The organism is Pseudonocardia kujensis (assembly GCF_021283305.1).
GTDB lineage: Bacteria > Actinomycetota > Actinomycetes > Mycobacteriales > Pseudonocardiaceae > Pseudonocardia > Pseudonocardia kujensis.
On record NZ_JAJSOK010000065.1, the window covers coordinates 1 to 43,437 of the forward strand.

42 protein-coding genes and 2 pseudogenes are annotated in these 43,437 nt (G+C 72.6%); 23 read left to right on the top strand and 21 right to left on the bottom strand.

Annotated elements, in window-relative coordinates; genetic code table 11:
- The 4 genes from LWC35_RS30995 to LWC35_RS31010 all read left to right on the top strand — a co-directional run.
- The coding region (locus LWC35_RS30995; RefSeq protein WP_232873837.1) for a fumarylacetoacetate hydrolase family protein at positions 1 to 582 on the top strand (582 nt) is incomplete at its 5' end.
- Positions 579 to 1,253, top strand: coding sequence for a maleylpyruvate isomerase family mycothiol-dependent enzyme (locus LWC35_RS31000; protein WP_232873838.1), 675 nt, complete (start codon positions 579 to 581; stop codon positions 1,251 to 1,253). The genes LWC35_RS30995 and LWC35_RS31000, both read left to right, overlap by 4 nt.
- 583 nt (positions 1,254 to 1,836) lie before the next feature.
- Complete coding sequence (locus LWC35_RS40570) at positions 1,837 to 2,397, top strand: helix-turn-helix domain-containing protein (RefSeq protein ID WP_308194705.1); 561 nt, start codon at positions 1,837 to 1,839, stop codon at positions 2,395 to 2,397.
- Positions 2,398 to 3,122: 725 nt separating this feature from the next.
- Entirely contained in the window at positions 3,123 to 3,866 is a 744-nt protein-coding gene (locus LWC35_RS31010) for a hypothetical protein (RefSeq protein ID WP_232873839.1), read from the top strand.
- A gap of 355 nt (positions 3,867 to 4,221) precedes the next feature.
- On the opposite strand, the gene LWC35_RS31015 is transcribed toward LWC35_RS31010, so the two are convergent.
- Positions 4,222 to 4,653 (bottom strand): Hsp20/alpha crystallin family protein, encoded by a 432-nt coding sequence (locus LWC35_RS31015; RefSeq protein ID WP_232873877.1) that lies wholly within the window; start codon positions 4,651 to 4,653, stop codon positions 4,222 to 4,224.
- Positions 4,654 to 5,814: 1,161 nt separating this feature from the next.
- Here LWC35_RS31015 and LWC35_RS31020 point away from each other — a divergent pair.
- The gene (locus tag LWC35_RS31020) at positions 5,815 to 6,249 is read left to right on the top strand and encodes an Hsp20/alpha crystallin family protein (protein WP_232873840.1); all 435 of its coding nucleotides are present in this window, start codon (positions 5,815 to 5,817) and stop codon (positions 6,247 to 6,249) included.
- A gap of 306 nt (positions 6,250 to 6,555) precedes the next feature.
- Here the strand turns inward: LWC35_RS31020 and LWC35_RS31025 are convergent, their stop codons facing one another.
- On the bottom strand, positions 6,556 to 7,554 hold the full coding sequence (locus tag LWC35_RS31025; protein WP_232873841.1) for an AraC family transcriptional regulator: 999 nt from the start codon (positions 7,552 to 7,554) through the stop codon (positions 6,556 to 6,558).
- 82 nt (positions 7,555 to 7,636) lie between these two features.
- Here LWC35_RS31025 and LWC35_RS31030 point away from each other — a divergent pair, with 82 nt between their 5' ends.
- Positions 7,637 to 7,792 (top strand): hypothetical protein, encoded by a 156-nt coding sequence (locus tag LWC35_RS31030; RefSeq protein ID WP_372463133.1) that lies wholly within the window; start codon positions 7,637 to 7,639, stop codon positions 7,790 to 7,792.
- Positions 7,793 to 8,044: 252 nt separating this feature from the next.
- Complete coding sequence (locus LWC35_RS31035) at positions 8,045 to 8,473, top strand: pyridoxamine 5'-phosphate oxidase family protein (protein ID WP_232873842.1); 429 nt, start codon at positions 8,045 to 8,047, stop codon at positions 8,471 to 8,473.
- 228 nt (positions 8,474 to 8,701) lie between these two features.
- Here the strand turns inward: LWC35_RS31035 and LWC35_RS31040 are convergent, their stop codons facing one another.
- The 12 genes from LWC35_RS31040 to LWC35_RS31095 all read right to left on the bottom strand — a co-directional run bounded on the left by LWC35_RS31040 (position 8,702) and on the right by LWC35_RS31095 (position 21,795).
- A complete protein-coding gene (locus LWC35_RS31040) occupies positions 8,702 to 9,199 on the bottom strand; it encodes a (2Fe-2S)-binding protein (protein ID WP_232873843.1) in 498 nt (165 codons plus the stop codon).
- A 10-nt stretch (positions 9,200 to 9,209) separates the two neighbouring features.
- Positions 9,210 to 10,019: an FAD binding domain-containing protein gene (locus LWC35_RS31045; RefSeq protein ID WP_232873844.1), complete on the bottom strand. Its 810-nt coding sequence runs from the start codon at positions 10,017 to 10,019 to the stop codon at positions 9,210 to 9,212.
- 4 nt (positions 10,020 to 10,023) lie between these two features.
- Positions 10,024 to 10,755 (bottom strand): enoyl-CoA hydratase, encoded by a 732-nt coding sequence (locus LWC35_RS31050; RefSeq protein ID WP_232873845.1) that lies wholly within the window; start codon positions 10,753 to 10,755, stop codon positions 10,024 to 10,026.
- Complete coding sequence (locus tag LWC35_RS31055) at positions 10,752 to 13,139, bottom strand: xanthine dehydrogenase family protein molybdopterin-binding subunit (protein WP_232873846.1); 2,388 nt, start codon at positions 13,137 to 13,139, stop codon at positions 10,752 to 10,754. The genes LWC35_RS31050 and LWC35_RS31055 overlap by 4 nt, the downstream gene beginning before the upstream one ends.
- A 37-nt stretch (positions 13,140 to 13,176) precedes the next feature.
- A complete protein-coding gene (locus LWC35_RS31060) occupies positions 13,177 to 13,941 on the bottom strand; it encodes an SDR family NAD(P)-dependent oxidoreductase (protein WP_232873847.1) in 765 nt (254 codons plus the stop codon).
- Positions 13,942 to 13,954: 13 nt separating this feature from the next.
- Entirely contained in the window at positions 13,955 to 14,752 is a 798-nt protein-coding gene (locus tag LWC35_RS31065; protein ID WP_232873848.1) for an MBL fold metallo-hydrolase, read from the bottom strand.
- Positions 14,749 to 15,891 carry a zinc-binding dehydrogenase gene (locus LWC35_RS31070; RefSeq protein WP_232873849.1) on the bottom strand — a complete coding sequence of 381 codons (1,143 nt, stop codon included), beginning with the start codon at positions 15,889 to 15,891 and terminating at the stop codon, positions 14,749 to 14,751. Before LWC35_RS31070 ends, LWC35_RS31065 begins: the two co-directional genes overlap by 4 nt.
- Positions 15,888 to 17,306 carry an aldehyde dehydrogenase family protein gene (locus tag LWC35_RS31075; RefSeq protein WP_232873850.1) on the bottom strand — a complete coding sequence of 473 codons (1,419 nt, stop codon included), beginning with the start codon at positions 17,304 to 17,306 and terminating at the stop codon, positions 15,888 to 15,890. The genes LWC35_RS31070 and LWC35_RS31075 overlap by 4 nt, the downstream gene beginning before the upstream one ends.
- Positions 17,303 to 18,112 carry an SRPBCC family protein gene (locus LWC35_RS31080; protein WP_232873851.1) on the bottom strand — a complete coding sequence of 270 codons (810 nt, stop codon included), beginning with the start codon at positions 18,110 to 18,112 and terminating at the stop codon, positions 17,303 to 17,305. Before LWC35_RS31080 ends, LWC35_RS31075 begins: the two co-directional genes overlap by 4 nt.
- An 81-nt stretch (positions 18,113 to 18,193) precedes the next feature.
- The gene (locus tag LWC35_RS31085) at positions 18,194 to 19,840 is read right to left on the bottom strand and encodes a class I adenylate-forming enzyme family protein (protein WP_232873852.1); all 1,647 of its coding nucleotides are present in this window, start codon (positions 19,838 to 19,840) and stop codon (positions 18,194 to 18,196) included.
- 57 nt (positions 19,841 to 19,897) lie between these two features.
- Positions 19,898 to 21,454 (bottom strand): solute symporter family protein, encoded by a 1,557-nt coding sequence (locus LWC35_RS31090; RefSeq protein ID WP_232873853.1) that lies wholly within the window; start codon positions 21,452 to 21,454, stop codon positions 19,898 to 19,900.
- The gene (locus tag LWC35_RS31095) at positions 21,451 to 21,795 is read right to left on the bottom strand and encodes a DUF485 domain-containing protein (protein ID WP_232873854.1); all 345 of its coding nucleotides are present in this window, start codon (positions 21,793 to 21,795) and stop codon (positions 21,451 to 21,453) included. Before LWC35_RS31095 ends, LWC35_RS31090 begins: the two co-directional genes overlap by 4 nt.
- 335 nt (positions 21,796 to 22,130) lie before the next feature.
- On the opposite strand from LWC35_RS31095, the gene LWC35_RS31100 reads away from it, so the two are divergent.
- The 6 genes from LWC35_RS31100 (at position 22,131) to LWC35_RS31125 (ending at position 26,588) form a co-directional block, all read left to right on the top strand.
- Positions 22,131 to 22,742, top strand: a complete 612-nt coding sequence (locus tag LWC35_RS31100) for a TetR-type transcription factor C-terminal domain-containing protein (RefSeq protein ID WP_232873855.1) — start codon at positions 22,131 to 22,133, stop codon at positions 22,740 to 22,742.
- Positions 22,739 to 23,341, top strand: a complete 603-nt coding sequence (locus LWC35_RS31105) for a TetR/AcrR family transcriptional regulator (protein WP_232873856.1) — start codon at positions 22,739 to 22,741, stop codon at positions 23,339 to 23,341. Before LWC35_RS31100 ends, LWC35_RS31105 begins: the two co-directional genes overlap by 4 nt.
- Positions 23,342 to 23,476: 135 nt before the next feature.
- Positions 23,477 to 24,553: an NAD-dependent epimerase/dehydratase family protein gene (locus tag LWC35_RS31110; RefSeq protein WP_232873857.1), complete on the top strand. Its 1,077-nt coding sequence runs from the start codon at positions 23,477 to 23,479 to the stop codon at positions 24,551 to 24,553.
- 48 nt (positions 24,554 to 24,601) lie between these two features.
- Entirely contained in the window at positions 24,602 to 25,249 is a 648-nt protein-coding gene (locus LWC35_RS31115) for a glycosyltransferase family 2 protein (RefSeq protein ID WP_232873858.1), read from the top strand.
- Positions 25,246 to 25,944: a TIGR04282 family arsenosugar biosynthesis glycosyltransferase gene (locus tag LWC35_RS31120; RefSeq protein ID WP_232873859.1), complete on the top strand. Its 699-nt coding sequence runs from the start codon at positions 25,246 to 25,248 to the stop codon at positions 25,942 to 25,944. Before LWC35_RS31115 ends, LWC35_RS31120 begins: the two co-directional genes overlap by 4 nt.
- Positions 25,941 to 26,588, top strand: coding sequence for a class I SAM-dependent methyltransferase (locus LWC35_RS31125; RefSeq protein WP_232873860.1), 648 nt, complete (start codon positions 25,941 to 25,943; stop codon positions 26,586 to 26,588). The genes LWC35_RS31120 and LWC35_RS31125 overlap by 4 nt, the downstream gene beginning before the upstream one ends.
- A gap of 6 nt (positions 26,589 to 26,594) precedes the next feature.
- Here the strand turns inward: LWC35_RS31125 and LWC35_RS31130 are convergent, their stop codons facing one another.
- Positions 26,595 to 27,650 carry a sensor histidine kinase gene (locus LWC35_RS31130; RefSeq protein ID WP_232873861.1) on the bottom strand — a complete coding sequence of 352 codons (1,056 nt, stop codon included), beginning with the start codon at positions 27,648 to 27,650 and terminating at the stop codon, positions 26,595 to 26,597.
- A 2-nt stretch (positions 27,651 to 27,652) separates the two neighbouring features.
- On the bottom strand, positions 27,653 to 28,351 hold the full coding sequence (locus LWC35_RS31135) for a response regulator transcription factor (RefSeq protein WP_372463134.1): 699 nt from the start codon (positions 28,349 to 28,351) through the stop codon (positions 27,653 to 27,655).
- 123 nt (positions 28,352 to 28,474) lie between these two features.
- On the opposite strand from LWC35_RS31135, the gene LWC35_RS31140 reads away from it, so the two are divergent.
- Positions 28,475 to 29,668 (top strand): molybdopterin-dependent oxidoreductase, encoded by a 1,194-nt coding sequence (locus LWC35_RS31140; RefSeq protein ID WP_232873863.1) that lies wholly within the window; start codon positions 28,475 to 28,477, stop codon positions 29,666 to 29,668.
- Positions 29,665 to 30,099, top strand: coding sequence for a hypothetical protein (locus LWC35_RS31145; protein ID WP_232873864.1), 435 nt, complete (start codon positions 29,665 to 29,667; stop codon positions 30,097 to 30,099). The genes LWC35_RS31140 and LWC35_RS31145 overlap by 4 nt, the downstream gene beginning before the upstream one ends.
- On the opposite strand, the gene LWC35_RS31150 is transcribed toward LWC35_RS31145, so the two are convergent.
- A complete protein-coding gene (locus tag LWC35_RS31150) occupies positions 30,071 to 31,387 on the bottom strand; it encodes a hypothetical protein (protein ID WP_232873865.1) in 1,317 nt (438 codons plus the stop codon). The genes LWC35_RS31145 and LWC35_RS31150 overlap by 29 nt on opposite strands.
- Positions 31,388 to 31,618: 231 nt before the next feature.
- Here LWC35_RS31150 and LWC35_RS31155 point away from each other — a divergent pair, with 231 nt between their 5' ends.
- Positions 31,619 to 32,221: an RNA polymerase sigma factor gene (locus tag LWC35_RS31155; protein ID WP_232873866.1), complete on the top strand. Its 603-nt coding sequence runs from the start codon at positions 31,619 to 31,621 to the stop codon at positions 32,219 to 32,221.
- Here LWC35_RS31155 and LWC35_RS40575 read toward each other — a convergent pair.
- From LWC35_RS40575 to LWC35_RS31170, 3 genes are read right to left on the bottom strand one after another with little or no spacing between them, the layout of a single operon-like run.
- A complete protein-coding gene (locus LWC35_RS40575; RefSeq protein ID WP_232873867.1) occupies positions 32,218 to 34,455 on the bottom strand; it encodes a winged helix-turn-helix domain-containing protein in 2,238 nt (745 codons plus the stop codon). The genes LWC35_RS31155 and LWC35_RS40575 overlap by 4 nt on opposite strands.
- 52 nt (positions 34,456 to 34,507) lie before the next feature.
- On the bottom strand, positions 34,508 to 36,346 hold the full coding sequence (locus LWC35_RS31165; RefSeq protein WP_232873868.1) for a glycoside hydrolase family 15 protein: 1,839 nt from the start codon (positions 36,344 to 36,346) through the stop codon (positions 34,508 to 34,510).
- A gap of 55 nt (positions 36,347 to 36,401) precedes the next feature.
- Positions 36,402 to 36,608, bottom strand: coding sequence for a hypothetical protein (locus tag LWC35_RS31170; RefSeq protein ID WP_232873869.1), 207 nt, complete (start codon positions 36,606 to 36,608; stop codon positions 36,402 to 36,404).
- 68 nt (positions 36,609 to 36,676) lie between these two features.
- Between LWC35_RS31170 and LWC35_RS41085 the strand changes: the two are divergent.
- The 6 genes and pseudogenes from LWC35_RS41085 to LWC35_RS31195 all read left to right on the top strand — a co-directional run.
- A pseudogene (locus LWC35_RS41085) lies at positions 36,677 to 36,886 on the top strand (FAD-dependent oxidoreductase); the annotation flags it as partial.
- Between the two features lie 451 nt (positions 36,887 to 37,337).
- The gene (locus tag LWC35_RS31175) at positions 37,338 to 37,637 is read left to right on the top strand and encodes an oxidoreductase dimerization domain-containing protein (RefSeq protein WP_232873870.1); all 300 of its coding nucleotides are present in this window, start codon (positions 37,338 to 37,340) and stop codon (positions 37,635 to 37,637) included.
- A gap of 77 nt (positions 37,638 to 37,714) precedes the next feature.
- Positions 37,715 to 38,515 (top strand): annotated as a pseudogene (locus tag LWC35_RS31180) (glucose 1-dehydrogenase); the annotation flags it as partial.
- A 225-nt stretch (positions 38,516 to 38,740) separates the two neighbouring features.
- Positions 38,741 to 38,896, top strand: coding sequence for a hypothetical protein (locus LWC35_RS31185; RefSeq protein ID WP_232873872.1), 156 nt, complete (start codon positions 38,741 to 38,743; stop codon positions 38,894 to 38,896).
- A gap of 8 nt (positions 38,897 to 38,904) precedes the next feature.
- The gene (locus LWC35_RS31190; RefSeq protein ID WP_232873873.1) at positions 38,905 to 40,479 is read left to right on the top strand and encodes a GMC oxidoreductase; all 1,575 of its coding nucleotides are present in this window, start codon (positions 38,905 to 38,907) and stop codon (positions 40,477 to 40,479) included.
- Between the two features lie 262 nt (positions 40,480 to 40,741).
- On the top strand, positions 40,742 to 42,142 hold the full coding sequence (locus tag LWC35_RS31195) for an APC family permease (RefSeq protein WP_232873874.1): 1,401 nt from the start codon (positions 40,742 to 40,744) through the stop codon (positions 42,140 to 42,142).
- A gap of 7 nt (positions 42,143 to 42,149) precedes the next feature.
- Here the strand turns inward: LWC35_RS31195 and LWC35_RS31200 are convergent, their stop codons facing one another.
- Complete coding sequence (locus LWC35_RS31200; protein ID WP_232873875.1) at positions 42,150 to 42,290, bottom strand: hypothetical protein; 141 nt, start codon at positions 42,288 to 42,290, stop codon at positions 42,150 to 42,152.
- 173 nt (positions 42,291 to 42,463) lie between these two features.
- On the opposite strand from LWC35_RS31200, the gene LWC35_RS31205 reads away from it, so the two are divergent.
- Positions 42,464 to 43,294: an LLM class F420-dependent oxidoreductase gene (locus LWC35_RS31205; protein WP_232873876.1), complete on the top strand. Its 831-nt coding sequence runs from the start codon at positions 42,464 to 42,466 to the stop codon at positions 43,292 to 43,294.
- The last annotated feature ends 143 nt before the right edge of the window (positions 43,295 to 43,437 follow it).

The window sequence follows — 43,437 nt, forward strand, 5'->3', positions numbered from 1 at the left end:
CACCCCACCCTGTTCGCCAAGTTCCCCGAGGCCCTGATCGGGCCGGCCGACCCGATTCGTCTGGACGACGCGGCGGGCGCGGTCGACTGGGAGGCCGAGCTGGCCGTCGTGGTCGGCGCCCCCGTGCGGCGGGCGACCGAGGCCGAGGCCGAGGCCGCGATCGCGGGCTTCGCGGTGCTCAACGACGTCACCATGCGCGACTGGCAGTACCGCACCACACAGTGGTTGCAGGGCAAGACCTTCGAGGCGACCACCCCGTTCGGGCCCGAGCTCGTCACCCCCGACGAGCTGCCGGGCGGGACCCGGCCCGCGCTGGACATCCGGTGCACGGTCGACGACGACACCGTCCAGTCCGCGAACACGGGCGACCTGGTCTTCGACCCCGTCGCGCTCGTGGCCTACCTCTCCACGATCATCACGCTGAACCCCGGCGACGTGGTCGCCACCGGCACCCCCGGCGGTGTCGGGCACGCCCGCAAGCCACCCCGCTACCTGCGGGACGGCGCCCTCCTCGGCACGGAGATCCAGCTGCTCGGCTCCCAGCGCAACGCGGTCCGCGCCGGCGCGGCGATCCCGACGTGACCCCGCCCGCCGAGACCCGCGGCTGGGCGGACGCCGGATTCCGGCTGCTGCTCGACGGCGTCGACGGGCTCAGCGACGCCGAGCTCGACGCCCCCTGCGGCCTCACCGGCTGGAACCGCCGGCACCTGCTGGCGCACGTGGCCTCGAACGCGGAGGCCATCGGGCGCCTGCTGGACTGGGCCCGCACCGGCGTCGAATCCCGCATGTACGCCTCGCCCGACCAACGCGCGGCCGACATCACCGCCGGTGCCACGCGCCCGGACCTGCGCCAGTGGCTGCGTGACTCGGCCACCACCCTGGCCCGGGCCATGGACGACCTCCCCGAGGAGGCCTGGGGGCACGAGGTGGTCACCGCGCAGGGACGGGTCGTCCAGGCAACCGAGACCACCTGGATGCGCGCCCGCGAGACCTGCATCCACGCCGTCGACCTCGGGACGGGGACCACGTTCGACGACCTCTCCGAGGGCTTCCTGACCGCACTCGTCGCCGACGTCGCCGCCTGGCGGGCGGACCGGCCGGGCCCGGCGTTCACCCTCACGACTCCCCGGACCCGCCACGAGTTCGGCGACGACCCACCGCCGACCCGGCTCGACCTGCCCCTGGCCACCGCGGCGGCCTGGCTCACCGGGCGCCATGGTGCAGATCTGCCGGCACTGCCAGGGTGGCTGTAGCGCGCCCTGGCGTGCTCGCGGACCGACGTCGCGTCCTCGTGAGGGCGAGGGAGCGCCGTCCTTCGGCCCATTCGTCGTGCTGTTCGGCCAGGACGTCGCTTCAGCAGGGTTTCGGAACATCTGGCCTGGCTGCAGACCGACTGCAGCTCGGGCGCTCTCGCCATCCGTCCACCACGCGGGCAGATCAGCAGCCTTGTCTTTGATCAGTGGTCACTCGTTGCGCGGTGGAGACCGGCCCGACGAGCCTTCCACAGGTGCGTCGATGATCAGGTCGACCGGACGACCGCCACCCGCAGCGCCATGCCGCCTTCTCGTCGAGCCCGTCAGGGCCGCGCGCAGATGCCGAGCACGCTCATGCCCCTGCAGACCAGGTCATTTCGGCGACCCGCGTTCCACCAGGCTGGTCGGCAGGTCCTGCCACTGCGTCGATCACGAGGTGGCCGTCGCAGCGCTACGGCCTCGACCGGGAGGCAACGCCGCAGGTCATCACGGAAAAGTTCGTTGGTCAGTGTATGCTTTCTTCAGGCGTCTGAAGAGGTTTACGGGTCCTCCTGATGGGGGTGGGCGTGTACGGGAGGTGGAGATGGCGGGACTTGAACGTCTCGATGACGAGGACTTTCCGTCGGTGTCGATGGGACAGGCAGCCGAGCTACTGGGGGTCCAGCCCGCCTTTCTGCGCAGCCTCGACACGGCCGGGGTCCTCCAGCCGCACCGCACCGGTGGCGGCCATCGCCGCTACTCCCGTCGCCAGCTTGCTCAGGCGCAGCGGATCCGGGAGCTGCTTGACGCCGGGCACAGCATCAGCTCGGCGCGGACGATCGTCGAGCTGGAGAAGCAGGTCGCCACGAGTGACGCGGCTCGCCGCCGCGCCGATGACGCGCGGGATCAGGCTCGCCGCGACCGGGACCACGCCATCGTCGAGCGCGACCACGCTGCTGCCGAGCGCGATCGCGCGACCGAAGTCCAGCGCCAGGTCGTGCGTGAACGTGACACGGCCCGCTCCGACCTGCGTGAGCGGACGGATCAGCTACAGCGCACTCAGCACGAGCTCGACCAGGCTCGCGACGAGATCAACGCCCTGCAGCATGAGCTCGGTCACCTCGGGGCTGCCGACGGTGGCCGAGCGCTCACCGTGGACCGATGACCTCCTGTGATGTTGTCGTCGCGGTCGACGGGTGTCCACCCGGGAGAACGCGCATGAGCGCGCTGGGACGCACCCCTGACGGCCGACAGCCCGTCGCCGGCCTGATTCGCGCCGGCTTCCCGTTCTGCATCCGTTGACGGCAGCGGCGATCGAGGAGGTTGCCCTGACGTCCGCGGGCACCGGCGGCCGTACCGCGTAGTGGTGTGTGTAACCCGATGCCCGCCCGTCGACCATGACGCTGCTGCACATCAGCCGCTTGCGGATCTACGTCTGTCTTGACGAGCACTTGACGACGGTTCGCACTCAGGCTGCGCATTGTGCCCAGACCGGACCAACCGCACAGCGAGACAGGAATGCACGACCGACGGCTCACAGTGGGTCAACGACCCGCGACGTCCTCCACGGCAGCGCAGTGCGCCCGCCGTGGTCAGATCCGGCATCACCCGAGCCACAGCGCCACAGGCCGCTGCGGGTCTCCCAGCGCTACAGCGCGCTACGCGTCCGACATCACGCGACAGAACCGGAGAACGCCCTGCCTCCGGGGAAGCGCCGACCAGCACGGCCAGCAGTCGGTGCCATCCTCGGCGGGGCGAGCGCAGGAAGCACCGCGGGTGCCGCCGCTCTCGCATCCCCGGGCAGGAACGCAGCTCGCCCCGCCGCAGCAACACCCGGCGAACCGCCAGGGGGTAGCGCCGCCACCAGGCCGGCCCTCCCGCAGGCCCGTCGTGGCCGAGTTGAGCCCGGGCAAGCTGCTGGCCGGCGCGGGCGCTGCGGCGACCAGTGCCGTGATCGGTTCGACGTTCGGGGCCGAGGGCACCGTGATGGGAGCCGCAGTGGGCTCAGCGATCAGTACGGTCGCGGCCGCGCTGTACCAGCGGTGGCTCGAGCAGGCCGGAAAGACGGTACGGACCCGACTGACCACTATCCGCGGACACAGGCCCGGCTACCACGACAAATACTGGGACAGCGGCCGTACCGGTCACACCGGCCGTCGCGCCGGACTCCGAACCGCGCTCGTGGCCGCCGTGGGCGGGTTCGTACTCGCCATGCTGGCGGTCACCGGTGTGGAGCTGGTGCACGGTGGATCGCTGAGCGGCGGCAACTCCGGCACTTCGATCGGGACCGTGGCAGGTGGCGGCGCGCCCGCTACTCCCGACCGGCCGGGCACGGGTTCCGACCGTGGATCCGCGCGTTCACCGGCCAGGACGGCCCCGTCAGCAGCGCTCACTCCGACGGTTCGAGAGACCGCCCCCGGCGTCGACCGCACCACCGTCACCCTTTCCCGCCCTGGTGACGATGGCGGTGGTTCCGGGGTAGCCGACGACCCGACGGGAGCTGGGGCGACGACGACGCCGGGTCTCGACCAGACACCGTCGGTAGCGCCGCCCCTCACCCCGACGCCTCCGGCGGCTGACCTGCACAGCCTGACCCCTGCGACGAAGCAGGCAGAGCCCGGGGCGAATCGCTAGCTCAGGCGCTGCTGTCGATGATTCCGTGTCCTCGGCGAGACCGGTCTCGACCGCAGCGGCGAGCTGCCGGCCGGTGTGGTCGTCGACCTCACCGGCGAGGTGCAGGACCACAGCGGCTGGCCGACGTTGCACGGTGATGGCGAGCGGCGAACCGGGTACAGGTGGCTGGCGGTTGTTCGGCCAGCAGCGCGGCCAGACCGGGTCAGCTCGCCGGTCAGTCGAGTCAGCTGCCAGCCGGTGCGCGCAGAATCGTCATGTTCCTGCTGCTCGACGGGTCTGACATGTCCGGCCGCGGCTTGACCCGGGCGGTCGGGACCGCCCGGGTCAAGCAGGCGGCGGGCGCGATCGGACTTTCTCAAGGGTTGATCTGCTTGGCCGCGCTCCCGCCGCCGATGGAGATCTTGCGGGGTTTGGCCTGCTCGACGATCGGCACCCGTAGCGTCAGCACGCCGGCGTCGTAGTGTGCGGTGATGTTGTCCGGGTCGAGTGTCTCGCCCAGGAACAGCTGGCGGGAGAACACCCCGCGGGGCCGTTCGGACACCTGCACCTCGGCGCCCTCGTCGTAGTTCGGGGTGCGTTCGGCCTTGACCGTGAGCACGTTGCGCTCCACGTCCAGGTCGATCGAGTCCGGGGCCACACCCGGCAGGTCGAACTGCACCACGTACTCGTCGCCGGAGCGGTAGGCGTCCATCGGCATCATCGTCGGCCGGGTCGCGGTGCCGTTGGCCCCGAACAACTGCTGGGTCAGTCTGTCGAGATCCCGGAACGGGTCGGTCCTCATCAGCATCACACGCGCCTCCTTCTGCGTGGTTCCCATCAGCTGCCTCCGGCGGACCGTTGGCCGGAGGCGGCTCGGTCGTGTCCGAGTCGTGTCCGGGGGGTTCGAACACCAGCTCGGGGTTCTTCCCAACCCTTCCTGACACGCCGCGAGCGATCCTGACCATTTCGCGGTTCCGGCCCCGCCGCACCTGCGGCGGCGGGGCCGGAACCGGCATTCGCCGAGCAGTGTCAGGTCGAGGCTCGATGCGTTCCCGATGCGCTGCAGAGCTTGGCTCTCGGGATCGAGCTCCTTCTGCTTCGGAGGAACGTTCTCACGGCGGGGCTACCGGCGATGCGTCACGAGACGCAGGGCCCCGACCCCTGTCCGACCTGCAGTGGCAGGAGTCCGTGGGCGCGAATGAGACGTGGATGTCCCGCGCCGAGAACGCCCTCCGGACGGTACGGGGTTTCCGACGGATCTACGTCGTATCACCTGCCTTCCGTGCTGCCGGCTCTCCTGGTCACCAGAACAGGGCTGGGCATCGGAGGGGAACGCTGCCGACTGCCACCCCGCAGCGCCGGAAGGACCTGCGCCGACCGGGAGCCACCGGCGTCCGAGACACGAGCTCGGCCCTGGCCGCGACGCGGCCGGGAGGGCCCGGAGCCAGCTCGGGGCTGGCGGGAACGCCGAGAGAGTGAGCCCACAGAGAGGCCCGAGGAACTCCCGAAGTTCGCGGCGATGATCGCGTCGAACTCGGCGCGCACCCAGGCCTGGTTCGCGCAGACCAGCTCGACGAACTCGCTGGTCACCAACGCGTGGCTCGTGTTCCGCATCGTCGATTCACTCCCCGGCAATGTCAACTTCGACACCAGGTCATGTACCGCTTCTCGCGTATTACCTCTACCACCGACTAGAGATTCTGTCAAGTGTCTCCTGAAGTTCCTAGACCTGCCAGGACGTCACTGTCCGTCCCGCGGCATCGTGCAGGCCGCCGATCCGATCACCCCTTGTTGATCACTGCTCTGACCACAGCTCCACCTACTGTGCGCCACACCGCAGCACGCAGAAACTGTGATCGATAGTTGCGGAATATTGCAGTGGTGAGTGTATGTTGTGAGCATCGTCAGTGACGATCAGGTCTGGTGGGTATCGCACCGGCCTGGGGTCGAGGGAAGGAGTGCACCTGCGATGCTGATGCGTGTCGATCCGTTCGGTGAGCTGGACCGGTTGGCCCGTCAGGCCTTCGGCGCCGCCTCCGGGACGTGGTCGCGTCCGGCGCCGCTCCCGATGGACGCCTACCGGCACCGCGACACCTATGTCGTCGAGTTCGATCTGCCCGGTGTGGCTGCGGAGGCCGTCGAGCTGACCGTGGAACGCAACGTGCTCACCGTCAAGGCCGAGCGCCGGCCCACCACCGCCGACGAGGTGCAGATGCAGATCAGCGAGCGGCCGCTGGGCGTGTTCTCCCGGCAGGTGTTCCTCGGCGAGGGCCTCGACACCGACCACATCCAGGCCGACTACCACGACGGCGTGCTGACGCTGCGGATCCCGGTGGCCGAGAAGGCCAAGCCCCGCAGCATCGCCATCTCCACCGGCTCCGACCAACAGGCCGTCGAGGCCTGATCTCCTCCCCCGGGAGCTCTGCGGTGACCGCGGCTCTGCCGTCGGCGGGAAAGCGCGGTTGCCGGGAGAACGCGGTCCGAGGGACCGGCTGGGGCGCGTGGCCGCTCGGTGTTGTTGGTGGTGGACCTACACGGGTGCGGGGACAGGTCGCGACGGGTCCCCGCACCCGTAGCACTCTTCAGCGCCTGCGGCCGGCCGCTGGGCCGCGGCGGTCGGTGGCCGGCTTCAGCTGACCGACGCGACGGCGAGGGGCAGACGTTCCGTGCCCGGCCAGGGCGCGGGTGGCAGCGGGAACGACGGACGCCGTCAGCTCCCTGACGGCGTCCGGTCCCGCCCGGGGAGGACGCCTGGAGCGGTACGCCGGAACTGGCTGGGGTTCAGGCCGCGGATGCGTTTGAACGCGGCGCTGAACCCGAAGGCGTCGGAGTAGCCGACCTCGCGGGCAATCTCGGCGATCGTCGCCGCCTCACGCTCGGCCAACATGTCCGCCGCCAGGGTCATGCGCCAACGGGTGAGGTAGGTCAGGGGCGGCTCTCCGACCAGGTCGGAGAACCGTTTCGCCAGTGTGGCACGCGAGACCCCCGTACGCTCCGCGAGCGAGGAGACCGTCCACGGCGCCGCCGGTTCGGCGTGCAGCAGCCGCAGGGCGTGGCCGACCACCGGGTCCCGGTGCGCGGCGTACCAGGCCGGCGGGTCGCCGTCGGGCCGGTCGAACCACTCCCGCAGCGCGCAGACGAGCATCCAGTCCAGCAGGCGGTCGAGGACGACCTGTTGACCCGGCGCATCGACGGCGACCTCGGCCGCCAGGAGGTCCCGCACGGCGTCGGCCGTACCGCCGGGAGCGACCCGCAGCACGTCGGGCAGGGCCTCGAGGAGCCGCCGGCCGATCTCGCCCCGCAACGGGTAGGCCCCGACGACCAGGGTCGTCGCGTCGGACGGGACGTCGGGGCCGCTGTCGTGCCAACCGAGCCGGTGCCGCGTTCCCCCCTGTTCGGGTGTCGCGCAGAACTCGCCGCACCTGATCGGCTCGGCCTCGGTCCCGACCTCGTCGACGAAGGCGAACTGCGCGGGGCCCCGCACGATCAGCGTCTCGCCGGGCGCGAGGTGCTCGGGTGGGTGGCGCGCAGGCGCAGCTCCGTCGTGCTCTACCTCCGGGATGATCCACCCCGCTCCCTCGAGCACGGTGCACAGCGTGAGCGGGGCGCCGTCGACGAAGAGCAACGACCAGGGCGCGGTCAGCGTCGAGTTGCCGAACAGCGACCCCTGAGCGCGTACCCCACGGAAGAGGTCACCGAAAGCGTCCACCTCCACCAGGCTAGACGAACGCACAGGCGATCTGGCTTCTCGGCCATGGAATCGTCCGGGCGGCGTCGCGAGAATCAACGGCATGACCATCACGCTGGTCCTCGGCGCCACCGGCAAGACCGGCCGACGTGTCGCCGGCCGGTTGCGACTGCTCGGCACACCGGTGCGCGCCGCCTCCCGATCCAGCCCCACCACGTTCGACCGGTCCGAGCCCGCCGGACGGGATTCCGCCCTCTAGCCGGCACGCCGGACGGATCTGCGAGCTCACCCGCCCCGCGCACCCTGACGTTCGCCGGACACGTCTCCACGATGTTCGTCCTGAGGGAACGCGGCCTGCTCGCCGGGACGGCCGACGACGCCACCCTCCTCGGACGCGGCCCCGGACCTTCGAGGACGACGTCCTGCGGGCCGCGGCCGGCGCGTGGCAGCGATAACCGCGGCGGTCCCGAACGCTGCCGACCCGATCCCCTCACCACTCGAAAGGGCCATCATGAACGCCACCGCCAGCATCCTGACCACCGAGGACCTCGAGTTCCTCGCCCGCCCCCTGCACGGGTTCCTGACCCTTGCCGGGGGACCGCACCCCCCGCAGCCCCGGCCGATCTGGTTCGAGGTCACCGCGGACGCGACGATCCAGTTCTTCACGGCACCGGACTCGGTCAAGGTGCGGCGGCTGCGCCGCGACCCCCGCGCCTCGATCGTCGTTGCCGCCCCGGTGGGTGAGCGCGAGCGCTGGGTGTCCGTCGCCGGTCGCACAACCGTGGAGACCGACGGCGCGCACGACCTGTCCTCCCGCCTCGCCGCCCGCTACTGGGACCTCGACGACCCGACCCGCGCCCACGACCTCGCCGAGATCCTGGCCACCGACCAGGTCCGGGTCGTCCTCCGCCCGGACGCCGTACATCGTTTCGTCTACTGAGATGTCATGGTCCTACCGGGCCGCCCGAGGGAGGAGAATCTGCCGGGGTATCGATAGCGGTAGCCGTTGCGCGAGTTCACTCACCCTCGCTGCGGGTGCGGTAGCCGGCCCGCAGACGGTGGCGGCCTCGGCGGCGATCAACGCCTCGGTCAACTACTTGATCATCGACCGGAGCAGATCCGGGCTGGCTTCGGCGAGCCGCTCCTCGAGCTCCTGGGCGCCGGTCGTTCACTCGTCGCTCGCCTCCGGCGTGGTCACCGGCTCGGCGAGCGCACCCTGCGCCGCCTGCACCGCGTCGACGATGCCCTGGTATCCGGTGCAACGGCAGATGTTCCCCGACAGCTCCTCGCGGATCTTGTCGCGGTCGGCGTCGGGCTCCGTGTCGAGCAGGTGCAGGGCGCTGATCAACATGCCGGGTGTGCAGAAGCCGCACTGCAAGCCGTGGTGGGCGACGAATGCCTCCTGCAGCGGGTGGAGCTCGCCGTCCGTGCCCTCCAGGCCCTCGACCGTCGTCACGGAGGACCCGTCGGCCTGCACCGCGAACATGAGGCAGGCGCGGGCCGGCTCCCCGTCGACGAGGACGGTGCAGGCGCCGCACACCCCGTGTTCGCAGCCGAGGTGCGTGCCGGTGAGGCCGCAGTCCTCGCGCAGGGCGTCGGCCAGGGTGCGACGGGGCTCGACGTCGATCTGCGTCCGCTCCCCGTTCACGCTGAGGCTGATGTTCATCGTCGCTCTCCTACTCGATGCCGACCTGGGCGAGCGCACGGCGCACCATCTCTCCCGCGATCGCGCGGCGGAACGGGGCCGAGCCGTGCAGGTCGGCAGTCGGGTCGATCTCGTCCGCTGTGGCCCGAGCGGCGTCCTTCGCCGAGCCGCCGTCGGCCACGATCTGCTCGGCGGCACGGGCCCGTTGCGGAACGGCCGCGACGCCGCCCAGGGTGATCCGCAGACTCCCGGCGATCTCGGCGACCACCGCGGTGACCAGCGCGAAGTCGCCGTGGCGTCGGGCGAACTCCGCGAAGCCCCACCGTGTGGGCAGCGGGAACCGGACCCGCACGATCATGTCGCCGTCGTCCAGCGAAGTCAGGAGGGCACCGAGGAACAGCTCCTCCGCAGCGACGGTCCGCTCTCCGGAGGGCCCGGCGATCGTGACCGTGGCGTCGACGCCCGCAGCCACGACCGGTAGTTCCGCGGAGGGGTCGGCGTGGGCGATGCTCCCGCCGGTGGTGCCACGGCTGCGGATCGCGGTGTGCCCGATCCAGCGTGCGGCCTCGGCGAGCAGCGGATGGTGTGTCTGCTCCACGAGCCGGCTGTGCCGGGTGAGGGCACCGACCTCGACCGCCCCGTCCACCGGGCGGATCCGGGCGAGGCCGGGGATCCGGTTGACGTCGACGAGCACGCTCGGCCGGGCCATCCGCAGGGCGAGGACCGGCACCAGGCTCTGCCCGCCCGCGAGGATCTTGCCGTCGCCGTCGGCCTCGCCGAGGACCTTGACGACCTCCTCGACGCTGCCGGCGCGGACATAGTCGAACGGAGCGCATTTCATGCGCTCACCTCCCTCGGAAGACGGGCGGGCGCTTCTCGGCGCGGGAGCGGCGGCCCTCGGCGAAGTCCTCGCTGGCCCAGCAGCCTTCGAACGCCTCGTGCAGCTCCTTGCCCAACGGCTCGTCGAGCTCGGGTTCGAAGACCTCGTTCAGGACGCGTTTGGAGTAGGCCTGCGTGAGCGGGGCGAGCTCCGTCATCGCCTTCGCCCAGGCCAGGGCCTCGTCGGCGGTGCCGGGCAGGTCGGCGAGGCCGCAGGTCAGCGCACCCTGGGCGTCGACCTGGTCGCAGGCCAGCAGCAGCCGGCGCGCCGTGCCGTTCCCCGCCAGCAGCGCGAGTCGCCGGATCGTCCACGGGTCCACGGCCAGCCCGATTCGCGCCGTGGGCACGGCGAACCGGGCCTTCGGGGCGACGACCCGGAAGTCGGCGGCGATCGCCAGCTGGGTGCCCGCCCCGATGGCCGCGCCGTTGACGGCCGCGACCACGGGCACCGGGGCGTCGGTGACGGCGTGGAGCATCGAGTAGAGCGCGTCGCGGAAGTCCGGGGTGTAGACCTCGTCGAGGTCGGCGCCGGAGCAGAAGCTGCTCCCGTTGCCGGTCACCAGGATCGCGCGGGCCTCGCGGGCGTCGTCGAGCGTGGTGCGGATGCGGTGGCAGAGATCGACGGTGAGCGCGTTGTGCTTCTCCGGGCGGTCGAGGGTGACGACCGCGACGCGGTCGTGCCAGGTCAGCTCGATCACGGGTGCAGCTCCTTCCACACGCTCGCCGGGCTGATCGGCAGGGCGTTCACCTCGATGCCGAGGGCGTCGCGCAGCGCGCCGGCGAGGACGGCGTTGGGGCCGAGCGTGCCGCCCTCCCCCACGCCGCGGACCCCCAGGGGGTTCGCGGCCGGGTGCGAGACGTGGCCGATGACCATGTCGGGCACCTCGGCGCTGGTCGGCATCAGGTAGTCCAGCAGCGTCCCGGTGGACAGGTTGCCGGCGTCGTCGTAGACGAGGTGCTCGAACAGCGCCCCGCCGAGGCCCTGTGCGACGGAGCCCGCGATCTGGCCGTCGACGATCTGCGGGTGCATGGCCCTGCCGGCGTCCTCGACGCAGACGTATTTCAGGATGCGCAGCTCGCCGGTGGTGCGGTCGACCTCCACTGCCGCGGCCTGGGCGCCGGCGGCGAAGGCGCCGCGGATGGGGTCGAAGAAGGTGGTGGCGTCCAGCCCGGGGTCGATGCCGTCGGGCAGCCGGTTGGACTCGAGGTAGGCGACCCGGGCGACCTCGGCGACCGAGATCTGTGCCTTCGGGTCGCCGACGACGTAGACCTCGCCATCGACGACGCGCACGTCGGCCTCGGCCGCCTCGATGAGCTCGGCGGCCAGCTTGACCAGCTTCTCCTTCACCGCGACCGCGGTGTTGTGCGCCGCCCCGCCGCCGATGACGGCCTGCCGCGAGGAGAACGCGCCGAAGCCCCACAGGGCTTCGTCGGTGTCCCCGATGCGGACGTCGACGTCGTCGTAGCGCACGCCGATGGCGTCCGCGACGATCTGCGCCATCGTGGTCTCCAGGCCCTGACCCTGCGAGGTCACCCCGGAGATCACCGTGACGCGCCCGTCCGGGTTGACCCGGACCGTGCAGGCGTCGTGACCGGTGCGGAACGGCATCCGCGGTCCGGCGCTCGCGGCGCGACCGAGGCCGGTGAGCTCGTTGTAGAGCGCCACGCCGATCCCGATGGGGTTCTCCCCGGCCTCGCGGCGGCGTTGCTGCTCGGCGCGGAACGCGGGGTGGTCGAGGGCGTCGAGGGCCTTGTCGAGGCACTCGCCGTAGTGGCCGGAGTCGTCGACCAGCCGGGAGGGCATCTTGTAGGGGATGTCCTCGGGGGTGATGACGTTGCGGCGCCGGATCTCGATCGCGTCGATGCCGAGTCGCGCGGCGGCGTCGTCGAACATCGTCTCCATGGCGAACACGCTGGCCGGGCGGGCGACGCCGCGGTACGGGCCGGCCGGGGCGGTGTTGGTGGCGACGCCGCGCACGGTGCACCGGTAGTTGTCGAGCTTGTACGGGCCCGACAGCAGCCCGCCGGCCATGAGCGGCTCGATGCCCGCCGTCCAGGGGTAGACGGAGTAGGCGCCGACGTTGCACGTGACGTCGGCCTCGAGGGCCAGCAGCCTGCCGTCCGCGGCGAAGCCGGCCTTGATCAGGTAGCGGTGGTCGCGGGCGTGGGCGGCCGCGAGCAGGTGCTCGGCGCGGTCCTCCACCCACTTCAGCGGGATCCCCGGCATCTCCCGCGCCATCAGGCACAGCGCGACGTCCTCGGGGTAGAGCACGGCCTTGACCCCGAACCCGCCGCCGACGTCGGGCGCGACGACCCGGACCTTGCCCTCGGAGAGCCCCATCAGCTCGGCGATCATGTTCCGCACGATGTGCGGCACCTGGGTGCCGTTCCAGAACGTCAGCTTGCCGTCGGCGGCGTCCCACAGCGCGACCCCTGCGCGGCATTCCATGGGATTGCCGGCATGCCGGTTCGTGACGAGCTCCCGCTCCACGACGAGGTCGGCGGCGGCGAAGGCGTCGGTCACCGAGCCGGCGTCGAAGGTGCGCTGCAGGAGCACGTTGTCCGGCGCCTCCGGGTGCACCGGCTCCCGCGGCTCCTGCCAGGCGCAGACCGTCGGCGGCAGGGCCTCGTAGTCGACGGCGACGAGCTCCAGTCCGTCCTCGGCGCGGTAGCGGTCCTTCGCGACGACGGCGGCCACCGGCTCTCCGGAGAAGCAGACCTTCTCGTGGGCGAGGATCGGCTGGTCGGTCTCGATGTAGGAGGGCAGCGCCGACTGGGCTCGCAGCACGACGTGCGCGAAGTCCCGGCCGGTGAACACCCGGTGTCCCGCGTCGCGGGCCGCGGTGGCGTCCACGCCGGTGATCCGGGCGTGGCCGTAGGGGCTGCGCAGGAACGCCACGTGCCGCATGCGCGGCAGCTCGAGGTCGGTGACGAAGCGGCCGTGCCCGGTGACCAGCCGCCGGTCCTCCTTGCGCCGGACGTTGCGGCCGAGCGAGCCGGACTCGTCTTCCGCCGCGCTCGCCGGGGCCGGCGCCGTCGCCCGCGGCGCGGCCGCGGGGCCGTCCGCCCTGTCCACGCTCATCTGTCCTCCTTGCTGCAGTGTGGCCGACCCGGACTTGTCAGGGCATCGCGTAGCCGCCGTTGACCGAGACGACCTGCCCGGTGGTCCAGGACGACAGCGGCGAGGCGAGCAGCAGCACCATCGGGGTGATGTCGTCCGGGTGGCCGACCCGGCGCAGGGGGTACTGGGCGAGGATCTTCTTCATCTGCTCGGCCTCGGGTGTGCCGGCGTGCGCGTCGAAGTTGTCGGTGCGGACCAGCGCGAGGGACACGGCGTTGGCGCGGATGCCGAACCGTGCCAGCTCCTTGGCCAGCGAGCGGGTGAGCCCGACGGTGGTGGAGCGGGCGGTGGCGGTGACCAACAGCCCGGACTCCCCGACCCGGCCCGAGTCGCCCATGAGGTTCACGATCGACCCGGACCTGCGCTCGGCCATGCGCGTGGCCACGGCGTGGGTCAGCTGCAGTGTCCCGGTGACGGTGACGTCGATCTGCGGTGCCCAGTCCTCGGGGGTCGACTCGAGGAACCGCTGCTTCTTGGTCACCGCCGAGTTGTTGACCAGCACCTCGATCGGCCCGAGCTCGGTCTCGGTGCGCTCGACGATGCCCGCGACCGCCTCGGCGACGCGCAGGTCACCGCCCACCGCGATGGCCTTGACGCCCAGCTCGCTGGCTTCGGCCGCGGCCTTCTCGGCGCCGTCGGCCGAGGAGTTGTAGTGGAACGCGACGTTGGCACCCTCGCGGGCGAAACCGAGCCCGAGCGCCCGGCCCAGGCCCTGTCCCGCGCCGGTGACCAGGACGTTCGTTCCGGAAAGCTGAAGATCCATGACGTGTTGTCTCCTAGACGATCTGCTGGAAGCTGCGGTTGCCGAAGGCGGTGACCACGCGACCGAACCGCAGGCCGGGGAAGTGAGCGCCGACGACGAGGTCGGTCGAGTCGGCGACCTCGTCGGCGAGGGCGTTGCGCACCGCCTTCGCGGCGACCGGGTCGACGTCGAAGACCGCCTCCCAGTCCCGCTCGTGCAGCTCCACCACCGAGTGCACGACGTCGCCGAGCAGCAACGCCCGCTCGCCACCGTCCGCCACCACGTACACGGTGGAGCCGGGGGTGTGGCCAGGGGTGTGCCGGGCGCTGAGCCCCGGAGCGAGGACGCCGTCGGCGTCGAAGGTCTCCAGCTGCTCCACCAGCGGCGAGAGCTTCCGGACTGCGCCCGGATCGGCGTCCGGCGACTCCACGAAGTGCGCCCAGTCCGCCGCGTGCACGCGGTAGGTGGCGTTCGGGAAGACGACCTCGCCCTTCTTCGTCGCCCAGCCGACGTGGTCGAAGTGCAGGTGGGTGAACACCACGTCGGTGACGTCGGTCGGCGCCACACCGAGCCCCTGCAGCGACTCCAGGAACCGTCCGCCCGCGTACTTGCCGTTGTCGATGGTGCCGACACCGGCGTCGACGAGCACGACCCGGTCCCCGGTGCGGACCAGGAAACCGCCCAGGTCGAGGTGCAGGGTCCCGTGCTCGTCGAGCAGGTCGGTGTGGCAGGCCCACGCGTCGGGGACCTCCGGGCGGGTCAGGACCTCGGCCGCGGGTTCCTTCCCGACGCCGTCGAGCACCGGGAGGATCTCGATCGCTCCGATCTTCACGTGTCCGCCCCCGGAGTGAGCAGGGTGCGAACCCCGCGTCCGGCGGCCAGCTCGTCGAGGGCGTGGTTGACGTCCGCGAGGTGACCGTGCCCGGTGACCAGGCCGCGCAGGTCGAGCTGTCCGGAGCGGACCCAGTCGAAGAAGCGGGGCATGTCCGCCTCGGCGTCGACCGATCCCGCGACGCAGCCCTTGAGGGTGCGGGCGAAGTGGAACAGCTCGAGCGCCGAGAAACTGACGGTGTCGTCCTTGCCGCCGATGCCGACGACGACGGCCGTGCCGCCGCGCCGGGTGAGGCCCCAGATGTCGCGGATGGTCCGCGACGAGCCCACGCAGTCGAAGGTGAAGTCGGCACCGCGGCCGCCGGTCAGGCTCCGCACGGCCTTCTTGGTGGCCTCGTCGGCGGGCACGAAGTGGGTCGCCCCGGCAGCGGTGGCCTGCTCGGACTTCTCCACGTTGCGGTCCACCGCGATGATCGTCGAGGCCCCGGCCAGCCGGGCGCCCTGCAGCACCGACAGCCCGACGCCACCCAGCCCGACGACGAGGACGGACGCGCCCTCGGTGACCTTCGCGGTGTGGGTCACCGCGCCGACGCCGGTCATGACCGCGCAGCCGAGCAGCGCGGCGTCGGCGGTGTCGATGTCATCGGGCACCGGGACCAGCGCGCCGCGCGGCACGACCGTCTCCTCGGCGAAGGACCCGACGGTCAGGCCCGGGTAGACCGGCTCGCCGTCGGCCGTCACCGCGTAGGGCTCGGTCGAGCGGCTCGACCCGTTCTCACACAGGTGGGGTTGGCCGTGGGTGCACGGGTAGCAGCCGCGGCAGGGGGTGATCCACAACAGGATCACCCGCTGCCCGGGGTTCAGGTCGCCGACCTCGGGGCCGGTCTCGACGACGGTGCCGCAGGCCTCGTGCCCCAGCACCGCGGGCAGCGGCTGGGCCAGCTTGCCGGTGGCCAGCGACAGGTCGGAGTGGCACACGCCGGTGCGGTCGATGCGCACCCGCACGTCCCTGGGGCCGACGGCCTTGAGCCGGATCGTCTCCACCGACATCGGCGCCCCGGCCTCGCGCAGCACCGCGGCGCGGACCGCGTGGGGGTAGTCGGCCGCCGTGTCCACGCTCCGCTGGGTTTCCACGCTCATCGCTGCACCGCCTTGATCTCGCAGACGTCGGCGATGCCGTACTCGCCGATCTCCCGCCCGGTGCCGGACTGCTTGTAGCCGCCGAACGGGGCGCCCGGGTTGAACGGGCCGCCGTTCACGTCGACCTGCCCGGTCTGCAGCCGCGCCGCCACCTCGAGCGCCGCCTCGTCGGGGCCCCACACGGCGCCGCCCAGGCCGTAGATGCTGTTGTTGGCGATCACGACCGCCTCGTCGTCGGAGCCGGCCGCGAGGATCGCCAGCACCGGGCCGAACACCTCCTCCTGCGCGAGGCGGGAGTCCGGGTCGACGCGGGAGATCACGGTGGGGCCGACGTAGTAGCCCCGCTCCGGCAGCTCGACCTGCGAGGTCACGGTCACCGCCTGCGCGCCGCCGGCTCCCGGCGCCAGGAACGAGCGGACCTCCTTGCGCTGCTCGGCGGAGATGAGCGGGCCCAGCCGGGCGCCGGGCACGTACTTCGCGGCGGCCGCCGCAGCGAGCTCCTCGACCTGCGCGAGCCGGTCGGCCGGCACGACGAGGCGGGACAGGGCGGTGCAGGTCTGGCCGCCGTTGAGGAAGCAGTTCGCCACGGTGACCTTGACCGCGGTCGCCAGCTGGTCGTCGGAGGCCCCGGACAGCACCACGCTCGCGGACTTTCCGCCGAGCTCCAGGGTGACCCGCTTGAGGGTCTGCGCCGCCGTGGCGGCGATGGTGCGGCCCACGGGCGTTGACCCGGTGAACGAGACCTGGTCGACGTCCGGGTGCCGGGTGAGCAGGTCGCCCACGACGCGGCCGCTTCCCGGGACGAGGTTGAACACACCGCCGGGCAGCCCGGCGGCCTCGAAGGCGCGGGCCAGCTCGAACGCGGCCAGTGGGGTCAGGCCCGCAGGCTTGAGCACCACCGTGGTGCCGGCGGCCAGAGCCGGGACGACCTTCACCACGACCTGGTGCAGCGGCAGGTTCCACGGCGTGATCGCTGCGACGACCCCGACCGGCTCGCGGCGGATCAGGGAGTTCCCGATCTCCGAGGTGAACGGGAACCGCTCGAGCGCGTCGACCGTCGCGTCGACCACCGCGATCGGGGTGTCGACGTGCAGCGCCCGGGCCACCTTGGGCGGCGAGCCCTGCTCGCGATTGATGAGGTCCGCGAAAACGTCCGCCCGCTCCTCGAGGACCGCGCCGAGCCGGCGCAGTGTTGCGGCCCGTTCGGCCACCGGGGTCGCTGCCCAGGCCGGGAACGCCGCCTTCGCCGCGGCGACCGCCGCCTCGACGTCCTCCGTCGAGGCCTGGGTGATCCGGCCGACGACCTCCTCGGTGGCCGGGTTCTCGACATCCAGGTCAGCGCCGCGACCCGGGGTCCAGCGGCCGTCGATGTACAGCTTCGGCTCGTGGATCAGCTCCACGGTCGGATCGCTCATCGGTCTCCCTCCACGTCGTGCACGGTCGTGTTGCGGGTGGGCGGCAACACCAGCTGGAGCACCAGGGGTGCCGCGCCGGCGGCCGCGGCGGGCCCGACGCCGGCGATCGGTCCGCCGCCCCCGGCCGAGCGCCTGCCCACGCGCGCCAGCAGCCAGCCGAGCAGCAGCCCGAGCAGGCCCGCGCCGAGTGGCACCGCCTGCTGCTTCAGCAGGCCGAGTACGGCGCCGCCGCCGGTCGCCATCAGGTCCAGGGGCTCCACGTCGTCGACCGACCGGGGCCGTGCTGCGGCGGGCGCCTGCCCCGTGACCGGTACCGCCGCCTGGGACACAGCGCCTTGGGGCGCCGCCGATCCCTGGCCGGTCTCACGCCCCATCTCCTCCTCGAGACGCTGGGCGAACTGCCCGATCAGTTTGCCGCTGACGTCGGCGATGACCCCGCGCCCGAACTGCGCGACCCTGCCCGCCAACTCGAGGTCGGTCACGACGACGACCTCGGTGCCGGTGCCCCGCGGATTGAGCTGCAGATCGATCGTCGCCGCCGCATTGCCCTGGCCACGCACGTCCCGGCCCTCGGCGCGCAGCACGGCGTGGTGCTCGGCGTCGTCGCGCTGGGCGAACCGGGCCACTCCCTCGTACTGCGCGGTGACCGGGCCGACCTTGACCTTGACCGCACCCTTGTAGTCCTCGCCGTCGACCCCCAGCAGGACTGCACCGGGCAGGCACGGGGCCACCCGCTCGAGGTCGGTGATCACGGCCCAGGCGCGGTCGACCGGCTCCGCCACGCCGAACGTGTTCGTCAGCTCCATCGCTTCCCGCTCCTCACTAACTAACGCTCTTTAGTACGCTACGACAGCGATCCGCCGGCCGCCAGTACGGGGTGCCCATCGTCACCCGGCGGGCGTCGAGTCGCCCGCAGCCGTCGACGAGGTCGACGAGGGCGCGGGGACGGCTGTCGAGCCCGTTCGGCACGGCTCCTCGACGAGCTGCTGCTGCAGCCGGAAACGCAGGATCTTCCCGGAGCCGGTGCGCGGGATGGCGTCGCACTCGATCAGCCGGTCGGGCACCTTGAACGACGACAGCCGGGCGCGGACGCCGGCCAGGACGGCCTCGCGGTCGAGTCGCCCCGGCCGGGCGGGCACGACGAAGGCCACCGGGACCTCACCGAGGTGCGAGTGGGGCATCCCGACCACGGCGGCGTCGTCGATCTCCTCGGAGGCGATCAGGGCGTCCTCGATCTCGGCGGGGTAGATGTTCTCCCCGCCCCGGATGATCAGCTCCTTGGTGCGCCCGCTGATCCGCAGGTAGCCGTTGACGTCGCGGCGCGCGAGGTCACCGGTGCGATACCAGCCGTCCACCAGCACCGCGGCGGTCGCTTCGGGCAGGTTGTGGTAGCCGGGGGTGACGTTCGGGCCCTGCACCCACAGCTCGCCCTCCTCCCCCGGCATGACGTCCTTGCCCGACTGCGGGTCGACCAGCCGCACCGACAGGCCCGGCAGCGGCAGCCCGCACGACCCCATCACCCGCGTCCCGCTGGGCCAGTTCATCGTGACCATCGTCGAGGTCTCGGTGATGCCGTAGCCGTCGAGCAGGCGGATACCGAAGGCGGCCTCGAACTTCTCGTTGACCGCGGCCGGCAGGATCGCCCCGGCGGAGACGCAGGCACGCAGGGCGGGCGCGGTGAAGCCCTGGTCGCCGACCCGGTCGAGCAGGTAGTGGAACATCGTCGGGACGCCGGGGAAGACGGTGACGTCGCCTTCCGGTCCGCCCGTGAAGCGCGTGGCGGTGTCGGTGACCGAGAAGCGCGGGAGCAGCCGCGCCGTCGCGCCGACCGCGAACACCCCGAGCACGCAGAGCACGAGGGCGTAGGAGTGGAACAGCGGCAGGGCGCTGAGCACCACGTCGTCGGAGTCGAGCCCGAGGATGGGCGCCCAGCAGGCCGCGACGACCCAGAAGCAGCCGCGCTGGGTGAGGTAGACACCCTTCGGCCGGCCGGTGGTGCCGGAGGTGTACAGCATCCAGGCCGGGTCGTCGAGGCCCAGACAGTCGCGGGGGGACTCGCTGGCGATGGCGGCGAGCAGGTCGGCGTAGGCGATCTCCTCGACCGGGCCGGGAAGCCCCTCCGCGTCGCCGACCACGACGACCGCGAGCAGGTCCGCCTCGCGGGCGAGCTGGCGCACGGTGGGCAGGCGCTCCGCGTCGGTGATCACCACGCGCGAGCCGCTGTCGGCCAGGATGTGGGCGACCTCCGCGAGCGCGGCCTGTGGGTTGGCGCACACGGCGATCGCACCCGCCCGGGGCACAGCGAGGTAGGACTCGGCGACCTCGACCCTGTTGTCCAGGTAGAGCAGCACCCGGTCACCGCGACGGATCCCCATGCGCTGGAGGTGCCCGGCGATGCGTGCGGTGTTCTCGGCGAGCCCGCCGAAGGTGAGGCTGCGCTCGTCGTCGATGTAGGCGATCCGGTCGGGCCTCACGTCCGCGTGGTTCGCCATGTGTTCCGGCACGGTGGCGATGTACTCCGTGCGCAGCACCATTCCTCCTCGAGTCGTCGGGATAGGGGGACCCGGCGGGTCAGGGCCCACCCGGGCGCACTAGTGGGCGGCAGACGTCGGCTCGGAGCCGAGCCCGGTTTGTGAGCGGACCTGCAGCTCGTCGAACGACCGCTCGGCGCCGCGCTCCGCGGACAGCACCGTGCCGATCCAGCAGGCCAGGAAGCCGATCGGGATCGCGAGCAGGGTCGGGTACTCGACGGGATAGGGCGCTGCCCCGGGGCCGCCGGGCCACACCGACGGGCCCAGCGCGATGCACACCACCGAGGTGACGAGGCCGGCGACGATCCCGGCGATGGCGCCGGTCGTGGTGAACCGCCGCCAGGTCAGGGCCAGGAGCAGGGCGGGGAAGTTGGCCCCGGCGGCCACCGACAACGCCAGCCCGACCAGGAACGCCACGTTGAAGTTCGGACCCATCAGCAGCGTGATCACGATCGCGACGACCCCGATCCCCGCGGCGGCCACGCGCGCGACGGTCGTCTCTGCGCCGGTGTCCGAACCGCGGCGGACGACGTTGGCCCACAGGTCGTGCGCGACAGCGCCGGAGGCGGAGAGCACCAGTCCCGCGACGACGGCGAGGATGGTTGCGAACGCCACCGCGGAGACGAACGCGACGAACAGATCGCCGCCGAAGGTGCCCGGTCCGCCGCCGAGGAACTCCGCGAGCAGGGGCGCTGCGAGGTTGCCGCTCTTACCGACCGCCGGGCCGGCCTCGGCCGGGAGCAGGGCGCGGGCGCCGAACCCGATGACGGCGGTCATGACGAAGAAGACGCCGATCAGGCCGGTCGCCCAGCCGGCCGAGCTGCGGGCCTGGCGGGCGTCGGGGACGGTGAAGAAACGGATCAGGATGTGCGGCAGCGCGGCGGTGCCGATGGCGAAGGCCAGGGCGACGGACACGGTGTCCAGGAACGAGCGACCCGAGCCACCCGGGGCGAGGAAGGCGTCCCCGGCGGGGCTGTTCGCGGCCGCGGTCGTGAACAGCACACCGAGGTCGAACCCGGTGCGCATCAGCACGCCGATCGTCAGGGCCGCGCCCGCGACGAGCAGCAGCACGGCCTTGATGATCTGCACCCAGGTCGTGGCGAGCATCCCGCCGAAGACCACATAGGCGAGCATCGCCAGCCCGGTGAGGATGACCGCGGGAACGAAGGACAGCCCGGTCAGCGCGCGGATCAGCACGCCCGCCCCGACGAGCTGCGCGACGAGGTAGATGACCGCGACCAGGACGGTCGAGGCCGCGGTGGCCGCCCGGACCGGGCGATCGCGCAGGCGAAAGGACAGCACGTCGGCCACGGTGAACCGGCCGGCGTTGCGCATCCGCTCGGCGAACAGCAACAGGATCAGCACGAACGCGACCAGGGTGACCGAGGGCATGATCCAGCCGTCGAAGCCCGACAGGTACATGAGTCCGGTGAACCCGAGGAACGTCGCCGCCGACATCAGGTCACCCGCGATGGCCAGGCCGTTCTGGGGCCCGGAGATGCTCCGGCCGGCCGCGAAGAACTCGGTGGCCGAACGGGTGCGCCGGGAGGCCCAGACGGTCACGGCGAGCGTGACGCCGACCAGCAGCGCGAAGGCGATCAGGCGGGTGGCGTTCACCGCGCCACCTCCGGTCCCTCGGCCACCGCATCCCCGGCGAGGGCCCGCACCTCGTCCTCGAGCGGCGCGAACCGGGTGTTGGCCGCGCGGAGGTAGAGCCAGGTCAGCAGCCACGCCAGCACGAACTGGCTCAGGCCGAGCAGGAACCCGATGCTGAGCCCCGCGAACACCACCGTGCCCGCGAAGTCGGGAGCTGCGCCGATGACGACGAGGAACACCGCGAACCATCCGAGCAGGAGCGTGCTCGCCGCCCGGACGAAGCGGCCCCGCCGGACGACCAGTTCCTGGAACGGAGCCGACGCTCGTAGGGCCGCCCAGTCGACTTCCTGCGATCTCGTCATCGAGGTCCTCCGAGAGTGGAGTGGACAGGTGACTAGCTAACGCTCATAAGTCTTGCGGCAGGAACCGTAGCGAGGGGGGAGCCTTGTGGCAAGGTCTCCGGATCGGCCGGCCCTCGGAGCTTGGCTCGACCTCGGGACAGAGTTCCTGTTCAGCGAGGGTTGGGTCGGCGCCGATGGGAGTTTCGCCGCGTCGAGGCGTCCCTCCGGGTGCGCTCCTGGGTGGCTTGCTCGTCGTGAAGGCGCGTCGCTACTGTTGTCCTCGCTCCCTAGCGAGCGTTAGTCAGTGGGTCGGACGATGCGGCGGCTCGTGGCGCCGCCGAGACTAAGGTTGTTGCATGCCGTCAACGGACACCCGCACCGGGCCGGACGCCCGGGCCGTGGTGACGAGTGAGGCCGTTCTCGATACCGCGCTCACGTTGTTCGCGCAGCGGGGCTACCACGGCACGGCGCTGAGCCAGATCGCGGAGATCCTCGGGATCCGCACGCCCAGCCTCTACAACCACATGCGCTCCAAGCAGGAGCTGCTGGAGACCATCGTCAGGCAGACCCTCGACCATGTGCTGGCCGACTTCCACGCCGCTGTGAAGGGCACCGACGACCCGGTCGTCCAGCTCCGCGAGGCGACCCGGGTCTACGCCCTGCGCCATGCCACGCACCGACGCGAGGCGCTGATCGTCAACAGGGACACCACCAGTCTGCCCGAACCCGCCCTCACGGCGATGCGGCAGCGACGGCGCGAGCACGAGCGGGCCATCCGCTCGGTGATCGCCCGTGGGATCGAGAGCGGGACCTTCGCCGTCGGCAATGCGGGCCTCGCGTCGTTCGCCATCCTGGAGATGAGCGTGAGCATCGCCCGCTGGTTCCGCGAGGACGGCCCGCGTACCGCCGAACAGGTCGCCGACGAGTACGCCGAGTTCGCCCTCCGGATCGTGAGGTACCGCCCGTGACCGGCGCCGGCACCCGGGACACGGTGACCAGCCACGCCGTTCTGGACACCGCGCTGACCCTGTTCGCGGAGCGCGGCTACCACGGCACCGCGCTGAGCCAGATCGCCGAGGCGCTCGAGGTCCGCACCCCGAGCCTGTACAACCACATGCGCTCCAAGCAGGAGCTGCTCCAGACGATCGTCGCCGACACCGTCCGCGGGGTGCTGGACGACTTCCACGCAGCCACCGAGGGACGCATCGAGCCCGTCGATCGGCTCTATCACGCAGTCCTGGTCTACGCCCGCCGGCACGCCACGCACCGGCGCGAGGCGATCGTCGTCAACCGGGACACCTCGAGCCTCGAGGAGCCGTTCCGCTCGCAGATGCAGGCGCTGCGGCGCGAGCACGAGCACGCACTGCGGGCGATCATCAGCGACGGAGTCGCGGCCGGCAGGTTCGCCGTCGACTCCCCGGCCCTGGCGTCGTTCGCCATCCGAGAGATGTGCGTGAGCATTGCCCGCTGGTATCAGGACGACGGGCCGATCGGCCCCGAGCAGGTGGCCCGCGAGTACACCGAGTTCGCGCTCGACATCGTCGGGTTGGGGCGCATCGGCTCCTGACCGGGCCCGGTCTGGCGCACTGGGCGACCACGCCGAAGGGCCGCGGTGTGGTTTCGGAGCGTTGCTCGGCCACGCTGCTTACGGAGCGAGGACGAACGTCCACAGGTCGGCAGCGCCGCACTACCGTCGGGGATCGTGCGGGTTCTCGTCACCGGCGGCGCCGGGTTCATCGGGTCACACGTCGCCGACCTGCTGGCCGCCGAGGGCCATGAGGTCGTGCTGCTCGATGCCCTCCTGCCCCAGGCCCACGGCAGGGAGGTGCCGCCGTGGACCACGGTGCACCGGTTCGTCCGAGGGGACTTGCGCGACGCCGACCTGCTCCGGTCCGTGCTGTCCCGGGTGGACGCGGTCTGCCACCAGGCGGCGATGGTCGGCCACGGTGTCGATCCCTCGGATGCACCCGCGTATGCCTCCCACAACGACCTGGGCACAGCGGTGCTGTTGGCCGAGATGCACCGGGCGCGAGTCGACCGGCTGGTGCTGGCGGGCTCGATGGTGATCTACGGCGAGGGCCGGTACGACTGCGCCGAGCACGGCACCGTCCGGCCCGTTCCGCGCGCGGTCGCCGATCTCGAGGCGGGCCACTTCGAGCCACGGTGCCCGGCCTGCGGGCGCGCGCTCGTGCCGGGCCTGGTTCCGGAGAGCGCCCCGGCGGACCCCCGGAGCACCTATGCCGCGACGAAGCTGGCGCAGGAGCACCTGGCGGCGGCATGGGCGCGGCAGACCGGTGGTGCGGTCTGGTCACTCCGCTACCACAACGTCTACGGGCCGCGGATGCCGTTCGGCACCCCGTACGCGGGCGTGGCGTCCGTGTTCCGCTCCGCGCTGGAGCGCGGCGAGGCCCCGCGGGTGCTGGAGGACGGGCGGCAGCGGCGCGACTTCGTCCACGTCACCGACGTCGCCGCCGCCAATCTCGCCGCCCTGAGCGCACCGGTCGTCGGGTTCGCCGCCGCCAACGTCTGTTCCGGTGAGCCGCACACGGTCGGGGATCTCGCCGTGGAGCTGGCGAAGGCCATGGGAGGCCCGGAACCACAGGTCGTCGGGGGCGCGCGCCCCGGGGACGTACGACACATCGTCGCCGATCCGGCGTTCGCCCGTGAGCGGCTCGGTTTCCGGGCTCGAGTCGCCTTCGCCGAGGGGGTGGCGGCCTTCGCGACGGACCCGCTGCGCGCGCCGGCGGCACTCTCTCCCCCGGCCGTCATCGATCGGTAAGCACCGGAACCCGCTCCGATTCGGTCTGCGGGACCGAAGATCGGGACTGTGCACCCTGTCGAAATCGTCCTGCCGTGCCTCGACGAGGCGACGGCGCTGCCCGGAGTGCTCGCCGCGCTGCCGGAGGGGTGGCCCGTCCTCGTCGTCGACAACGGCTCCTCGGACGGCACAGCCCGGGTGGCGCGGGCCCACGGCGCCCGGGTCGTCGTCGAGGGCCGCCGGGGCTACGGCGCCGCCGTGCACACCGGGTTGGAGCACGCCCGCGCCGAGCTGGTTGCAGTCCTCGACGGCGACGGCTCGCTCGACACCGCCGTCCTGCCGACGATGGCCGCGGCCGTCGCATCGGGCCGGGCAGATCTCGCCGTCGGCCGCCGGGTGCCGGAGCCGGGCAGCTGGCCCTGGCACGCCCGCGCGGGCAACGCGCTGATCGCGGTCGAGCTGCGCCGCCGCGGGGTCGACGTCCACGACATCGCGCCGATCCGGGTCGCCGGGCGTACGGCGCTGCTCGGGCTCGGGATCGTCGACCGGGCCTTCGGCTACCCACTGGAGCTGCTGCTGCGGGCGGGCGCGGCCGGCTGGCGGATCGAGGAGACGCCGGTGCGGTACACCCGCCGCGTCGGCGGACGCTCGAAGGTCTCCGGCTCGGTCACCGGCACCGCGCGAGCGGTGCGGAACATGGCGGGGCTCCTCCGGTGACGGCCCCGGTGACGACGCTGATCGTGCTGGCCAAGGCGCCGGAGCCCGGTCGCGTGAAGACGCGCCTGTGCCCACCCGCGACCGTCGAGGACGCCGCCGACGTCGCCGCGGCCGCCCTGCTCGACACGCTCGACGCCACCGCCGCCGTACCCGGCGGACGCACCCTCGTCGCTCTGACGGGCCGGCTGTCCCGGGCGGCCCGGCGGGTCGAACTCGGCCGGGCGCTCGCCCGGGCCGGCCGGACGCGGCAGCGCGGCGACGGCCTGGGCGAACGGATCGTGGCCGCGCACACGGACGCAGCGGCACGCCGTCCCGGCGCACCGACGCTGCAAGTCGGAATGGACACGCCACAGATCGACGCCCTGCTGCTCGGCGAGTGTCTGGACCGGCTGCGCGGCGCCGACGCCGTCCTCGGACCTGCGCGCGACGGGGGCTGGTGGGCGCTCGGGCTGCACGATCCCCGCGCGGCCGCCCCGATCGCCGACGTCCCGATGTCCCGCGACGACACGGGTGAGCGCACGCTCCACGCCCTTCGTGCCGCGGGCCTGCGGGTCGCCCTGCTGCCCGAGCTGACCGACGTGGACACGGCGACCGACGCGCGTGCCGTCGCCGCCGAGGTCCCGGGCTCACGGTTCGCCCGCGCCGTCGAGCGGGTGGCGGCCTTCCGTCCGGCAGCTCCGGGCGTAGCCCGGTGACGGGCGCGCTTCGTGCGGACGCGTTCGACGCCCTGCTCGCCGGCCGGACGAGCCGGCTCGTGCGCGACGACGGGCGGGCGCTGCCCCTGGACCCCGCCCGCTGGCGGGCGGCCGCCGACACCGACGACGCGTGGCTGCTCGACCGGTGCACCGGACCGACCCTCGACCTGGGCTGCGGACCCGGACGGCTCGTCACGGCGCTCACCGTTCGTGGCGTCCGTGCGCTCGGCGTGGACAGCTCGGTCGTCGCACGGATGTTGTGCCGCCGGCGGGGCGCGGCGATGGTCCACCGGGACCTGTTCGGGCAGCTCCCGGGCGAAGGAGCCTGGGTGCACGTGCTCCTCGCCGACGGCAACATCGGCATCGGCGGCGACCCTGCCCGGCTCCTGGGCCGCGCCGCCACCCTCCTCGCCCCGGGCGGGACCGTGCTGGTCGAGGCGGGGCCCGATCCGTTCGAGCTGTGGACCGGCACCGTGCGGACGGGCGGGTCAGGGCGCCGCGGAGCGGGCGGGGGTGTGCCGTGGGCGTCCGTCGGCGCCGTGGCGTTGTGCGCGCTGGCCCGGGCCGCCGGTTTCAGCGCGACGGCCTGCGCCCGTACCGCCTCCGGGCGGGTCTTCGTGGAGCTGACCCCGATGGCCGGCTGAGCCGGGTCAGGCCTGCGCGGCCGCGCGCGGGGCCGGCTCGGGCCGGGGCCCGGGAAGCGTCAGCTCGAACAGACAACCGGGGCCGTGGTTGCGCACCTGGAGGCCCCCGCCGTGCGCCTCGGCGAAGGCCCGCGCGATCGCCAGCCCCAGCCCGGCTCCCGTCCCCTCCAGCGGGGTCCGGGACGTGCTGCCGCGGAACCCGACGTCGAACACCCGGTCCAGGTCCAGCGGAGGTATGCCGCCGCAGCCGTCCAGGACTCCCAGTCGGGCGCGGCCGTCGCGCATCCCACCGGAAAGCACGACCCGGCCGCCCGCGGGCGTGTGCCGGATGGCGTTGGTCAACAGGTTCCGGATCGCGCGGATCAGCTCGGCGTCGCTGCCGGGCACCACCGGCCACCCCTCCGGGTCCTCGGCGACGATCCGCACCCCGGCTGCCTCGGCCGCGGGTGCCTCGGCGGCGACGGCGTCGGAGACCAGCTCCCCCAGCGCCACGGGGACCACCCGCAGCGTCAGGCCCGCGGACGTGGCCCGTGACAGCTGGAACAGGTCCTCGACCATGCCGGCCATGCGATCCGACTCGCGGCGGATCCGGGCGAGGTAGTCGGCGACCTCGGTGGGTTCGCGCACCACACCGTCGGCCAGGGCGTCGGTCATGCCGCGGATCCCGGCGAGCGGGGAGCGCAGGTCGTGGCTCATCCATGCCACCAGCTCGCGGCGCGCGGTCTCGGCCCGCCGCACCGTCTCCAGCTCCGCCGCGCTCGCCTCCCGCTGCCACAGCGCGTCGCGGGCGAACCGGTTGCCGAGCCACCACGCCGCGGGCACCGTGACCAGCCCGACCACCACGCACACCGCGACCGTCCCGACCAGCTGCGGGGTGTACATCAGGCCGCTCACCCCGACCACGCCGCCGAGCGCCGCCGCCAGCGGGACCAGCGCGAGCGCCGTCATCGCCGCGGTGATCGAGCGCCGCCGCAGCCGGTGCAGCAGCAACCCGCCGACGACCGCGACGGGCAGCGCGAACACCAGCGCCAGGGGCGCCGCCCGGGCGAGTTCGGGGAGCACGGTCAGCCCTCGGGGTCGTAGCGGTAGCCGGTGCCCCAGATCGTCGCGATCCGGCGGGGCGCCGTCGGGTCGGCCTCGACCTTCTCCCGCAGCCGGCGCACGTGGACGGTGACGGTGGAGCGGTCGCCGAACTCCCACCCCCACACCCGGGCGAGCAGCTCCTCGCGCGTGAAGGCCTGCCCGGGGTGGGCCAGCAGGAACGCGAGCAGGTCGAACTCCCGGGTGGTCAGGGCCAGCACGCGGCCGTCGAGCACGGCGCTGCGCGCCGCCGGGTCCACACGCAGCCCACCGTCGACCAGCACCGGGCTCCCGCCGGCCGCTCCCCTGGCGGTCCGGCGCAGGATCGACCCGACGCGCAGCACCAGCTCGCGGGGACTGAACGGCTTGGTGACGTAGTCGTCTGCCCCCAGCTCCAGGCCGAGCAGCCGGTCGTCCTCCTCCCCGAGCGCGGTCAGCATGACGATCGGCGGGAGATCACCCTCCGCGCGCAGCGCCCGGCACACCTCCAGGCCGCCGAGCCCGGGAAGCATCAGGTCCAACACCACGACGTCGGGCGGAGCGGCCCGGGCCGCCCGCAGCGCGCCCGGGCCGTCGGCGGCGAGCGCCACGCGGTGCCCGGCCGCGCCGAGGTAACGCCCGACGACGTCGCGGACGGTCTCGTCGTCGTCCACCACCAGGACGTGCGCGCACACGCCGGACACGGTAGCCCGGCCGGCCGCCTTCCGGACCGATCCGTCACCAGCCGGTAAGGGGATCTCACGGGCTGATTACCGATCCCGCGAGGTCCGGTGGGAGGCCGTGTCCCGGCCGTACCGTCACGGGTCATGCGGATCCGATGGCGGAGCCCGATCCGGGGTCCGTGGCTGACCTCGGTGCTCGGCCTCGTCCTGCTGTGCAGCTTGCCCGTGGTGATCCTGACCGGGCTGCTCGACTGGGTGGCCTACGGTCCCGGGCAGGCGATCCCGGCCGACGTCGGGGTCCTGCACCTCCCGCTCTTCGACTGGCCGACCCGCCCCTCCTGGTTGTTCCGGCTGACCCAGGGGCTGCACGTCGGGCTCGGGATCGTGCTGGTCCCGGTGGTACTGGCGAAGCTCTGGTCGGTGATCCCGAAGTTGTTCACCGCGCTCCCCCGCAACCCGGTGAAGGCCGCCGAGCGCGCCACGCTGGTGCTCCTGGTCGGCGGGATCCTGTTCGAGATCGTCACGGGACTGCTGAACGTCCAGTACGACTACGTGTTCGGGTTCAGCTTCTACGCCGCCCACTACACCGGGGCCTGGGTGTTCACCGCAGGCCTCGTCCTGCACGTCGTGCTCAGGTTCCCGGCGATGGTGCGCGGGCTGCGATCTCGATCCTTCCGGGGCGAGCTGCGCACGCCGCTCGCGCAGACCCGACCCGAGCCTCCCGCCGACCTCGTCGCCCCCGAGCCGGACCGGCCGACGATGAGCCGGCGCGGCGCGCTGGCCCTCGTCGGCGGCGGATCCCTGCTGCTCGCGGGCCTGACCGTGGGGCAGACACTCGACGGGCCGCTGCGCGCGACGGCCCTGCTGCTGCCCCGCGGACGTACCCTGCCGGGCGACTTCCCCGTGAACCGCACCTTTGCCGCGTCCCGGATCGACCCGGCCGCGGTGGGATCCGGTTGGCAGCTGGACCTCGGGTCCCTGCAGCTCACCCGCGAGCAGCTGGCGGCTCTGCCCCAGCACACCGCGGCGCTGCCGATCGCCTGCGTGGAGGGCTGGTCGACCCGGCAGACCTGGGTCGGGGTACGGCTGCGCGATCTCGCCGCGCTCGCCGGGGTGCCCGCGCCGGAGAGCGCGCTGGTGACGTCCGTGGAGGAGGGCCCGTTCGCCCGCGCGAGCCTGACCAGGGCGCAGGTGCTCGATCCGGAGGCCTTGCTGGCGCTGCGCGTCAACGGTGCGGATCTCACCCCCGACCACGGCTTCCCGGCCCGGGTGGTCGTTCCGGCGTTGCCGGGCGTGCACTGCACGAAGTGGGTCCGCGCGATGGAGTTCCGGGCATGACCGGGCTGCGCGCCGTGGGGGTGCTCGCCTGCCTGACCCTCGGCGCCTCCGCGGCCACGATCGTGGTGCGGGACCCCACGCTGCACCCGTCGATCCCGTGGATGCTCGCCTGGTTCGCCGGTGCGCTGCTCCTGCACGATCTCGTGCTGTTCCCGCTCTACGCCGCGGTCGACCGGGCGCTCGTACGCCTGCCCACGGGTCCGGTGCCGCTCGTGAACCACGTCCGGGTGCCCCTGCTCGGCGCCGGCCTGACCCTGCTCGTCCACCTGCCCGGGATCATCCGGCAGGGCGGGCCGGTCCACCTCGGTGCGACCGGCCTCGACCAGACCCCCTACCTCGCCCGCTGGCTGTGGCTCGTCCTGGCGATGGCCGGCGCGTCCGCACTCCTCTGGGTCGTGCGGGTCACCAGACGGTCAGTAGCAGGTGGTTGACGGCCAGCGCCAGGGCGGCCTGGGCCGGCAGCCAACGCCGCGGATGCGGGAGGGCCCCGCACGCCACCACCGCCCACACCGCGAAGGGCAACCAGATCCGCTCCACCTCGGCCTTCGACATCCCGGACAGGTCGGCCAGCGCGATCGCCGTCAGCGCCGCGAGGACCAGGAGCGCCGCCGGCCGGGGCAGCGCGGGGATCCGTCGCAGTGCCGCCGCCACGGCCGGACCGAGCGCGAACGCGACCGCCGCGAGGTTCGCCCACACGAAATAGGCGTAGGGACGGCTCGCGGCGATGCTCGCGGCGTAGATCACCCGCACCTTCTCGTAGCCCCCGACCCACCAGAACCCGGCCGCGGTGAAGGCTGCGGCCACGATCAGCACCCCCACGAGCACGCCTGCGATCGGGCGCCACCGGCGCGTCGCCGCCAGGACCGTGATCGGGAACAAGGCCCCCAGCACCAGTCCGTAGGACAGGTACAGCGCGTACCCGAGCAGGATCCCCGCCGCCAGCGCGGCCAGGTCGGCCCGGACACCGCGCAGCGAGGTCGCCACCGCGACCAGCGCGACACCCCAGGCGAGCCAGGCCGCGAACAGGCCGTCGGCCGACACCCCCACCCACACCGCACCCGGGAACAGCACCGAGAACGGCAGCACCCGCCGCGCCAGGTCCTCCTGCCGCAGGGCGCGCAGCGTGACGGCCACCGCGGCGCACGCGGACGAGCCGGCCAGGATCACCACGACCCCGGCCGCTCCCCCGCCCCCGAGCCCGAGCCGGTCCAGCCACACGAACAGCAGGAACGCTCCGGGCGGGTGGCCGCCTACATGCGTCGTCCAGAACCACGTCTGCGCCGGGTCGACCTGCGTGGTGAGGATGTGGTCGGCGAACTCACGCAGCATCGCCCCCACCGACGTCACCCGCGGCACGTCGTGCAGGTACTCCTGGCTGCTCGAGAGCCGCTCGACCACGCCGCGTTCCCAGCCGTCGACCAGAGCGAGACTCGACGTCCACACCGCCGAGGCCGCCCACGCGCCCCACAGCAACGGACGCCACGCGAGTCGCCCGGCGAGGCCCGGTCCCCACGCCGCCACGGCGACGGCCACCACCACGGCGGCCGGGGTCCCGGGTCCGACGTGCGGAAGCCACTCCGCCAACAGCGGCGGCCAGCCCAGGAAGATGTCGTCGCCTCCCGCGACCAGCCTTCGCCCGACCACGGCTGCCGCCAGCACCAGCACCACCACCGCCGACACCGCGGCGACATCGCCGCGGTGCGGTTCGGTCCGGGTCACGGAGCCCACGCTAGGGAGCGGACCCGTGCCCGTGCGGACGATGTCCGCGGTCCGTAATGCGCGTTCGGTGCTCGCGAGGGAGGAGGCAAGCAGGCCTCGGACGGTCGGCGGCGACGTGCCGGCGTCGGATCGTCACCTTCCCGCTTCACCCGGGTGAGAGCGTCTCCCGACGCTGACTCGGGCCGTTCCCTCCTGCAGGCTCGGGGCCTCGAGCTGCGCCGGAGGTCATCGATGTCGGTCACGGTCCCGCTGGATCTGCCACGTGCCGCCGAACTGCCGGATGCGTGCCTCGTCGAGGGGCTGGCCGACCGCGACGAGGACGCCTACCTCGTCCTCGTCCGCCGGTACACGCCGCTCATGCTGCGAGTGGCTGCCGCGTACGTGCGCGACCGCGCGGCTGCCGAGGACGTGGTCCAGGACACCTGGATCGCCGTGCTGCGCCATGTCGGCCGGTTCGAGGGCCGCTCCAGCTTCAAGACGTGGCTGATGCGGATCCTGGTCAACATCGCCCGCACGAGAGGGGGCCGGGAGCGCCGGACCGTGCCGTGGTCGAGCGTGGCTGCGGAGGCCGAGTGGTGGGACGAGTTCGCCACCGACGGCGCCGACGGCGAGCCGGAGTGCCGCGTCCTCGCCGCGGAGGTGGCGGGGGCGATCGGACGCGCGCTGCAGTCGCTGCCCGAGCGCCAGCAGATCGTCGTGGCCCTGCGCGACGTCGAGGGCTGGGAGCCCGGTGAGGTGTGCGAGGCGCTCGGGATCTCACCGGGGAACCAGCGGGTTCTGCTGCACCGCGGGCGCGTCCGGTTGCGAGGTCTGTTGGCCGGACACCTGGGTTAGAGCAGCCCGAGTTCGCGCGCTCGGGTAACGGCGTCGCCCCGAGAGGACACTCCGAGCTTCCGGAAGAGCAGGCGGGTGTGGGTCTTCACGGTGTTGAGCGACAGGTGCAACACGGCACCGATCTCTCGCTGGGAGAGCGTGCCGGCCAGGAGGGGGAGAAGTTGCCGCTCGCGCTCGGACAGACCTGGCTCCTCGCCCTCGCCGCGGCCGGGGTTCCGGCCGGGCCGGGCGCGTCGCGCCCGGGCGAGCGTGCTCGGGAGCCGCGCGGGATCGGGGCAGCCCCGCAACAGCGCGGCGGCGTCGTCGAGCAGCGCCGTCGCTTCGCTGTCCGGACCGGCCAGCCTGGCCTGCACGGCGAGGGCGAGCGCGATCTCCAGCCGTCCGGCTCCGCGGCGGGCCAGTTGGACGGCACGAGCCGCCGACGTGGCAGCGGCCCGGGGCTGGCCCGTGGCTCCGAGGAGCGTCGCGCGCGCGAGATGCGGGAGGCAGGCGACGAAGTGCTCGCCGACGGCCGGGTCGTCGACCCTCGCCTCACCGACCGGCAGGATCCGGGCGGCCTCCGCCAGCCGACCGGTCTCGACGGCCGTCAGCGCGAGGTAGCCGAGCGCATACGTCTCGGCGAGCGGGTTCGTGGTGTGCCGAGCGAGGCGCACCGCCTCGACGAGCGGCCGTCGCGCCGCCACGAAGCGCCCCTGCCAGTAGGCCGTCAATCCGAGCAGCAGGTGGGCCACCGTGCCGGCGAAGCTCGGTCTGCCGGAATCCAGTTCCTGCACCCGGCGGGCCGTGCTCGCCGCTCCGCCGACGTCACCGATCTTGAAACGATGGACGGCACGAAGGACGGCCAGGTCACGTCGGGTGTCCAGCCGAGGCGCTCCGTCCTCGGCGATCGCAGCGGCCGCCTCCCCGGCAGCCAGCCAGGGATCGACCTCGTCGAGCTGGCCTCGGTCGAGCAGGAGCCAGGCGCGAGCGGCGCACAGCCGCGGGTCGAGCCGGACCGCGGCCGGGGGAAGGACGTCGAGCCAGGCGTCGACCGTGGCGAGCCGGCCGGCGTTGAACTCGACGTTCCAGTTCTCCGCGACCAGGTCGGCTGCCCGGCCCGGTTCTCGGGCGGACGCGAGGTGCTCGATCGCCTCGCTGACCGAGCCGGCTCCGGCGAACCAGGCAGCCGCCCTGCGGTGCAGCTCGGGGAGCACGGCCGGTTCGACCAGGCTGAGCTCGTGCTCGAGCAGTTCACGGAACAGGCGGTGATAGCGGTACCACGGACCGCTTCCGCCGAGCCGGGCGACGAAGATGCCGGCGCGTTCGGCCTGGTCGAGCATCGCGGCTGCATCAGCCCGGCCGGTGAGCTCCTCGCACAGCGGTGGGCACAGGCGACGCAGGACGGAGGTGCGGAGCACGAAGTCGCGGAGCGCGTCCGGTAGCCGGGTCAGCACCTCGCTGCACAGGTAGTCCAGGATGTAGCGGTCCGATCCGATGAGCTGGTCGATGAACGCTCCGGCGGCGTCTCGGGGAAGGCCGGCCAGGGAGATCGCGGCCAGCGAGAGCCCGGCCGGCCAGCCTTCGGTCCGCCGGACCAGCCGGTGCACGTCCGACGAGCCGAGCGCCAGGCCGTGGACGTCCTCGAGGAGCGTGGCGACCTCCGCCTCGGTGAACGCCAGATCGTCGGCCCGCAGTTCGGACAGCTCCCCCGCGGCTCGGAGGCGGGCCAGGGGCAGTGGGGGGTCGCCGCGGGTGGACACGAGTACGTGTGCGGTCCGCGGCAGGCGCTCGATCAGCAGGGCCACGGTCTCGTGGACCATGCGATCGGTGATCGTGTGGAAGTCGTCGAGGACGAGCACGACGGCGGTGTCCGCCCCCAGAAGGTCGTTGAGCAGCGACGGGAGCGCCGCGTCGCGCAGGGCGCGGGGGCCGGCGCGCAGCGCAGCCATGGCCTGCTCGCTCACCTCGGGGACACGGTCCCGGAGCGCGGTGATCACATAACTCCAGAAGAGGACCGGGTCGTTGTCACCCGGGTCCAGTGCGAGCCAGGCCACCCGGACGCTCTCGGCGCAGGTGTCCATCCAGTCGACGAGCAGCGAGGTCTTGCCCCAGCCCGCGGGAGCGTCGACCACGGTCAGTCGGTGCTCGGTCGGCCGCAGCCGCGACACCAGGCGGGGGCGCCGGACGAGGCCGCGCCCCGCCGGGGGGTGCAGCTTGGTGGCCAGCAGGACCGGCCCCTCGGTGAGCACCGTCACCGGGCCAGCCTGCCGCAGGTCGGTGCGCGCGGCCAGGATGCGGTTGGCCCCCTCAACCGGTCTGTTCGGCCCGAGCGATGGCCCAGGCAGCGTTGATCAGCCCGATGTGGCTGAAGGCCTGGGGGAAGTTGCCGAGCAGATCCCCGGACCCGGGGTCGACCTCCTCGGCGAGCAGGCCGACGTCGTTGACGTAACGGCCCGCCCGGTCGAACACCTGCCGGGCCCGTTCGATCTGGCCGGACACGGCGAGGGCCTGGGCGAGCCAGAAGGTGCACAGGAGGAAGGTGCCCTCCTCGCCCGCCAGCCCGTCCGAGTTCGCGCCGGCTTCCGTCCGGTACCGGTAGACCAGCCCGCGGGCGTCGGTGAGTCGCTCGGCGACCGCGTCGATCGTGGCCAGCACCCGCGGGTCGTCCGCCGGAAGGAAGCCGACCAGCCCGATCATCAGGTTCGACGCGTCGAGGTCGGGCGAGCCGAACGACTGGGTGAACGACTTGGCGGTGTCGCTCCAGCCCTGCGTGAGGATCGCCTCGCGGATCTCCTCGGCGGTCGCGCGCCAGTCGTCGACCCGGTCCTCGGCGCGCAGCGTGGCGGCCATCGCGATCGCGCGGTCCAACGCGACCCAGCACATGAGCTTGGAGTAGAGGAAGTGCCGCGGTTGCCCGCGCACCTCCCAGATCCCCTGGTCGGTCTCCTGCCAGCGCCGGGCCGCGGCGTCGGCGCAGCCGACGAGGAACTCTCGCCACGCCGTCGCGCCCGGGTGCTCGGGGTTGAGCTGGGCGACCAGTCGATGCGCGGCGCCGAGCAACTCCCCGTAGACGTCGATCTGGCGCTGGCTCCAGGCGCCGTTGCCGACGCGGACCGGCCGGCTGTCCCGCCAGCCCGCCAGATGGCCCAGGTCCCGCTCGCTCAGGTCGTGTTCGCCGCCGACACCGAACATGATCTGGAGGTCGTCACCGCCGAGGACCTGTGCCGCCGAGCTGGCCGCCAGGTAGTCGAAGAACTGGTGGGCCTCGTCCGGGCAGGCGGCGACCCAGAGGGCCTCGAGCGTGAGGCTGGCGTCGCGCACCCAGGCGTAGCGGTAGTCCCAGTTGCGCTCGCCGCCGGCCTGCTCGGGCAGCGAGGTGGTCGGCGCCGCGACCACCGCACCTGTCGGTTGGTAGGACAGTGCCTGCAGGACGCGGCCGCTGTGGTGCACGAGGTCGCGCCAAGGTCCCTGGTACCCCTGGTGGATGCGGGACCAGCTGCGCCAGGCCTCGATCGTGGTCTGCAGCGCCTCGTCGAGTCCGGCCTCGGGCACAGGCGCCGGGAAGGCCTCGGACGTCGTGCGGTGCTGGAGCCCCAGCGTCACCCGCTCCCCCGCCCGCAACACCACCGTGCCGATTGCAGCCGCGTCGGCGACCTGCAGAGGCACCGGGGCGGAGAGCACCAGCACGTCCGCGCCACCGCGAACCTGCACGCCCCCCTCGACCAGCGAGACCAGCGGCGTCACCAGGCCGTACTCGGGGCGGGGCACGAGTTCGATCCGGACCTCGACGGTGCCGGCGGTGCACTCCACCGAGCGGACCAGCAGTCGCGGCGCGGCCGCGCAGAGGGCGTGGGGATCCTCGGCGGCACCGGTGGCGAGCGCGTCGAGCACGACGACGGTGCCGGCCGGGCCGGTCCAGGTCGTCTCCAGCACCATCGTGCCGTCCAGGTAACGGCGGCCGACCTCGGCGTCCGGGTCGGTGGCGCAGACGACGAAGTGCCCGGCCCGTGGGTCGAGCATCCGCCCGAGCACCGACGGTGAGTCGAACCGGGGGGCACAGAGCCAGTCGACCGAGCCGGTCCGGCCGACCAGCGCAGCGGTGTGCCGGTCGGACAACAGGGCGTAGTCCGCGATCGGGGTGGTCATCGGTGTCCTCCTCGGGTCCGGTCTCGCCCCTCAGACCCGGCTGACCCCCTGCCCGTTACTCGAGACGGTCCCGGAACACCCGCAGCAGCCTCAGTTCCAGGTCAGGGCCGACGCCGGGCTCGGCCCGCAGGAGTTCTACGGTACGGGCGCAGGTCGGGCAGCACCGCAGATGGTCCACGACCTCGGGCTCCGAGGCGCGGCCGAGCAGCGCGGCGACCTGCTCGGCCGTCCGCGGGCACTCACCACCGTCGAAGGTTGTCATCGCGACGCTACAGACTCCCGCACGACTTCGGACGTAACAGTCGCAGGAAGCATGCGCTCTGCACCGCCATGACGCACAACGACACAGATGTGATCGTGATCGGGCTCGGTCCCGGGGGCGGTGAGGTCGCGTCCGGCCTGCTGGCCGGCGGACTCGACGTCGTCGGGGTGGAGCGCGAGCTGGTGGGTGGGGAGTGCCCGTACTCGGGCTGCATCCCGAGCAAGATGCTGGTCCGCGCAGCCGACGCGCTGGCCGAGGCCCGGCGGGTCCCGATGTTCGCGGGAGACGCGCACGTGCGGGCCGACCTCGCGCCGGTCGCCCGCCGGTTCCGTGAGCAGGCCACGGACGACTGGGACGACGCCGTCGCCGTGGCCGTTCGAGAAGGCCGGTGGGAGGTTCCTGCGCGGCTCGGCGAGGGTCGAAGATCGTGCGTGCGTGCGGGTCGGCGACGAGATCGTGCACGCGCGGGTCGGTGTGGTCGTGGCGACCGGAGCGCGCCCGGTCCGCCCGCCGACCGGACGCGCGCGGGCTCGGGCTCGAGCACTACGGACTCGAAGGCCCGGCGGTACCCGTCGACTCGCGCATGCGCGCCGCACCGGGGCTGTGGGCGGTGGGTGACGTCACCGGAGGGGGCGCCTTCACCCATCTCGCCGCGCACCAGGCACGCATCGCCGTCGCGGACGTTCTCGGGCGTGCACCCTCGAGGCCGCAGACGCACCCCTGTCCCGGGTGACCTTCGTCGACCCGGAAGTCGGGTCCGTGGGGCTGACCGGGGCCGCCGCGCGGGCAGCGCGTCTCCGGGTGCTCGTGGGCTGCGCACCCGCCGCCGCGTCGGCCCGCGGCTTCGTCCACGGGCCGGGCAACGCCGGGCTGGTCAAGCTCGTGGTGGACGCCGGGCACGGTCTGCTGGTCGGCGCGACCGCGGTCGGCCCGGCAGGAGGCGAGGTGAATCGCCGTCTTCGCCGCACCGCTGGTGGTGCGGCCACCTCGCCGGAGGAGCCGGACCCCGCGGAGGCGGGGCGGGCGTAACGGTCGGGGCCACCACCGAGTCGGTTCGGTGGGTCCCACACACGGAGGAGGACACCATGAAGGGCTTGACGGGCAAGAGGGCGCTGGTCACGGGTGGTAGCTCGGGAATCGGTCAGGCGATCGCCGTGCGGCTCGGTGAGGAAGGTGCCGACGTCGCCATCAACTACGTCGGGCCGCCGGAGGGCGCCGAGGCGACCAAGGAGACCATCGAGCACGGCGTGCAGCAGTGCATGAAGCAGCTCTCGACGAGCGGGACGCACCCGATCCTGGTGGCGGCGGACGTCTCCGACGCCTCGCAGGTGGAGCAGATGTTCACCCAGGTCCGCGACGACTACGGCGGAATCGACATCCTGGTCAACAACGCCGGTATCCAGGTCGCCGCCGACACGGACGTGCACGACGTCGCCGACTTCGACCGGGTCCTCGCGGTAAACCTGCGTGGGGCGTTCCTGTGCGCGCAGCAGGCCGTCCGCGGCTGGTTGGCCGCCTCCGCGCCCGGCTGTGTCGTCAACGTCTCCAGCGTGCACCAGGTGATCCCGAAGCCACGCTTCGTGGGCTACTCGGTGTCGAAGGGCGGTATGCAGAACCTCACCCACACCCTCGCCCTCGAGTACGCCGCGCGCGGGATCCGGGTCAACGGGATCGGGCCCGGGGCGACGGTCACTCCCATCAACCAGTCGTGGATCGACGACCCGGTCCGGCGGGCGGCCGTCGAGACGCACATCCCGATGCGTCGGGCCGGCACGGCCGAGGAGATGGCCGCGGCCACCGCGTTCCTCTGCTCCTCGGAGGCCGGCTACATCACCGGCCAGACCCTCTTCGTCGACGGCGGTCTGACCCTGTACCCGTCGTTCGAGACCACCTGGTCCTCGGAATGAGCGCCGCCGACACCCGCCCCCGGACGAGCGCCGCGTCCTCGGCCGACCAGTGGTGGCCGTCGCGCTACGGCGCCGGGGACCAGGCCGGAGCCCTGAACGAGATCGGCCCCCGCGCGGTGGTCGAGGCGGCGCGACTGGATCGCCGACCACCGCATCGCGCTCACCGGATGCGGCACCTGGAGCTTCGGCCCGTATCCGCCGGAAGACCCCGACGAACCGTTCACGGTGCCGCAGATCCTCAACACCCGTCACGGCGTGGTCGTCGCCGAGAACCTGCGGCTCGACGCCCGCGACCGGGTGCACGAGTTCCTGCTCGTCGTCGCGCACGCCAAGCCGCGCGGCGCGACCGGAGCGTGGGTCGCCCCACTCGCCCTCACCTAGGAGCAGCAATGGACCACTTCGACATCATCGTGATCGGCTCCGGGGCCGGAGGTGGCACGCTCACGCATGCCCTCGCCCCCACCGGCCTGCGGATCCTGCTCGTCGAACGCGGCGGCTACCTGCCCCGCGAGATCGAGAACTGGGACCCGCGCTCGATCTGGCTCGACGGGCGCTACGACAACGCCGGCCTATGGACCGACGCCGACACCGGCAACCGCTTCACGCCGAAACAGCACTACTATGTCGGCGGGAACACGAAGTTCTACGGCGCCGTCCTCTTCCGCATGCGCGAGCGCGACTTCGGTGCCGTCGCGCATGTCGACGGCGTCAGCCCGGCCTGGCCGCTCGACTACCGGGACTTCGAGCCCTACTACACCCGCGCCGAACACCTCTACCAGGTGCACGGCGCCCGCGGGGTGGATCCGGACGACCCACCCTCCGCCGCGCCCTACCCGCACCCACCCGTCACCGACGAGCCGAGGATCGCCCAACTGCATGCGGATCTGCACAAGGCGGGCATGCACCCGTTCCCCCTGCCCAACGGGATCCTGATCGACGAGGCCCGCCCTCAGACGTCGGCCTGCGTACGCTGCGCGACCTGCGACGGGTACCCCTGCCTGACCAACGGCAAGGCCGACGCCCAGGTCGTCTGCGTGGACCCCGCATTGGCCTTCGACAACGTCACGCTCCTGACCGGCGCCCGCGTCGACCGCCTGGAAACCGGTCCCTCCGGCCGGAGCGTCGAACGCGTGATCCTGACCCGGGGCGGGCGGCGCGAGGAGTACTCCGCCGACGTCATGGTCCTCGCCGCCGGCGCCATCAACTCCGCCGCGCTGCTCCTGCGCTCCGCCTCGCCCCGACACCCGCAGGGGCTGGGCAACTCGAGCGGCGTCGTGGGGCGCAACCTGATGATGCACAACAACTCGTCGCTCATCGCCTTCTCCAAGATCCCCAATCCCACGCGGTTCCAGAAGACGATCGGGGTGAACGACTTCTACTTCGGCGACCCTCGCGCCGACGACGACTGGCCCTATCCGCTCGGGGCGATGCAGATGCTGGGCAAGTCCGACGCGGTCCTGATCGGCTTCGACGCCCCGGAAGCCGACGACCCCGCCGAGCTCTCCCGCCACGCGCTCGACTTCTGGCTCACCACGGAGGACCTGCCTCGCGCCGACAATCAGGTCGGTCTCGATCACGACGGGGGCGTCTCGCTGCGCTACCGGCCCACGAACCTTTCCGCCCACACGCGGTTGCGCCGCCGCTTCGTGGAGCTGCTCGACGCCATGCGGTGCCGGGACCAGGTGCTGGAGAACTACGGCTATCGCGGCGGTCGCCTCGGGATCGCCGGGGTGGCTCACCAGAACGGCACCGCCCGCTTCGGGACCGACCCGCGCACGTCCGCGCTCGACGTGGACTGTCGGATGCACGACCTGGACAACCTGTACCTGGCCGACTCCAGCTTCTTCGTCTCCAGCTCGGCGGTGAATCCGACCCTGACGATCATCGCGAACGCACTGCGGGTCGCCGATCATCTCTCCGCGAGGCTCGGCGCTCCGGCCCGGGCCGCGGCGGCGCCGGTGTAACACCGCCTCGCTGCTACCGAGGGTTGCCGGCATGAACGAGCTGTTCGACGCCGGGGTCCTCGTCACCGGGGATGGTGGCGACCACGGTCGACGAGCTGGGTCGGCTCGACAGTGCGCACGACGACGCCGGCATCGCCGGGCCGGTCCGCGGTGAGACGGTTCCATCATGGCGCTCCGGGTCGGGACCGCGCCCTGCACGACGAGACGACCCGCACGAGCCGGTCCTCCCGGAGGCCGGCGGGCGGGACCGGGAGGACCGACGATGGCCGCATCGTCCGCCGCCGATCAGGGCTCTCTACGGCGCGTGCTCGGCTTCTGGGGCACCGCGGCGGTGTCGATCGGGGTCATGGCGCCGACCTTGGCGATGTCGGTCGTCGGCCCGGAACCTGCCCGTCTCGTCGGCCGTGCGGCCCCGCTCGCCTTCGTCGCCGCCGCGGCCCTCGTCCTCGCGGTGAGTGCAGGGTTCATCAGCCTGTCCGGAGAGTTCGCCCACGCGGGGTCCGTGTACGCCTTCGTGGGGCACAGCGTCGGCCCACGGTCCGGTGCCTTCACCGGCTGGGTCCTGCTGGGCACCTACCTGGTGTTCCCCTGGGTCTCCGTCGCGGGGATCACCCTCTTCGCCCACGGTCTGCTGCGCACCCTCGGCGTCGACCCGCCCGACTGGTACCTGCTCGCGCTCGCCGGCTGGCTCGTCGTCGGGCTGCTCGCCGCCGGCGGTATCCGACCGACCAGCCGGGCGCTCCTCGCCTTCGAGGTCGCCGCGGTCCTGCTGATCCTCGCGCTGATGGCGGTGATCGTGCACGCGATCACCACCGGCTCGGCCCCGGCCGCCCAGCGCGTCGACGTCGCCGTGTTCACCCTCCCCGACGGTGTGCCGGTCTCCGCGCTCGTCCTGGCCGCGACGGCCGCGTTCCTCGCCTTCGCCGGGTTCGAGTCGGCCGGCTCGCTCGGTGAGGAGGCCCGCGCCCCACGTCGGGTCGTCCCCCGGGCGATGCTCGCCACCGTCACCGCGGGCGCGATCTTCTATGTCGCCTGCGTCGCCGTGCAGAGCTGGGGCTTCGGTACCGATCCGGCCGGGGTCGCCCGCTTCGCGGGTTCGTCCGCGCCGCTCGGTGAGCTCGCCGCCACGTACGCAGGTCCAGGTCTTGCCGTGGCGCTCCACGCCGTCGCGGTGGTCAGCGCCGTCGGAGCCGGGCTCGGCTGTGTGCTCGTCGCCGTGCGCACCCTGTTCGCCTTCGGCCGCGACGGGCTGCTCCCCCACGTCCTCGCCCGGGTGTCCCCACGCTCCGGGGCACCCAGCGCTGCGCTCGGCCTGGAGATGGGTGTGGGCCTGATCCTCATCTCCGGGTTCCGGCTGGCCGGCACGACCCCGAATGGGATGTTCTTCGCCCTGGCCACCATCGGTGTGCTCAACCTGCTCGTCATGTACACGCTCACCAACCTGGCGGCGGCCAGGCACCACTGGCGCGATCACGGGCCGGTCCGTCGCCTGCTGATGCCGCTCGTCGGCGCGCTGATCGCCGTCGCCGTGCTCGTCCAGACCATCTGGCCGCCGGTGACCGCGCTTCCCGTCGTGGTGGTCGGTTGGCTCGTGCTCGGGGGGCTCTTCGTCGTCATCGACCGCGTCCGGCTTCGGGGTGCGTTTTCCGAACCGGAGGGGTGAGCCTCCTTCAGACGTAGGCGGGGCGCCGCAGCGCACCGGAGCAGGCCGCGTCGCGTTCGGCCAGCTCAGAGCTCTCACGCGGGAACTCCTCGTACCAGGGCACGCCCTGCACGTCGGGCCGGGCCGCGCCGTCGGCGACCACGCTCAACCGGGCCTCGAACTCGTCGTCCCCGCTGCGACCCCACCTACCCGAGACGGGTCGAGCGACGCCTGCGGAGACCCATGTGCGGCGACAACGGATCGACTCGTGCGGGACCGGGCGAGCGGCCGGTGACAGTGCCCGCATCCCCCACATTCGGAGCGCAGGAGTAGGACGGAGGGATGAAGTTCGGGATCGCCACCTTCATCACCGACGAGAGCATCAGACCCGACGCACTGGGGCGCGCCCTCGAGGAGCGCGGGTTCAGCTCGCTGTTCATCGCCGAGCACTCGCACATCCCGGCCAGTCGCGAGTCGCCCTACCCCGGGGGCGGCGAGCTTCCCCGGAAGTACTACCGCACCCTGGACCCCTTCGTCGCCTTGACCGCTGCCGCGGCCGTGACCTCGCGCCTGGTCCTCGGAACCGGAATCGCACTGCTCCCCCAGCGCGACGTCATCCACACCGCCAAACAGGTCGCCAGCCTCGACCTCGTGTCCCAGGGCAGGACGGCCTTCGGGGTAGGAGTCGGGTGGAACCGCGAGGAGATGCGCAACCACGGCACGGACCCCTCCACGCGCGGCGCACTGATGGACGAGCAGCTCCAGGCGCTCAAGGAGATCTGGACCACCGAACAGGCCGAGTTCCACGGCGCGCACGTCGACTTCGACCCGATCTACTCCTGGCCGAAACCCGTCCAGCAGCCCCACCCACCGATCTACCTCGGCGGGGAGAGCCCGGCCGCACTTCGACGCCTCGCCAACCTCGGCGACGCGTGGCTGCCCCGCGCCCACACCCCACCTGAGCGCATCGTGGAGGTTCGGAACTGGCTGGGTGAGCAGGGCCGCCACGAGGTGCCCTTCACCGTGTTCGCCGCCGGGACCGATCCCGACTTGCTACGCGGGTACGCCGACGCCGGAGTCGACGAGGTCACCCTCGAGCTCGACACCCTTCCCGAGGACGAGACCCTCCGCGTCCTCGACGACCTCGCCGAGGTGGCGTCAGCCCATCAGTGACCTGACACGCACGGGTCGGGAGTGTCCGATCTTCGGTGTAACTGGTCTGTAGCTCCGGGCGTGTCCCGGGGGAAGGACCAGCGATGACCGACACGATCGAGCCCATGCCGCGGGCTCGGATTGATCACCAGCAGTTCGCTCAG

What these genes read in the sequence shown, in the direction of transcription:
- LWC35_RS40570 (WP_308194705.1), top strand. Translation starts at nt 1,837, where the DNA reads ATGGCGGGACTTGAACGTCTCGATGACGAGGACTTTCCGTCGGTGTCG.
- LWC35_RS31015 (WP_232873877.1), bottom strand. Translation starts at nt 4,653, where the DNA reads ATGCTGATGAGGACCGACCCGTTCCGGGATCTCGACAGACTGACCCAG.
- LWC35_RS31020 (WP_232873840.1), top strand. Translation starts at nt 5,815, where the DNA reads ATGCTGATGCGTGTCGATCCGTTCGGTGAGCTGGACCGGTTGGCCCGT.
- LWC35_RS31030 (WP_372463133.1), top strand. Translation starts at nt 7,637, where the DNA reads ATGACCATCACGCTGGTCCTCGGCGCCACCGGCAAGACCGGCCGACGT.
- LWC35_RS31035 (WP_232873842.1), top strand. Translation starts at nt 8,045, where the DNA reads ATGAACGCCACCGCCAGCATCCTGACCACCGAGGACCTCGAGTTCCTC.
- LWC35_RS31040 (WP_232873843.1), bottom strand. Translation starts at nt 9,199, where the DNA reads ATGAACATCAGCCTCAGCGTGAACGGGGAGCGGACGCAGATCGACGTC.
- LWC35_RS31045 (WP_232873844.1), bottom strand. Translation starts at nt 10,019, where the DNA reads ATGAAATGCGCTCCGTTCGACTATGTCCGCGCCGGCAGCGTCGAGGAG.
- LWC35_RS31055 (WP_232873846.1), bottom strand. Translation starts at nt 13,139, where the DNA reads ATGAGCGTGGACAGGGCGGACGGCCCCGCGGCCGCGCCGCGGGCGACG.
- LWC35_RS31060 (WP_232873847.1), bottom strand. Translation starts at nt 13,941, where the DNA reads ATGGATCTTCAGCTTTCCGGAACGAACGTCCTGGTCACCGGCGCGGGA.
- LWC35_RS31070 (WP_232873849.1), bottom strand. Translation starts at nt 15,891, where the DNA reads ATGAGCGTGGAAACCCAGCGGAGCGTGGACACGGCGGCCGACTACCCC.
- LWC35_RS31075 (WP_232873850.1), bottom strand. Translation starts at nt 17,306, where the DNA reads ATGAGCGATCCGACCGTGGAGCTGATCCACGAGCCGAAGCTGTACATC.
- LWC35_RS31080 (WP_232873851.1), bottom strand. Translation starts at nt 18,112, where the DNA reads ATGGAGCTGACGAACACGTTCGGCGTGGCGGAGCCGGTCGACCGCGCC.
- LWC35_RS31085 (WP_232873852.1), bottom strand. Translation starts at nt 19,840, where the DNA reads ATGGTGCTGCGCACGGAGTACATCGCCACCGTGCCGGAACACATGGCG.
- LWC35_RS31095 (WP_232873854.1), bottom strand. Translation starts at nt 21,795, where the DNA reads ATGACGAGATCGCAGGAAGTCGACTGGGCGGCCCTACGAGCGTCGGCT.
- LWC35_RS31100 (WP_232873855.1), top strand. Translation starts at nt 22,131, where the DNA reads ATGCCGTCAACGGACACCCGCACCGGGCCGGACGCCCGGGCCGTGGTG.
- LWC35_RS31140 (WP_232873863.1), top strand. Translation starts at nt 28,475, where the DNA reads ATGCGGATCCGATGGCGGAGCCCGATCCGGGGTCCGTGGCTGACCTCG.
- LWC35_RS31145 (WP_232873864.1), top strand. Translation starts at nt 29,665, where the DNA reads ATGACCGGGCTGCGCGCCGTGGGGGTGCTCGCCTGCCTGACCCTCGGC.
- LWC35_RS31155 (WP_232873866.1), top strand. Translation starts at nt 31,619, where the DNA reads ATGTCGGTCACGGTCCCGCTGGATCTGCCACGTGCCGCCGAACTGCCG.
- LWC35_RS31165 (WP_232873868.1), bottom strand. Translation starts at nt 36,346, where the DNA reads ATGACCACCCCGATCGCGGACTACGCCCTGTTGTCCGACCGGCACACC.
- LWC35_RS31170 (WP_232873869.1), bottom strand. Translation starts at nt 36,608, where the DNA reads ATGACAACCTTCGACGGTGGTGAGTGCCCGCGGACGGCCGAGCAGGTC.
- LWC35_RS31190 (WP_232873873.1), top strand. Translation starts at nt 38,905, where the DNA reads ATGGACCACTTCGACATCATCGTGATCGGCTCCGGGGCCGGAGGTGGC.
- LWC35_RS31195 (WP_232873874.1), top strand. Translation starts at nt 40,742, where the DNA reads ATGGCCGCATCGTCCGCCGCCGATCAGGGCTCTCTACGGCGCGTGCTC.
- LWC35_RS31205 (WP_232873876.1), top strand. Translation starts at nt 42,464, where the DNA reads ATGAAGTTCGGGATCGCCACCTTCATCACCGACGAGAGCATCAGACCC.